Origin of the sequence: Geobacillus proteiniphilus (genome assembly GCF_001908025.1) — a bacterium.
In the GTDB taxonomy this organism is placed as follows: Bacteria; Bacillota; Bacilli; order Bacillales; family Anoxybacillaceae; genus Geobacillus; species Geobacillus proteiniphilus.
The window spans coordinates 1-57,510 of sequence record NZ_MQMG01000003.1; the positions used below are offsets into that span (position 1 = coordinate 1).

Genomic DNA, 57,510 nt, shown 5'->3' on the forward strand with positions numbered 1-57,510 from the left:
CCAGTGGATTCAAACACTTTTCCGTACAGGGTCTAAGCCACCATTAAGCATAACGTCCTGTTGAACTGTTTGCGCCTATTCTTCATTATGGGAAGAAAAGGGGGATTTTCATCCCTGGGTGGAGGGCAAACCATTGCCCATGGATCTTTTCTGTGAAAATCAAATGACCATGGCCGAAGATGTATACCTCGGGATCCGTGTGGATATACTACAAATGACCAAAAAAGACAATAGGAAAACAGAGCTACCTTATTTTTAGGTATCTCGTATATTTCTTATTCTTTTTGGTTATACTAACTGATTTGCGGCTCTCGGAATGGTTCTTTCCGAGAGAGCATACAGTAGATGATGGTGAGCATTCGGTGCGCGATCGCAACGAGTGCTTTTTTCTTTCCCCGGCGAGCCGCCAATGACCAAAATTTCGCCGCCAACGGTTGATTCCTGCATCGGGATAACGCCCATGCCGCCTCGCATAACGCGGATTTAATATGAGGATTACCCTTTACCGTTCGTGTACTTTTGCGTTTTCCAGCGCTTTCGTGATTTCCCGGGGCCACCCCAGCCCAAGAAGCGAGGCGCTGCGGTGTCGGGAACTGTCCCATATCCACTCCGATTTCGGCGATGATGACGGCGGCGGTTTCTTTTTCACTCCAGGAATCGTCATCAGAAGATCCACTTCCTGTTGATACGGTTGTAAGAGATGGTCGATGCGTTGGTCCATCTCCTGAATCAAGCTTTCCAAATACTCGATGTGCTTCCACGATTGGCGAATCATGAACAACTCATGTTCGGTTAATGTCCCAAAGAGCGATTCCTGAATTTGTTGCTTTTTCCCTTTCATTCTTCCGTGAAGGCAAGCGTCGATATCGGCTTCTTCGATGTACCCCTGTTCCATTAAACGGGTCAAGAGTTTTCGGCCCGATACTCCGAAGATGTCGGAAATCACCGTACCCAGCTTGATATTGGAACACTCCAATACTTTATGAATTCGGTTTTTTTCCGCAATCAATTGACCCACCCACTTTTTGCGTAAACGGGTCAAGTCCCGCAATTCTCGAATTGGCGCGGGTGGCACAAAACTCTTTTCAATCAGTCCATAACGCAATAATTTAGCGATCCATTCCGCATCGGATACATCCGTTTTTCTCCCTGGGACATTCTTGATTCGCTGAGCGTTGGCCAAGGTAATGTCAAAGTAGTCCTCTAAAATGTTAAAGACCGGTTTCCAGTAAACCCCCGTACTCTCCATCGCTAGATGAGTGATTTCTCGATCCTCGAGCCATTTCAGGAGGCGAAACAAGTCTTTGGTAAACGTCGAAAACGTTTCGATCTCCTTTTGAATGTGGTCTTCTTCTCCCCAAAGCGCACAAACGACAATCGTTTTGGCATGAACATCTAAACCTGCGCAACGATGATAAAGCACATCCATGATCCGGACTCCTTCCATTGATGAATTCGCAAACAGTGAGTCCACTTGTTCGTTAGGCATTTTTCTGTTCGTAGTCACCTTTTCCAAATGAAAAGGGCTTACAATGGGTGGAACACCAAATGGACTCAAACAGTTTTTTGTACAGGGTCGAACCACCATTAAAAAGCACGTCTTTCCAAACTGTTTGCGTTCATCCTCCATTATGGAAGGAGAGATGGATTTTCATGCCTGGGTGGGGAGTAAAATTTACTCATGGATGTTTTTTAGGTATTTTCTTTTTAATAACCTTTTTAACAACATACTTAGTACCTACTCTAACAATAACATAAGCAGCAACTATAAGGTAAGGATTACGCCCATCACTATCCGTTAGCATTACAGGATTATTACTTACGTAATTATAGCCATTTTGAGTTAAAACATCATCTTCATCCCCTGGGTCTGGATCCAAAGAAAGGAACACGCCATGCGTTGGATGATAGTACCGGGCGATCAGATAGTACAGACCCGTTTCTTTGTCATATTGGTATCCCGCATATCGGTATGGGTTTTCGTCCGCCAAGGCGCCGGATTGGGAAAGAATATTCCCCCACGCATCGTATTGATAGCGGGCAACAATGTTTCCTTGTTCATCCGTCAGGGCGATGACATCCCCATGCGCGTTATAGTGGTAAAAATACGTCGCATTGCCTTTTTTCATGGCAAGGAGTTGCCCGTTTTCTCCGTATATATATGATCTTACCACATTTCCATCCGCATCGGTTTCATACAGAACGTTTAGGCTATCCCCTTGGTAATGGTAGTTCGTAATGACGCCATTCACATTCTTTTGGATGCGCCGGCCGTCTTCATCATATTTGTACGTCACAAACGGCGTGCATTCAAGAGTTAATAGAAGTAGAGTAATCCACTCACTATAGCAATTGGTATAAGGGGTAGAAAAGTTGCGAAAAAAATTTTTAAAACAGGGAGAAGCAAATATAAAGTTTTAGAAGATAAAAACGGTAGTAACTGATGATTTTTCAGTTGTTTATAGTTAACGAAAATCATAAAACAGGACATCTTTTTCAAACTGATTTTGGCGTACAATGTAACGAAAAAAATATCTTGCAGGAGTTTCGTGGGTTATGTGTATAGATTGTTGCTCTTGTCGTTTATTCGCCACTACACCCCTTCTAAAAAAGAAACCTTGAAAGGCTTATAGCCAATCAAGGTTCTCTTTGTTTTATTTTTGTGTTCGGAATAGACATCTACATTTACTTAACACCGTTAGAATAATTTAAGAAGAAAGTATCAGCAATTTCTTGTGGAAGTTGTTGATTTACAAAATTGAGCCCCACCCACGATAAAACTGTTTCATCAATAGAGCGCCAATTTTTTAAAATCGGCAATAAATCCGCACTATTGTTTACATCTTGAATCCCTAAAACACAAACCCCATAACTTCTTTCTCCCCATATTGCCCATTTCATTGAAGGAGGTAGCCAAATAACAGTATAAGAATTGTACAGCACTGCATCCGCTGGACTTTCCTCAGGTCCTAATTCAAGAACATCTAAATATTCATCAGGTGATAAATTGACAGGGAGTTTCATCCAATTATAATAATTAAACTCTTTATAAAAATATTCTACTGGATTAGGGTCTAACACTGCGGTAAGGACATAATCATCTTTTGTTTCTATAGATAATTGCTGGATTGTGCTCCAAAAATCTTTGTCCATTGCCCAGTCAAACTCTTCAAACAAAAAATAATTGAATTGTTCCCGGAATACCTGTTCAGGCAATCTATTTTCTATATAAAACGTATCACTAGCTATTCCTATTAATTTATTAAACTCTTTTTTTTCCCTAACAAATAAAGTTTCTAAATTCATTGGACTCCCCCTATTTTAACCTAATTTTTAAAGTCATTCTTTTGCTCCCTTTTGGATAAAAGTCAGCGGTTGAACCACCTGTGGATTTAGCACCGTCGCGAAGAACATATTTTGCGCCATCTTTTGTCAGTATTATTGTTTTTCCGTCTTTAGATATTGATTTTTTCCATCCATCTCTAAGTAGATTTTTTTCGAACTGTGCTTTAGATACATCAGTCGCTCTGTTAGCATAACGACTACCAGATTTAGTCACATCTACATATTTAGAAGCTTTGCCTGTACCCTTTATAATAAATCTACCTGTATTTCTAACAAGTTTAAATTTTCCTCCACCAACAAAACCAATAGCTGCCGTAGCCGCGACGCCTTTCCATCCTTTTCCTGACTTGTATGCCTTATACCCATCATACGCCGCAAATCCCGCGTTGATAGCCAGCCATACCCAATGCCCATCCGGATCCACCAACATCACCGGGTTGTTGTTCGCATACGTATATCCGTTTTGCGTGAGAATGTCATCCGCATCCCCTGGATCTGGGTCTAGAGAAAGGAACACGCCATGCACCGGATGGTAGTACCGGGCAATCAGATAATACAGACCCGTTTCTTGGTCATATTGGTATCCCGCATATCGGTATGGATTTTCGTCCGCCAAGGCGCCGGATTGGGAAAGAATGTTCCCCCACGCATCGTATTGGTAACGGGCCACGATGTTTCCTTGCGCATCCGTTAGGGCGATGACATCGCCATGGGCGTTATAGTGGTAAAAATACGTCGCATTGCCTTTTTTCATGGCAAGGAGTTGCCCGTTTTCTCCGTATATATACGATCTTACCACATTTCCGCTCGCATCGGTTTCATACAGAACGTTTAGGCTATCCCCTTGGTAATGGTAGTTCGTAATGACGCCATTTACATTCTTTTGGATGCGCCGGCCGTCTTCATCATATTTGTACGTCACAAAAGGAGTGCTTTCTCCTTTTCTTGTAATGGAAACCAATTGGTCCGCTTCGTTCCATTCGTATTGATATTTTCCATCTTCGAGACGGTTGCCGTTGGCATCATATGTGATCGATTCGTTTCCAAAACGAATGAGCTGATTGGCAGCGTTATAATCGGCATTGGTCGTCGTCGACTGCCCATCTTTCGTTTTCACGATTTGCTTCCGATTGCCGAATCCGTCATAGGCATATTCGATTTTCGTGCCATCTGGAAGCTGCTCTTCCACTAATTGGTCTAGGGTATCGTAACGGTAGACGGTCGTTTCCCCCGTTGGGGATTCCACTTTCGTCCGGTTGCCGTTTTCATCGTAACGGTACGTTTCCGATAAAATTTCTTTTCCGTCCGCCGTACCGATCGAAACGCTTTCCACTAAGCCGCGGTCATCATACGTAAAGGTTGAACCGGCCCCATTTCCTGTCGTGAAGGTGCGAACGTTTCCTCTCTCGTCATAGTCAAAGCGGTACGTATACGTTCCATCTTGGACGACCGTATTTTGATCCAATGCATTGTATTGGTAATTGATCGTTTGACTAAAGGACCCATGAGAGAACATGAACTGCTGCAATTTATCCGATGTGGTTGGGTACAGCCATTTTTGCAGCCCGCCACGGTCCGACAGTTCCACCAGCCGATTCGCTTTATCAAATGTTCTCGTTTTGGTGGTGCCGTCTTTTAAATATTTGACGGAAAGTTCGTTCCCATTTTTATCATAACTAAATTCGTAATACGGGACGTTGTTGTAGGAAACAGTTTTGACTCTTTCGGCCCCGTCATACGTCCATTGAATCGTGTTTCCTTTCGGCAAAACCGTTTTGATTTTATTTCCGTTGGCATCATATTCATTCGTTGTCACATCATTCAACGGACCGACGGTTTTAATGAGTTTACCGGTCGCATCATAAGAATAGGCAAATGTTTGAGACTGGCCGTCGCTGGTTTGAATGACTTTTGAAGTCATATTGCCATTTAAGTCATAATCGTAGTTGACGGAAGTACCGTTCGCTAACAACAGCTGTTTTAAACGATCCGATAAATCATACGTGTACTCTTTCTTGTTTCCTTTCTTATCGTACTCGCTTAACAGGTTTCCTACGGCATCATAATTCTTTTTCGCCACATAGCCTTCTTCATCCACTTCTTCCGTGACATAATTTCCGCTTGCATCATACTTGTTTTTCGTCACCACGTTTCCTTCCATTAAACGGATCGCGTCAAACCATACCGTTCCCGTGTAATTGCCACGGAAGACAGCGGATATGTCGATTTTATCAATTGGCTTGGAAGGTTGAATCGAAACGGCGGCACGGTTCCAATCTTGATTGCCAGTAGGGAAATCGGCGGTATACGTTTGGGTCGTTCCATCCACAAAGTATACTTTAGCCGTAATGGAATAATCGCTTGCGCTCACTGTGCCATTGGCTTTTACATTTTCAGCTTTCGAAACCCCAGTAAGCGTAAGGTTAATTGGTGCATCACCAGATGTTTGGCCAACGATGATGGTCTGCTTATACTCACTTGCCGATTGCGTGGTGCTTGTTCTAGATATTTTTAGTGAGTACCCTCCATCAAATGATTGTGTAGAATCTACGCTTCCTCCTGTTCCACTCCAATTCGTGGTGGTTCCTTCAAAACTACTATTTACAACTGGGTTGTAGCTGGAAGAAACCTGCGCTTCTTCCAATTGAACATTATCAAACCAGGCTTCTCCGGAAGCATCTGGAGACTTATGATCGACCTCTAAATAGACGCGAATTTTGGCTGCATTCGAAGGAGTAGTAAACGTAACTTGCCGCTCTGTCCAAGGTCTTGTGCCTGTAAGTTGGCTATAACGATGATCCGCCCAAGAAATCGTTTGATTTTGACTATTCATGAATTGAACATTGAAAAAGGCATTGGCTTTCGTTAAATTCGTTTTGATCTTCCCGCTTAACGTATACGTGGTATTTGGTTTCACTGTGATTTCTTGGGTAGCCGCTACATAGCCAAGTTCTGTATTAGGAGAAGTAGAGTCAGCGACGATTTTTAACGTTTTTCTCCCTGTCAATCCATTATATACATTCGTGTCTTCCAGTAATTGCCCAGAATCATAATGACTGAGAAGATTCCAAGCTGTGATTCCTTGTTCAAAGCCGCTATTAGAGAGCAAATTCGTGGCACTGCCTAATGTATCGCTTTCTTCAATGATATTCCCATAGGCATCGTACTTCGATACAGAAGACGTTTTTCCCGATTGATCCGTTTCGGATACAGGATTTAATCCATCATAGGCAATCGTGGTTGTATCGCCTTCCGTATCTGTCATGGAGATGACATCATTATTTTTGTTATACTCGTATGTTTCCGTACCATAACTATCTTTCGCCGTTAACACATTCCCCTTGGCGTCATACGTATATGATTCAGTAGGATTCGCTGCATTTTGATCATTCGGATCCCGTGATTCTACTAGATTATTTCCCTCATAAACATAGCTTGTCGTAATGTTTAAGCCATCTACGTCTTCGATAATTTGAATTGGGTTCGCTGCTTCATTAAATTTATACTGAATTTTACGGCCATTCGGTTGCGTTACGACAAGTTGTCGTTTTGTTTGGTCATAGTTCATCTATAGATGCGGTTTTCAGGATCAATCGCTTGGCTTAGCCTGTCGCCATTATAAATGAACTGATTAACGACCGTTTTTGCTTCCGTATGCGTCGGTTCCAATACTTTCTCTAATCGACCAAGTTCATTATATTGGTATCTCGTTACTTCCCCGCCCGTCTGGGTTACTTTTGTTAACAAGTCGTTGTTATACTCATACGTGATTGTCCGATTCATTGGGTCGGTAATTTTCTGGATTCTGCCGCTTGCGTTGTACTCCATACTCAGTTTTCTGCCCGACGCATCGGTAATCGACACGAGCTTTCCGTTAGAATAACTGTAGGTAGTGGCATTCCCATGTCCATCTACGATTTTAGTTAACTTGCCGTTACTTTTTTGAAAGTGGATTTTCGTTTGATCTTTTGTCGTCAGTATATATTCATCGGTTGTTTCGCTTAACTCCAAGTAAACACCTGTCGGGGCTTTATACGTGCCGTCGGATAATTTCGTGAATATATGGAGCGTGCCATCTTCATCCGTAAATCTTGCTTCATTTCCTTGGGCCACGATGTTCATTTCCGCATCGCTATGCCATCCTTTTCCAAACAATCCAACCGATGTGGATAAACTATTGTAAGTTCTTGTGATTTCAAGCCCCGGTCCTCTTCCGGAAATCGAAACATCGTCTTCGTCTATAATCAGATTACCGGTAGCGGCATTCACGCTGCCATACGGAACATCAATGATGGACCAGTACTCTTCTTTTCCTAAATACTCATTCGCCTCCGGAATTTTCACCGTCAATGCATTGCTGGAAAATACTGTTTCCCCATCCGCATTGTATGCACTGAGTCGGAAGTAGTAATTGGTGCTTGTGGCGTATTTTGTCCCCATTTTCGCATACATTGGGGAAGGATCTTTCGGAAGTTCCAATCCTTTTCCATCATGATGCAACGTTAAGGTGCTGGAATCCCCCTGTTGGATTTCCTCCGGAGTTGGCCAAATTCCTTTGTTTTGTGTCGTCCAATGGTCCACGTCTCCTACATCAAATGCTTCATAGTAAAGTCCATTGAAAATCCACACTTTATACCCTGTCGCTCCAGGAATCTTATCCCAGTTTAACATGACATAGCCAGAGTTGCTCCCCGATTGATTGCTGTAAGCAAATCCGGAAGGCGCTGATGGCACTGGCAAATCTGGAATACTAGGCATATACGCATCAGAAAAGACGGTTTCCCCTTGAGAGTTATAGGCACTTACTCGAATCCAGTAGTTGGTAGCCGTTGCGTATTTTGTTCCTGCATTGGCATAGACCGGAGACGGGTCAACAGCTAATTCCGTGCCAAGACCATCGTTTACATGCAACTTATATCTACCTGCTTGAATTTCCGTGGAGGTTGGCCAATACTTTTTGTTTTTCGTTGTCCAAGAAGTGACGTTCCCGACATCTAGCGATTCATAGTAGGAGCCATTAAAAATCCAAATTTTATACCCCGTCGCTCCACTCACAGGATTCCATTTGAAATCGATATATCCTGTTCCATTTCCGTTTGTATAACTTACCCCCGTCGGAGCAGATGGTTTTGCCAAATTCGGAATGGTCGGCATATACGCGCCTGACATGGCGCTTTCGCCTTGAGGAAAAATCGCACTGACTCGGAACCAGTAGTTCTTGCTATTCGGATAACTTCCTCCTGAATTTCGATAGACCGGGGAAGGATCGACAGCAAGCTCCGTCCCTAACTGATCTTGGTGCAAGTCGTATCTTCCAGCGCTAATTTCAGAAGGGGTCGGCCAGATTTTTTTCCCCTTTGTACTCCAGGAAGTGACATTGCCTACATCAAACGCTTCATATGATTTCCCGTTATAAATCCAAACTTTATAACCCGTAGCACCAGGAACCGGATCCCATGATAAATTTATATATCCTGTGCCATCCCCATTACTGAAGGCCGTTCCTGTCGGCGTATTTGGAACTGGTATCGTATACGTAACAGACAAATATGGTTTATAACTGCTATTCGTGGTGGAGACAACCTTTTTCCAATACGTTTGTCCATTACCATTCGTATGAAGTTTAAATCCGTAATTTGGCTTTGTCCCGGATGCCCATTCTTTTACCGTATTCGTTACATCAAATTGCGCCCATTGGTCTCTTGCGACATCAACCTTGCCAATGTTGGTGGAGGAAGGTTTATTATTCCACGTTAACGTGCTCGCGGACCATGGACCGTTGACAACATCTAGCCATAGACCTGTTGGTGTTGTTGCATAATACGAATGGGTGACATATACATTGAATGTGGCACTCGTCACATTCATATTTTTGATGCTCGATAGATCTTGATTCAAAAAGCCATAGCAAGTGCCTGTTGTTCCATCATAATACCCCACCTTTAAAACGTATTGTCCCTGCGCCGAATCCCACTTACTTGATGAGGAACTATAGTTGGTTGTCGGATAGGCGCTCATTACAAATGCATCGGTAGACACCTGAATGGAAGTGCTCGGATCAATATAAACAGGGTATACACGTTTAGGATCCTTCAGCCACTCCGGGTCGGCTTTGACCGTTAAAATATATCCTTGATTATCCTGTTGTAATTCATACGTTACATTCTCTGAGCGCTGCACTTCGCCAGAGCGTTCATCGACATTCGAATCCACCATAAACGGCTTCGGCAGTTCAAACACCTTTTCATGTTCTTGATTTGTCAATAAAATGGAGCCATCGTCTTGAATGTCTGCATGTAAATTCGTTTTCAGACGGAATTTGAAAATATGATAGCCAGTAAAAGAATGAAGAACTAAATCTTCTTTCGTTGACTCGTTAAATGTAATATTTTGCAGGTCTATACTTGGAAAAATGTTTTTATGAAGAATTTTGTTGTCTTTTTTCTTATAGGTAGCAGCAACATCCTTCGCCTTTATCGGTTGTACGTCATTACCTGCTGCCTCTAAAATAGAATAGGAAATCGAATATCCATTGTAATGGAAAGTAGCATATTCTCCATCGATCATTTTTTTATTAAAGGTCGTACCTAAAATGGTATTCTCTGTTTCAACGTAATTCGTACTATTGGTACTATCCGTTAAACTAGAAGATACTTCCTCAAATAGTTTTTGCCCCTTTTTCTTCACATGAATAGGCTCAAAGTAGATCTTCTTTGTAAACGTGCCGTCACCGTTGTAGTAAACCTTTGTATTCTCAGTTCTTTCTTCTATGATTTCCCCTGGCTTGAGATCACGTTTCGGGGCTTGCGGCACCTTTGGCGGCTCCTCTTTTGGCTCTACACGGTCAACCCCTGATCGGATCGTTTCGGCAAGTCCCTTTGTCGGGACGCTTGACATCACTAAAGCCCATACGACCATCCAAACCAACCATCGTCGCAAACGAATGTTTCTCATATGCTCTCCTTCCCGATTTCCATTACTTTTACAATCAAATTGTATCTTTCCTGCTCCCTGCCATCCATCATTTTCGACAGACAAAGTTCGACATGGTTTTTCATTTTCTTCGGAAGCTTTTGCGAGTAAACCAATTTGTATGTGAAATGGAGAAAGAGTCCTAAACGAAGATTGCCAGTGGTTGCTTGCGATGGTGATCTTGATCACTTAGCGAAAGGCTGTAAATGATCGTTTTATTTGAACACCAAGCTACCCGCTTTCCGTGAAAATCCCGTCGGCAAGCGGTGATTTTCATCCCCGGGTCGAGGGCAAACTTGTCCATGGACCTTTCTTGGCGCTTTTTCTAGGTTTCGGTTATGATGAGGGTAAAACGAACGAAAGGGGGATCAGCATGTACGATAAACATTTATACGTCTTTGACGGCAACACCCCGCGCGAAGCGGTCATCCGCAACTATACGACAGACGACTTCACTGATCTCATCCGCGTGCAGCAAGAAAGTTTAGAAGACGAAGAATCGCTCAACCATGCCGTGTTAATGGAATGGCGCAATCCGTTCAAGCAAAAACAAGGACACAATTGACAGAAACGAAAAAAAGGAATCACCAGCATCGGCGGCGAACTAAGAAAAGGAGAACGACCGACGGAAAGGAATGGCGGCCGATGAAATCGATTTTGTATAGTGATCCGCTTGCTCCTTTGCTTATTCGCAATGAATTGTTTTCCCTGCTGCCAGCGCACATTTCCCGTTTGACCGTCGTTTGCATCGGCAGCAACCGCATCAACGGCGACAGCTTAGGGCCGTTCGTCGGCACGCTGCTGGAAAACGCTTATCCGGATCATTTGACCGTCATCGGTACACTTAGGAAGCCTGTCGATGCAACGAACATTCATCGTGTTTTCGAGCGGCTGCAACACGAGCGCGGAGCGTATGTGGTGGCAATCGACAGCATTGTCGGGCCGCAGCCGTTTGTCCATACGATCGCCATCCGCCCTGGCGCCCTTTCCCCTGGCACTGCGCTTGGCAAATCGCTGCCACCGGTCGGAGACATCAGCGTCATGGGAGTCATGATGGAGGACACGGCCGATGTAAGCGCGCTTCCGTATACGAATTTGCACATTGTTTACCAAATGGCGAAAGTCATCGCTTTAGGCCTTTCACTTACGATCCGGCAGCGGTATGGCTATGAATCATCGACACCGCTGTTGGCTTGAACAGAGCGCGGAAACATATGTCTTGCCTTTAAAGGCAAAAAAAGGCGCAGCGGCCGATTCATGCCGCTGCACCTTTCGCTATGATCAAGCCATATGGAACGTTCGTTTGACAAACGACACGACTTCCTCAGCCGTACCAAGCGACAGCACTGTCTCTTTCACGCAGACCGCATCCTCTTTTGACAGCCGCTTCAGCTGGGCGCGCGCCGGCAAAATCGAGGTGGCGCTCATGCTGAACTCATCAAGGCCAAGAGCAAGCAAAATCGGAATGGCGATCGGGTCGCCGGCCATTTCCCCGCACATCCCGACCCATTTTCCTTCGCGGTGAGCGGCGTCAATGACATAGCTGATGAGCCGCAAAATGGCCGGGTTGTACGGTTGATATAGATACGACACCCTCTCATTCATCCGGTCGGCCGCCATCGTATATTGGATCAGGTCGTTCGTTCCGATGCTGAAGAAATCGACTTCTTTCGCAAACTGGTCCGCCATGACGGCAGCCGCCGGAATCTCGACCATCATGCCGACTTCAATTCCATTCGCAACTGGAACCCCTTGGCGGAGGAGCGCTTCTTTTTCTTCGAGTAAAATCGCTTTCGCTTGGCGGAATTCATCGAGCGTCGCAATCATCGGGAACATGATTTTCAAATTGCCGTGCACGCTCGCCCGCAGCAAGGCGCGCAGCTGCGTGCGGAACATGTCTTGCATTTCCAGGCAAAGGCGAATGGCTCGAAACCCTAAAAACGGGTTCATCTCTTTTGGCAAGTGTAAATACGGGAGCTCTTTGTCGCCGCCAATGTCAAGCGTACGCACAACGACCGGCTTGCCGCCCATTTGTTCAAGCACCGTTTTGTAAGCCGCAAACTGTTCGTCTTCCGTAGGCAGCTCCGATCGTCCCATGTATAAAAATTCCGTGCGATACAATCCGATCCCTTCTGCCCCGTTGGCCAACGCTCCTTTCACATCGTCCGGCGTGCCGATATTGGCCGCCAGCTCAACGTGCACGCCATCAGCGGTGACCGTCGGTTGATCGACAAGCTTCGCCCATTCCGCTTTTTGCTCCTCATAGCGAGCCCGCTTCTCTTCATAACGCGCAAGCAGCTCCGGGGACGGATTGACGACGACTTGACCGTCGAGCCCATCGACGATGACAATGTCGCCGTTTTGCACTTCCGCCGTAATCGCCTTCGTGCCGACGACAGCCGGGATTTCGAGCGAGCGGGCCATAATGGCCGAATGCGACGTTCGCCCGCCGATGTCGGTGGCAAATCCTTTCACATATTGGCGGTTCAGCTGCGCCGTATCGGATGGCGTCAAATCCTCAGCGATAATGACGACCTCTTCGGAAATGAGGCTCGGATTGGAGATCGTCACACCAAGCAAATGGGCGAGGACGCGCTTCGTCACATCGCGGATATCGGCGGCCCGCTCTTTCATATACTCATTGTCCATGCCTTCAAACATGGAAATGAAAAACGATGCCGTTTCATGGAGCGCATATTCCGCATTCACTTGTTCTGTTTTGATTTTTTCCTTAATCGGGTTCAGCAATTCTGGGTCGTCAAGCACAAGCAAGTGGGCGGCAAAAATGGCGGCTTTGTCTTCACCAAGCTTTTCCAAGGCATGCTGTTTGATGGCTTCCAGCTCTTCTTTCGCTTTCGCGACCGCCGCCTCAAGCCGCGCAATTTCCGCCTCGACGTCGGCGACCGTCCGTTTTTCGGCCGCCAAATGAGGCGTCTCCAAGCGGTATGCCTTGGCGATGGCGATGCCGCTTGAAGCGGCGATGCCATGAATCGTCTTTTCCATTATTCCGCAAGGCCTTCCTTTGCCAACGTATCGGTTAACGCCGCCATTGCTTCTGCCGCATCGGCCCCTTCTGCCGTGATTTTGATCGTCGCCCCTTTCGGAATTCCTAACGACATGACGCCCATGATCGATTTCAAGTTCACCGTTTTGCCGTTGTACTCAAGCTGGATTTCGCTGTTGAATTTGCTCGCTGTTTGCACCAAAATCGTCGCCGGACGAGCGTGGATGCCGGAATCAGAAACGACTTTAAACGTTTTTTCTGCCATGTCCATCATTCCCCTTTTCTTCAATTTTTTCTTTGCCATCATATCAAATGCAGGGGCGGGGAGGCAACGGAAAATGCTTGGTCCCGCCCCGCCGCGAATAAGCAGTTTAGCTGATCGTCACAACAGCGTCTTCTCCTCGAGCAACCGGGCCTTGCTTGTTGACGTGAACCGTTTCGCCGGCTTTGAGATTCGTGAAAATCACCGGCGTAACGATCGATGGCGCGTTCTGTTTTACATAATCAAGGTCGACGCGCAAAATCGGCTGCCCTTTTTTCACTTCGTCGCCTTCCTTCACAAGCGCTTCAAACCCTTGGCCGTTCAGCTTCACCGTGTCGATGCCGACGTGGATTAACATTTCATGCCCGCCGGCCGACTGAATGCCAATGGCGTGCTTCGTCGGAAATACGTTGATGATTTTGCCATCAACCGGAGAGACGACCGTGCCGTCCGTCGGCATGACCGCGAAGCCGTCGCCCATCATTTTTTGCGAAAACACTTGGTCCGGCACTTCAGCGAGCGGAACGACCTCTCCTGACATCGGCGAAGCAATCGTTTCGGACTTCGCGGCTTCCGGGGCCGCTGCTTTCGGTTTCTCTTCCGCCCGGGCCGGCGCTTTTCCTTGCATGATGTCTTGAATTTGCCCTTTTAACATATCCGATTTCGGACCGAAAATCGCTTGCACGTTGTTGCCGACTTCAAGCACCCCTGCGGCGCCGAGCGCTTTCAACCGGTCTTTATCGACCCGGCCGATATCATGGACCGAAACGCGCAAACGTGTAATGCATGCGTCCAAATGTTCGATGTTTTCCTTTCCGCCAAGGGCGGCGAGCACTTCGTACGGCAGATCGCCAGCGGCGGCTGCCTCGGCTTTCGGTGCTTCCTCGACCGTTTTTTCCCGGCCCGGCGTCGCCAAATCCCATTTGCGGATCGCAAAGCGGAATCCGAAATAATAAATCACGGCAAACACCAAGCCGACCGGAATGACAAGCCACCATGCCGTCCGGTTTGGCAGAACGCCAAACAGCAAGAAGTCAATGACCCCGCCGGAGAAGGTCATCCCGATTTTGACGTTCAACAGGTGCATGATCATAAACGACAAGCCGGCAAAGACGCAGTGAATGGCAAACAGCGCCGGGGCGACGAACAAGAACGAAAATTCGATCGGTTCGGTAATCCCGGTCAAAAACGATGTCAACGCGGCCGACCCCATGATGCCGGCAACGACTTTTTTGTTTTCCGGTCGCGCTTCGTGGTAGATCGCGAGCGCCGCTGCCGGGAGACCGAACATCATAAACGGGAATTTCCCGGTCATGAACGTGCCGGCCGTCAATTTGACCCCGTCTTTCAGTTGCTCGAAAAAGATTTTTTGATCGCCATGGACCACTTGCCCGGCTTTATTGACGTACTCGCCAAATTCAAACCAAAACGGTGCATAGAAAATATGATGCAAACCAAACGGAATGAGCGCCCGTTCGATGACGCCGAAAATGAACGCGGCCAACGTTTTGTTCGCATCGATCATATTGTGCGAAAACGCATTGAGCCCGTGCTGAATCGGCGGCCAGATGAATGTCATGAGAATGCCAAGCACGACTGCGGACGCCGCCGTCACGATCGGCACGAACCGCTTGCCGGCGAAAAAGCCGAGATATTGCGGAAGTTCGATATTGAAGTATTTGTTGTACATGTACGCTGCCAAAATCCCGACGATAATCCCCCCAAATACGCCGGTTTGCAGCGTCGGGATGCCGAGAATGTTGGCGTACGACGGGTCGGCGCCGATCATATCGGAAGTCACGCCCAAGATGACGCTCATCGTCACATTCATAATCAAGTAGCCGATGATCGCCGCCAAGCCCGCGACCCCGTCCCCGCCGGCAAGGCCGATCGCCACACCAACCGCAAACAAGAGCGACAAGTTGGAGAAGACGATGCCGCCTGCTTGCTCCATCACATTGGAGATGAGCACGACCCAGTCGGCTTTGAGCGCCGGAATTTTGTCAGTGAGCGCCGGGTTTTTCAAGGCGTTGCCAAGCGCCAACAAAATCCCGGCCGCCGGCAAGATCGCCACCGGCAGCATGAGCGCTTTCCCGACCTTTTGCAGCGTGCCAAACGCTCGTTTCATCTTCATAACCTCCTTTAGTTTCCTTTTCTTAAGTTTTACAGCAAACGACCGATTCATGTACCGAAAATGAAGCGGGCGTTTCCGAGGGAGCCGGCGCAATAAAAAAGGCATGACTAAAGAGAGACAAAAAGAACGCTTACAACAGCGCAAAGATGAATTCGCAGCTGTTGCCGCCTTATTTGCCCTCTTTACTCATGCCTGATCGAGTCAGTAACACGTAAAGCGAGACAACCTATGCAGTTGTATTGTTCTTTTTCTCCGCCAGCCGTTGCAAATGCAACGTCAAATAGACCGCCTCGGCATCGTCCGCCGGCAGATGAAGCGTTTGCTGCATGACTTTGACCAACTTCCATGCTAGATTATAGCATAATGGATACGCTTCCTTCAAGATTTTCGACAAATTTTTTGGTTCTTCGACTTTTTCGCCTTTTTTCATCCGCTCAATCGCATAGCGCAAGTGACGGACAAACCGCAAATAATGAACGCTCTCGCGGTCGATGTCAACGCCAAGCTGTTGCTCGACGATCTTGACAAGATCAGCAATGAGCTGGGAATATCGATTCGCTTCCGACACGCTTTGCTTGGAAATCGCGCTATGAATATGAAGGGCAATAAAGCCTGCCTCTCCTTCAGGCAGCACAATCCCGAGCTTTTGTTCAATCATGCGGGCCACTTCATTGGCAATTTCATATTCCAACGGATACAAGCTTTTCGTCTCAGCCAAAAACGGGTTTTTGACATCCAATCCTTGTTCAAGCCGCTTTAATGTAAAAGCGATATGGTCCGTCAGCGCCACATGGATGTGCTCGTCGAGCGGCGCGCCCACGCGTTGCTGAATATGTTGAACCACCTCGCTCATGAGGGCGATGAATTCTTCGCTCAATTCCGGAAGCAGCTTTTTGTATTGCTCTTGTTCGCGTTCGTTTTTCAGAACGAAACATTTTTCCACAGCGCTCTTGGCAATCTCGTCCCCCCGTTTTTTGCCGAAGCCGATTCCTTTGCCGAGCAAAACGACTTCGCCATATGCCGGATGGGAAGCGATTAACACGTTGTTGTTGAGCGTTTTTTCGACGCGAAACGGCTGTTCCATCAGCCTCCCTCCTTTCCGCACCCATCGTCTGCCGCTAGTCTATGCAGACTACATTATAAACCGGATGGGCCATCGCTCTCAATGACGTTTTTTGGATGGGACGCCGCTCTTCTCGACATACTAATGGGAGGGAGGAAAGAATATGCCATACGTATCGATCAACCAACGAGTCCGCCTTTACTATGAGGAAAAAGGAGAAGGAACACCGCTTTTGTTCATCCATCCCCCAGGAATGGGGCATGCCGTTTTTTGCCGCCAAGAACCGCTCGCCCGCCATTTTCGCCTTATTTTGTATGATATGCGTGGAAACGGGCGAAGCAGTTCGTCAGATGCACCGATCACCGTACCGCTGCTTGCCGACGACATTTCCGTATTGCTCCGCGCCCTCGGCGTTCGGCGCGCCATCATTTGCGGCTACTCAAACGGCGGATCCATTGCGCTTGATTTCGCGCTCCGCTATCCCGAGCATGTCGAACAGCTCGTTTTGATCGGCGGGTTTCCGGAAGTGTGCACCCCGCTTTTGTTCAGCGAGTTTTTGCTCGGCATCTCCGCCGCAAAACTTGGGGCCATCCCGCTGCTTGCGGCGGCTCTTGCTTGGGGGCACAAAACGAACTGGCGCGAATGGCAGCTGTTGCGGCGGTACGCCCGGCTGACCCATAAACGGGATTTAAACGCCATGTACCAGGCTGGGCTTGTTTATGGATGCACAAAACAACTGTCTTCCCTCCGCTTGCCCGTGCTCCTTATTTATGGAGCACGCGATCGTTACATCCATCCGTATATCGCTATGTTCCAACGTTATGTGCCGCATGCAGATATTGTGTTTATTGACCAGGCCCGCCATCAAATTCCGACGAAACATAGCAGCGAACTAAACAGCATTTTGCGGGCATACGGCAAGCGGAGCGAAACTGGCCGAAAGGAGGGGATCGCATGTCGAACAAAGGAAGACAAAACAAGGTGAGCCAAGAAGTAGCCAACCCGACCGTCTCCAAGACGGAGGCAGAAATGGCCAAAGACAGCGTGGATACGGCCAAGCAAGCGAAAAAGAACCGCTCGTAGCGACAGCGAGGCTGCCCTTTTTTGGGGACAGCCCCGCTGTTTTGCCGCTATAGCGCCGGCCATCGGCCCGGCTGCCCACTTCGACGGCGACTAGGCCGTCCGGCGCACCGGATGAAGACGGCTGAAAATCATCTTCAATAACGGCGGCGTCACAACAGTCGTTACCAATACGACGATGATCATGACCGCAAACATGTTCCCATCAAGCAGGCCGGCTTCCAAGCCGATGCCGGCGATGATGAGCGCCACCTCACCGCGCGACACCATGCCAGCGCCGACCGCCAGCGAGCTTCCCCACGAAAATCCGGCCCATTTTGCCCCCAGCGCGGCGCCGACAAGCTTTGTCAAAATCGCGAGCGCACTCCAACCGACAATCAGCGGCCAATGCTCGACGATGCCGGAAAAGTCGGCCGCAACCCCGATGGAGGTAAAAAAGACAGGGACAAACAAAGAATAGGCGATCGTTTCCACTTTCTCAAATACTTCTTCCCGATAGTCCGTAAAACTCGCGCCAAGCCCGGCCATATAGGCGCCGATGATCGCCGCCACCCCCATCGCCTCAGCAAAATAGGCAAATGCAAAACAGATGACCAGCCCGGCCGAGACAACCGCCTCTGTCACACGCAACGGGGCAAACCACTTTAATACGAGCGGGATGGCTTTCCAAGCGAGCAAAATGGCGACGGCAAAAAAAACAGCTTTTTTCAGCACGACCGCACCAAGCTCGACGTCGCCGCCAGTTAGGCTTAATAAAAACGCCAAGGCAATGACGACCAGCACGTCGTCGATGACCGCCGCGCCAAGAATCGCTGATCCTTCCTTCGATTGCAGCTGTCCCATCTCTTTGAGCGCCTGCACGGAAATGCTGACGCTCGTTGCGGACAGCAAAAGTCCGAGGAAAAGAGCCGTGCCGGTTTCCATGCCGAACGCTGCGCCGGCCGCATACCCGGCGAGCAGCGGAACGAGAATGCCAAGCACTCCGACCGCCACAGCAGCTTTTCCAGTGCGCCGAAACTGGTCCATATCCGTCTCAAGGCCGGCGATAAACATAAGCAAAATGACGCCGATTTGACTTAACTCCTGCAAAAGATCCGTATCCTCGATCACACCGAACACGCTCGGGCCAAGCACAATGCCGATGAGCAGCTTGCCGAGCACGGCGGGCTGGCCAAGGCGCACGGCCGCATCACCGGCAAGTTTGGCGGCGAACAAAATGACCGCCAGTTGGGCAATCAACATCCCTTCACACTCCTTCGCTTTAAGTCTCTTTTTCGAATTACGTTTATCATGCGTGGAAGGTTTCACTTTTATCATTTCCCGAATTCAGGCCAAAACGAAACATCTCCCTTAGTTGTCTTACCGCTATCGACGCCGCGCCGGGCCAAGCCGGCAAACAAAGAAGCGTTTCATGTTCCAAACCGCTATGTGCCGACATTGCCTATGGTGATCGGCAAAGCATCGGCCTCTGCCCGCCGTGCAACTCGACTGTCTATCAGCCATCGATTGAGACGTTAGCCAAAAAAAAACAGACATCCTCGCTCTGCGTGGACGCCTGTTGTTATGACAGCGCATTTTGCCGGCCGTTTGCGGCTTTGACGCCGCCGGACGGAAACGTCAAATGAACAGTCGTTCCCTTCCCAACCTCGCTTTCGATCCGCATCGTTCCTTTATGTTCTTGAACGATTTTCATGCTTGTCGTCAGCCCGAGCCCCATTCCTTTTTCTTTCAAAGTGAAAAACGGTTCACCGATTTTCTGCAGCCGCTCTTTCGAAATGCCGACGCCGGTGTCGGCAACATCGACATAGATCTTCCCGTCCCCTTCCGCAACGTGGACGTATAAAATTCCTCCATCAGGCATCGCTTCGACGGCATTTTTCATAACGTTCAACAACACTTGAACAATTTGGTTTTGATCGCCGTACACACAAGCTTTCGGAGCGGTGTTATGGACGGAAATGGAAACGTTGTTCAACGTCGCCTCATGGCCAATCAAGCTGATGACATACGAAATGGCCTCGTCTAGCAAAAACGGCCGATAATCGTGGCTTTGCGGCTTGGCGAGCACCAGCAGCTCGCTGACAATTTGGTTGATGCGGCCGAGTTCACTTAACATAATGCGCATATAATGATCATTCACTTCGCGCGTTTCTTGCATCATCTGAATAAATCCTTTCATGGAGGTGAGCGGATTGCGGATTTCATGGGCAATGCCGGCGGCCAGCTCGCCAAGGACGGACAGCTTTTCTTTTTTCAAGAGCAGCTCCTCGGCAAGCTTTTGCTGGGTAATGTCGCGGCCGATCGTCAACAACCCTTTGCGCGCTCCGTTTTCGTCAAAGAGCGGCACTTTAATGACGTCAAACGTCTTCACTTCCCCATCCGGCGTCGCAAACGACTCCTCGCGGCGCGTCACCTTTCCGCTCTCCCACGCCTCGCGGTCTGATGCAATGCACTGCGCAAACGCTTCTTTAAAAAACGGCACAAGCTCGCCAAGCTCGCGGTCCGTCTTCCCGATATAATCGATCTGTTCGAGGCGGTACAGCCGCCGGCCAAAATCGTTGACGCGCAGCCATCGCCCCTCGCTGTCTTTAAAGCAAACGAAATCTGGCATCGAATTGATGAGCGTAAGCAGCTGCTGTTCATTTTCCTCGGTCTTTTCCAGCTGCTCGCGCTTTTTTAACAGCTGGTACAAAAAAATGGCCGAGAGCAAAATAAACACGGCCCCTTTGGCGGCGCCAAGCGCCATATATACATCGCGGCTGATCGACAGCATATTGAGCAGGGTGTCGGTGGCGACAATCCATAAAATGCTGCCTATGATATATACTGCGATTACTTTTGTTTTGTTGACCACGTTGTCATCGAACCCCTAACATGCAAAGTCGCGGCAGCCACGGTCGCCCTCTAGGCTACATTTCCCGCGCCCAGCCGAGCAACCGCACGGCCAAGAGGGCGGCGCGCTCATGGTCAAGCCGCTTTTTTAGCGATGCCTCAAGCCGCTCGGCCACCGCCTCCGCCTCTTCCTCATAGGCGAACGAAAATGACCACTCAAGCGCCGGAATGGCAATCACGATATATTCTTCTTTTCGATTTTCGTAAATGTAGACATTAGCCGGAGCTTGTCCGTCCATCACCGGCGTTTTGCGGATTTTCATTTTTCCGTCCCACCTTTTCCTTTGAAACCGTCTCCATTTTGTTTATTTTAACAAACGCCCGCTCCCTACTCAATATAAATCATTTTCCTGGTCATTCCCCCGTCGATCACCAAATTTACCCCAGTGATAAAATCGTTTTCCTCATCGCATAAATACAGACAAGCGCGGGCGATATCATCCGGTTTGCCGACGCGGCCGGCCGGGTGCTGCCGGTGGTCAATGTCTCGCAGTTGCCCATAATCGCCCGTTTCAATCCAACCGGGGCTGATGCAATTGACGCGAATGCGATCATCCGCAAACGACACCGCCAGCGCATGGGTCAAAGCGACAAGGCCGCCTTTCGATGCAGCGTACGCCTCGGAATTCGGCTCGGACATGAGCGCCCTTGTCGAGGCAATGTTGACGATTGCTCCGCCTTTTGCATTGCGGCGCATATATTTAGCTGCTTCTCGAGAAGCAAAAAAAGCGCTGCGCAAATTCGTTGACAGCACGTCATCCCACTCCTCAACCGTCAGCTCATACGGCGACTTCCAGCGTGAGACGCCAGCATTGTTGATCAAATAGTCAATGCGGCCGAAGCGGCCGGCAGCTTCTTGTACAAACCGTTCAATATCGTCCACCTTCCGCACATCCGCCGCCACAAAGATCGCCTCGAACCCGTCCGATTGCAATTGCGCGGCGAACGCTTCACCGTTTTGAATATCGCGGTCGATGATCACGACGTTCGCTCCCTGTTTTGCGAATGCTCTAGCGATCGCCTTGCCGATCCCATTCGCTCCACCGGTGACAATGGCTGTTTTCTGTTCCATGCTCATGTGCAATCTCTTCTCCCTTCCTTTGCTCCGTTTGCTTTCGGATGGGATCCAACCGAAAGAGGTAGGCTTTATGCATGGCCTTCCCTCCTACGATAAGGAACGTTTGTTCTATTCATGACCATTTTATACCTTTCGTTCTCTTGATGCAAGAGAAAGGTGGATGAGGAAAGATACCGATTCATCCCCCACTTGCGCTCACGCATGGAAGTGAGGATTTTCTCGGCTCCAGATGTAAAAAAGACCGCCATTCGGCGGTCTTTTTTGGCATCTTACCGATAGGGGCCATACGAGATTGGAAAGCCAGGCGCATACGGGGTTCCTCCGCCATAATATGGAGGCAGCGGCGCAGCGGGATAGCCATAGCCATACGGCATCACCGGGGCATACAGCTGCGGCGCCATCGGTGGATAGTACAGCGGCGCATACGGATGTGCGCCAGGAACGAAACCTGGTGTCGCACCAGCAGCCATTCCAGACAGCGTGCCAGGAACGGCCACGGGAGCCGTGCTGCCAGCCGGGGGAACGTTTTCTGCATACGGGGCCGTCATGCCATACGGAATAGCGGCGTCATCAGGCGTCATCGGCGGCGTGTTTTCTTTCCCACCCATCGGCCAAACGGAAGCATGGGCCATATTCGGCCCGGCTCCTAAACCGAGCGGCGGCGCCGGCAGCATCATATCGGAGCTGTCCGGACTGTCTGGACTGTCAAGATGGACCGGACTGACAAGCGGCGCTGGCGGCGCAACCGGTGGACACCAATAGCCATAAGGCGCTGCCGGCGGATAATACGCCATCGGCATCACTTGAGTCGGCGTCGCTTCATTTGGTGTCGTTGCCGATAGCGGAGCCATCGGCGGCACGTTATTCTCCATCCACCCGGCTTCATTGTCATGGCCGGAAGAGGTTGAAAACGGACCATTCATATACGGATCCCAATGATTCATTGTTCTCTCCCTTTCTTGCTTATATTCTCGGGGCGCGTACCCACCCATATTGTATGTCAGAACAAGCAAAGGGTGTTTGCCCGGCCAAAATATAGGTATTTAACCCAACAGTCGTCTGTGATACGATAAATAACGGTGACGATGCCGAATCAACGCTTGGGGGGACATGCGATGGATGAAGCACTGGCGGCCAAGCAAATCGATGAATTGCGCAACGGAATCATCTCCGAACTGTTGGTGAAAAAAGAGGACTTCCCTGTTTTTCGTGCCGTGCTCGTCAAACAGCCCGACTTCAAACGATTTCGCGGCATCGCCCAGCGCGGCGGCCACGTTATTTACCACTATATGGATGCTCCACGCAGCTAAAAGCTCCTGTTCCCATGGCTTCACACCCGGCTTTCCGTCCTGGAAGCCGGGTGTTTTTGCTCGCGGAGAATTTTCCATCCCTCTCTATGAAACTAGTCATTTCAATGCCTCGCGCGTTTTTTCCATCATTTCGATAATGACTCATCGCGTGATCCTTGTTACTCTAGTAGCGAGTTTGCAAGACAAAAGGAGGGATGTGGATGAAACAAGCAAAAGCATGGGTGACGGCTATGTTGTGCGGCATATTTTTCTTTGCCGGCCATGCCGATGCGGCGATGATCCACACCGTCAAGCGCGGCGATACGCTTTGGAAAATCGCGAAACAATACGGTGTGCCGCTGAAACAACTGCAGCAGACAAACCGCAAAGGCGATTGGCTATATCCTGGTGAAAAACTCGTCATCCCTGATGCCGGCATCACGGCGGCGGAGAAAGATTTGCTCGCTCGCCTCGTCCATGCCGAGGCGAAAGGGGAACCGTACGCCGGGAAAGTGGCCGTGGCAACGGTCGTGCTCAACCGCGTCGACCATCCGGATTTTCCGGATACGATCCGCGCTGTCATTTATGAGCGCTCTGGCGGCCATTATGCATTCACGCCGGTCGCAAACGGATCGATCAACGAACCGGCCGACCGTGAATCATACCGCGCCGTTGAAGAAGCACTTGCTTTTCGCGGTTTAGGAAACGGCTCGCTCTATTTCTATAATCCGAAAACGGCGAAAAGCAAATGGCTGCGCTCGCGTCCAGTGACCGTCGTCATCGGCAACCACGTCTTCGCCAAGTAAAAGAAGGATAGGCTGCCTTAAAAGACCGTTTTCTCCTAAGCGAGGCGCCATATATGGTCTTTTGAGCATATTGGATGCATATATGCACCCATAAGGAAGGTGCCCAAACTCTTTTTCAGGGCACCTTTTTTAAATATTTAGGAAATAAATCTCTTTACTTGCGCATAAAAATAAGGCACACTAGTAAAAAAGCGCCTAATCCCCGCCGACCGGGGAGCGGCGACGGAATCAGGCAAGCCTCGATTCCCGCGGCCGTTCGCTTGAGCGGTCCGTCCATCATTTTGATTAAAGGAGAATGATGATGATCAAAAAAGCGAAAGTCGGAGATATTATCGAATTTAAAAATGGGCTGCGCGGCATTGTGGAGAAGGTGAATGAAAACTCCGTCATCGTGGATTTAACGTATATGGAAAACTACCGTGAACTCGATTTGCAAGAACGGACAGTCGTCAATCATAAAAACTATAAGATCATCGAATAAAAAAGAGGCTGCCAAGAGCCTCTTTTTTGTTTACGAAATGCGGGCGAGTTCATCACATTCATAGATATGGACGCCGCTCGTTGCTGACGCCGCCCGGTAAAACATCGCCAAAGCAAGCTGATGGGCGTCAACCGGCTTATACTTTTTCCATTTGCCGACGAACAAAAACGGAAGACGGCATAACAACCACCCGCCTAACGCTTCGCCAAGGCGGAACTCCCGGCGCTTGCCGACAAGCAGCGACGGGCGAAAAATATGGAGCGACGGAATGGAAAGCCGCTGCAACGCCTCTTCCGTCTCTCCTTTGACTCGCTGGTAAAAAAACGGCGAGCACGGGTTGGCGCCGACCGAAGAGACGGTCAAAAAGCTTTTCGCACGGCACTTTTCCGCCAGCGCCGCCGCGCGCAGCGTATATTCATAATCGACTTGAATGAACTGCTGCTTTGTTTTCGCCTTTTTGCGCGTCGTCCCAAGGCAGCAAAACACATCGTCCACATAAAAATATCGTTCGTACGATTCAAGCCGCGCAAAATCGACGACGACTTGCTGCAGCTTTTCATGTTCCACCGGCAGCGGAGTGCGGACGAAAATCGTCACACAGCGGTACAAATCCGACTGCAGCAACAGCTTCAGCAACTCTCCGCCGACCAAACCGCTCGCTCCAAGCAAAAGAGCTGTTCTTCGCTCCAACGCCAAAACCTCCAAGGCAAACATTCATTGTTCATTATATAGGAGTTGGAGCGAAAAAACTACCTCTTTTTTTATCTCTAGCGGTTGTCGACTTTTTCTGGATACAAGTCATGATTGAGCAGCCGGTATTCCGCCATTTTTTCGTATTTCGTCCCCGGGCGCCCCCAGTTGCAGTACGGATCGATGGAAATGCCGCCGCGCGGGGTGAATTTGCCCCACACTTCGATATAGCGCGGTTCCATGACTTTAATCAAATCGTTCATAATGATGTTGACGCAGTCTTCGTGAAAGTCGCCATGATTGCGGAAGCTGAACAAATACAGCTTCAACGATTTGCTTTCGACGCATTTTTTGTCCGGGATGTAGCTGATGTAAATCGTTGCGAAGTCCGGTTGTCCGGTTTTTGGACACAACGTCGTAAACTCCGGACAATTGAACTTCACGAAATAATCCCGGTCAGGATGTTTGTTGTCAAACACTTCAAGCAGATTGGGATTGTACGTAAACGAATACGTTGTCCCTTGATTGCCAAGCAGCGTCAAGTCTTTCAATTCTTCCTCTTTTCTTCCTGCCATTCGTTCATTCCTCCCTCATTATTCATTGCCGGGCGAATCGCCGCACCCCGCTTTACACGCCGCGCTTGTTTCCCCAAAGAAACGTGTGCAGCTGCGGCAGGATGTGGACGTCTGCCAGCTCCTCCGAATCGGCGGCTTGTTCCACCAGCCATTCCAACCGACTGAAAAGCTTCGCACGGAGTGCATCCACATCCGAATCGGCCACATCGGCGTTTCCTGCCTGCAAATAAAACGGAACACTTGGGTAGCGGCAGTGCACCTCTTTCGCATACGCCAAATCGGCGTCATCAAAGACGACGACTTTCAAGCTGATGCGCCGCACTCGGCTTTGGTCAGCCTGCAACCGTTCAATGATTTGATCGAGCGCCGCCCAGTCGGTGTCCATCCCCGAGCTTGGCGGCTTCGGGGAAAGAGTGACGTCGTCAATGTCAAGCAGCCAATCCTGCCAACGGCTCCCTTGCGTTTCAACCGCGACCCGCATCCCTTTTTCATGAAGAAGCGCGATGAGCTCCCCAAGAGCCGCAATCAGAAGCGGGTTGCCGCCTGAAATCGTCACGTGGCGGAAGCGGCGGCCGCCAATGGCTTCAAGCCGCCGCCAAATTTCGTCTGCCGTCAGCTGCTCGATCTCGTCTTTTGCTGATCCGTCCCACGTAAACGCCGAATCGCACCAGCGGCAGCGGTAGTCGCAGCCGGCTGTGCGGACGAACATCGTCTTTTGGCCGATCACCATTCCCTCTCCTTGGATGGTCGGACCAAAAATCTCCAACACCGGAATCGTGCGCGCCATTACCGCTCCCCCGCTTTCGGACGGTAGACGACATAACTTGTCGGCGTTTCGCGGACAAACACTTGCAAACATTTCGGCTTGTGCGGCAGCGTATCCAAATAGCGCTGAATCGTTTCATAAATCGTGCGCGCCACCACTTCCGACGTCGGAAACCGATTCGGGTCATGACCGTCAAACCAATCGCTATGGTCGTTGAGCAGCGTATGGTCCAGCTTGCGATGAACGAGCTGTTTTAACGTTTGAAAATTGACTAAAAAACCGCTCTCATCGAGCTCATCGCCGGCGACCGTCACATTGACGATGTACGTGTGGCCGTGCACGTTTGCGCAACTCCCGGCCGCTTCGTGCGGGATGAAATGGGCGGCGGCGATGTGCATATCTTTGTTCAACTCATAGCGATAGTTATGCATAACTTGCGGATACAACTGATGCATCATCGCACCTTGTCCCCCGCCTTCTCCCGCAAATACTCGTCAAGTCCGCGCTTTCGCAACACGCACGCCGGGCATTCGCCGCAGCCGTCGGCGATGATGCCGTTATAGCACGTCAGCGTCTTCGTGCGAATGAACTCGAGCGCCCCGAGCTCATCAGCGAGCTTCCACGTCTCCGCTTTCGTCAGCCACATGAGCGGCGTATGAATGACAAATTCGTAATCCATCGCTAAATTCAGCGTGACGTTCAATGATTTGATAAACACATCGCGGCAGTCCGGATAGCCGCTGAAATCTGTTTCGCACACTCCAGTCACAATATGGCGCGCGCCCCGCTGTTTGGCGAACACGGCAGCGAATGATAAAAACAATAAATTGCGTCCGTCCACAAACGTCGTCGGCAGCTCGCCTTTCTTTTGTTCAATGGCAACGTCGCGCCGCGTCAAGGCGTTCGGCGCCAACTGCCCGAGAAGCGACAAATCAAGCACTGTATGGCGGACGCCAAGCTCGTCAGCGATCGCTTGAGCGACGTCAATTTCCCGGCGATGGCGCTGGCCGTAGTCAAACGTCACCGCTTCCACTTCACCAAACTGTTTTTTCGCCCAAAACAAACACGTCGTGCTGTCTTGGCCGCCGCTAAAGACGACGACCGCCTTTTCTTCATTCATCTTCATCATGATCAACCTCCTTCTGAATCAGCAGAAGAAGAGGTTTCCAAAACAAAAAAGGCCATACCCCTAGGATACAGCCGTCCCTAGTTTTTTATAGAGGGTTTTGCTAGAAACCTCTCCCGTACAAGCGTACGGAATTGTGATTCTTCTGTTTTCTTTATTTACTATACCATACTTATGGCTTTTGTTGTAGCGCCTTTTTCACTTTTTCCGCCATCCATACGTACACATACAGGAGCGGAACATACACCGCGACAAGATAAAACCCTGCCTTCGCTGTCCATTGCGTCAACTGCTCAATGTCTGTCTTCTCTTGGAAAAACAGCGTCCCGACAAACAAGCAAGCGAGCAACACTGGAAGCGAACGGCGTTGCTGAACGGCAAACAGCTGTTTCACAACCCGCGTCGCCGCCCAAACCGAGAGCGTGATGATCGGAACCACGACAAGCACATAAATCGAGATGACGATGTATTCCATCCGCTCGATAAACGGCACTTCTGGAATTTTGGCCAGCGTCAGCGTCGGCCATGTAATATGCTGGATTTGCTCTTTGTTATAAAACACGACGGAAATGAGGATCAAAACAAAATAAATGAACATCGTAAACGCGTTGGCCGCATGCGCCCACTTTTGCGAGGACGGAGCATTTTTTAAAAACGGGTAATACATAAGCAGCATTTCAAACCCTAAATATTGCAGCACCATCTCTTTCGATGCTTTTGCCAATTGCCCAAACGAATGGTCGAACACCGGCAATAAGTTCCGGTATTGAGCATACTCAAGCGGAAAGAAAACCATCGGAAAAATCGTCAACAGCGGAATCACCACCCCCCAAACGCATAAGCCGACAACGACGCGAAACCCGCCGGAGACGGCATAATACGTCAGCAGCAAAAACACGAGGCTGAACTGCCACACCCCAATCAACGGGAACACCCATACTTTAATGATTTCAATGTATGATTGAAGCACCATAAACGCCGCCAACGCGTAGTAAAAAAGAAGTCCAAGGCTCAGCACCCCGCCGATCCACCGCCCGAAGTACTGTTCATGAAGCGACACGAGGTCTCCGCCTGATGGAGAATGCGACAGCAGCCGATACATCAGCCAAATCAACACGTGCGCCGCCAGCCCGGCCATTAAGACTGCCATCCAGGCATCCTGCCCCGCCTCTTTCATCAGAGGACGCTGAAAATTGAGTGCCCCGACCCCAACTTGCGTAGCGTGAATGACAAAAAACACAAGAAACGGGGAGATGAGAAACCGTTCCTGAATGGCCTGCTTCATCCTAATCCCTCCTCATGTTCCCCGTCTTATTCGCCAATGCCTGTATGGACGATATCCACCGTGACGTGCGGGCGGATGTCTAGATCCGGGTATTCGCGGTAAAACGCGTCGGAATCCCAATGTCTTGTCACGCTGCGAACAAAATCGCCAATGCCGAGCGGGTCAATCCGTTTTTTCTGAAAATAGTGGAATAACCGGCGCATATTATGCTCCAATTCGTTTTGCATCTTTTTCTTCACATCAGCAAACAAATCACCTCCCGGCTGATCGAGCCATGACGGGTAATCCCTCACCGACGCATGGATATGGACGAACACGTCAAGCACATGGCGTCTTCCATCACGCTTCCATTCATATTTCGGCTTCGCCCATAAGTTTTGCAGCATCACCCGATCCTCCCCCTGTTTTCCGCGATTCCCAACCTTCAGCTGGTAGACGCCGTTTTTCGTTTCCCCGAGCAAAATTTTCATTAAAAACGAATCACGCAAACTTACATGCCCGACATATTGGTCATCGCGAAACAACGCGACCCCTTCAAGCTTGACGAAATCTCCTTTTTTCTCAAAATACGGCAAAAAAGGGTCGCTCCCCGGGGAAAAATAGCGATACAAAAACAAGTGCAAATTCGTTTTCGGCAAGTTCATCGACTGCTCGTTCTGCTCCACAAGATTCGGCAAATACAACGTATCGCTCAGCGTCGTTTTCGCCGTGATTTTCAGCAGCTCCTTAGCGCTTTCTTCCGCCACGCCAAGCAGCAAATGGCTGCCGACTTTGTTGTTGCGCGCGAGGCTGTGCGTAATTTGCGTCACCCCCCGCCGAGCAAACTCCTTGCCGAACAAAATAAGGCGCAGCTGCCCTTCCTCAATCGGCAGCGCTGATTTCGATGACAGGCGCGGAATCAAGTCGTAGATCGTCGGCGACGTCGTCGTCAGCATATTCGGCTTTGTCATCGGCCCTTGCTTGAACGTCGGGTACACCGCAGTGCCCGTGTAGCGGCCGTTCTCGAAATCATACCCCATCTGTTGAATAATTTGAATTTCGTCAATCGGCCGCGAACTGACGCAGCCGCCAAGCAACAGCAACGCACCGACCCATGCGAGCCCACGCCTCATCATGATCCCCCTTACTCATCAATATCGCGTTTTTGCTTCGCCGCATTCGGATCGTAACGAAACCGCGACCGCGGACGAAGAAACATCGGCCGCTCCGCCGTTTCACTGTATGGCGAACGAATGAATGTATCGCGGAAGCTGCGAACACGAAATGGATAAAACGGCAGCAAATACGGATAACCAAACGACTGCAGCCGCCCTAAATGAATGAGCAGTCCACAGACAGCAAAGATGATGCCGATCCCGCCCCAGAAAGCGGCAAACAAAATAAACGGGAACCGGATAAACCGGATCGTGTTGGACATTTTGAAAATCGGCGTTGTAAACGAAGCGAGCGCCGCCAACGCGACGACAATCAACAAAATCGTACTCGTCAGCCCGGCATCAACGGTTGCTTGCCCGATGACAATCCCACCGACAATTCCGAGCGTTTGCGCGACTTTCGTCGGCAGCCGCGCCCCGGCCTCGCGCAACAGCTCAATCGTAATTTCCAAAAACAGCACCTCGAGCATCGGCGGAAATGGCACGTTCGAGCGTGAATAAATGATCGGTCCAAGCAAGTCTTCGGGAATCATTTCATAATGATACGTCAGCACCGCCACATAAATCGGCGACGCCAACACCGAAAACGCAACGCCGAAAAACCGGATGAGCCGGAAAAACGTACCGAGCACCCATGGCAAATAATAGTCTTCCGGCGACGTAAAAAAATCGAAGAGAGCGGCGGGGCCAATCACGGCATACGGGGAGCCGTCGCAAAAAATGGCCACCTGCCCCGACACAAGCGCATAAATGGCCCGGTCGATCCGCTCGGTCGAGATAAAAAGAGGAAACGGTGTCCGCGAATTGTCCGCGAGCAGCTGATCCAAAATAGCGTTGTCAAACACGAGGTCAAAATGAATGGACTCAAGCCGCTGCGTCACCGTTTGAATGACTTCCGGATTAGCGACACCGTCGATGTAGGCGATGACCACTTTCGTTTTCGACATCGAACCGATCGACATTTCCCGAAACACAAGATTTGGCGTCACCACTTGCCGGCGGATGAGATGCAAGTTGACGCCGACATTTTCCACAAATCCGACTTTGGGCCCAACGACGCTGAATTCGTTTTCCGAATCATTGTTTTCCCGAAGCCCCAAATTTTCAGCCGCGGCGCCCATGAGCGCCGCTTTGTTCGGTTGCTCGCGGAAGGTGACCGCGACAAACCCTTTCAGCACCTTCTCTTCAATCAGTGCCGTGTCTTCACTCACCTCAATGCGCTGAATCGGCACGATTTGCTGCAAGTCTTCCAATCGGACGTTCGGATGCTGGGGAATGTCGTTTTGCAAATGGCAAAAAATCCGCTCTTGCAGCACTTGCGGATCAACGAGCGAATCGAAATAGTAAATCGACAGCTCCTTGCCTCCGACAACAAACGACACTTCGACAAAATCGCTCGATTGCCGAAGCTTTTCCCAAAGTTGCGAAAGATTCCTCTGTGCGGGGCGCTTTTTCTTTTTCTTCCAAAACGAGAACCAACCCACGATGATCCCCTCGCCTTTCCGTTTACGGCATAGTCTTCCAATCATCCAACATTTTTATGCATCCCCCTTCTTCCCTATTGATTCGACAAAATATTCTATATATTATTGAGGATAGACAAAAACGAAAAAAGGAGAATCGTCTATGAGCGAATTGACGAAACGGCGCCGGGCGAAACGGGCGTTGAAAAAAGCGACGGAGACTGCGGAAGCGCTGCGGCGGTCAATCGACCGAACGCGCCCGCTTGAGGAGCAGCTCGACCGCATCCGCGCCTTGTTGGATGAACGGCTTGGCCATGATGAATATTTTGTTCTTGTCGATGAAAACGGATACGGACTCGTCCATACGAACCGCCTCCGTGAAGGGCGGGTGTTTGCCGACCCGGTCGGGCTCGCCGCTGCCCGCACGAACGAGCCGCTGTTGCAAGTGTACGAACGTGATACAGGCGAAGTGTTGATTGACGCCAGCTGCCCGCTTTGGACGGAGCCGGGCGGAAGGCGGATCAATTTGCGGATGGGGCGGCTCATGCATCGTCCGTATTTGCAATGGGTGTTAGCAAGCATCGCCATCGCGCCCGCAGCCGTCGGACTGGCCGCTTCCGCTGCCGGGGCGCCGCCCGTTTTTGCCGCGCTGTTCGCCGCTGCGGTTGGGCTTGGGCTTGGCGCCGCCTGGCATCGGGCCATTGCCGCCCAGCTTCGCCATTGGTACAGCGTCGCCCGCACCGTCTCCTCCGGCCAACTGCAGGCGGAAGTGAAAACGACGAAAAAACGGGATGAATTTCATCAAATCGCTTACGAAATCAACAAAATGATTCTCGGCATCCGCACGATCATCGCCGAGCTCGGCAAAGCGGCCAAAACAGTGCATGATGTCAGCCATGAACAGCAGATGGAAATGCGCCGCCTTTCTGAATCGTTTGACGAAATTGCCGCCGCTGTCGAAACGTTCCGCGAAGGAGCGAAACAACAAACGGCCGCCGTAGAGCAAGCGGATGACGTCATCCAGCAGATGGTGGAACGCGTGCAGTTCATGCGGGCCGCCGTTGAACGCGTCGTACGGCAGGCGGGCGACGCCTGGTCGTCAGCGGCCGAAGGCATCCGCCTCATTGAGGAAACGAAAACAAACATGGACGCGATGCAACGCGGCATCGGCGAAACGACCGCCCTCATCGACAAAGCAGCCAATGAAGCAGCGCGCGTTCATGAGATGATCGCCGCCATTCGCACGATCGCCAAGCAAACGAACTTGCTCGCCTTGAACGCTTCGATTGAAGCGGCGCGGGCCGGTGAAGCGGGCCGCGGCTTTTCGATCGTCGCCCAAGAAGTCCGGAAGCTCGCTGAAGATACAAACGCCTTCGCCGCTGAAATTTTCGCTTCGCTCGACGCCATGACGAACGCGCTCAAAGAAGCCGTGCATGCGATGCAAGGAAGCGGCCGCCACGTCGAAAAAACGAAAGACTCTCTTTGGAAAACAGGGGAGACGTTCACATCGTTTCAAGGCATGTTCGCCCAACTGAACGACTTGCTTCAGCAAAACGAAGCGTATGTTAACGCCATCACCGCCGACGGCGAGCAGCTCGGCGGACTGATGGGAGACGTACGCACCGTCGCCGCCGATTTTTCAAACATGGTGCAAGAAACAGCGACTGGGCTTGAGCAACAAACGCTCGCCCTTCACCAACTAGCGCGGGAAGCAGACACGTTGGCTGCGGCAGCGCGCGATTTAGAAAAAATGATCGCCCGCTTCCACTCATAACGAAACGAAACCCTTTCGTCCCCCTTCACCAAAAAAACTTTGGGGAACGAAAGGGCTCATTTACCGGCGCGGCAGCTGCCGGCGCCAAAGAAGCCACAACAGCACAAGACTCATATAACCAAACAGCGGATAGATGAATGACAGCAGCTCCCCGTAATGAAACGGGCTGACCGCCGCAAACAGCAAAACGAGCAGCACGCCCAGCCATTTCCCGCGAAACGGCACCCAAACGCGCACTTGACGTGCGAGCCCAAACATGCCGCCGATGACCGATGTAAAAATTTCTCCGTAAATGACGACGACATAAAGCCAATACAACACAGTAAAAAACGTATGAACGACTTCTGCCATTGGAATATCATAATCGTCCTTGTGTGGAAACGACAGCAGCACCATATGGTTCAACAGCAGCAAAACCGTCAGCACCATTCCACCTAACATCGCCCCGCGCCTCACCGCTCGCTCATCGGTCGCTTCACGGGCGATGGGGACAAGCACCGCTTGGGCCATCGCCAAGTTAAACGCCGTATAGGAAAACGGCGACAACATCGCCTTGAGGGAATAGTCCGCCGCGGCCATGTCCAGGCGGCACAAGTCGCCAGCCATCATCGTTTTGATAAAAGCGATGGAGCTAAACAACACCATCATCGGCGCGACAAACACGTTGACGCCAAACAGCCCTTTGCGGTCAAACAACATGACAAGAAGCGCCAAAACGAGCGTCAGCGCGATGCCCGCCTGCCGCGGCCAGCCGAGCTGCTCTTCAAACACCGCGCCCGCCCCAGCGATCATCACCGCCGTCACCCCCGCGATCATTGCCGTCATCACGAGCGTCACAAACGGACTCAACATTCTTCCGAACAAATAGCGATTCAATTCATCATATGACGCGGCTCCAATGCGGCGCGCCATCACCATCAGGCGCGCGCCGCCCCATGTGAACAAAACGCCGCTGACCGCCACCCCGATCGTCCCAGCCATTCCGTAGCGGGTAAAAAATTCAATAATTTCCCTGCCAGTCGCAAATCCCGCTCCAATCACCGTGCCGACGTAGACAGCGGCGATTTGCCAAGCCTCCGACCATTCCGTTTTCTTCTTCACTGCCTGCCCTCTCCTTCTCCTTGTCCACTGCTTTACTTCCATATATATGTCCGCAGCGGACAAGAAAGACGAATAGAAAAAAAAGGATGCCTTCCTCGGCATCCTTCATTACTGAACAGTCACTTGTTCGACTTGATGTTCGTGCAATTGATCTGCTTCCACATGCACTTTCACCGAATACGTTCCTTTGTTGGCAAACGTGGCAACGGCCTCGTATTCGCCGTTTCCTTTTTCATCCGCATCAACAAATTCATGCTTGTTGTTGGCCTGCCAAATCTCAAAGCGAACAGTGGCGTTCGTAAACGGCTTCCCGTCTTTGGTGAGATGGACGGTCAATGCCGCCGGTTTCCCGGCTTCGAACGAACGGGATGACAGCGAAATGGCGACGGCGCCATGATGGTGTTCTTCAGCACTGCCTTGGGAATTTTCGCCCGCACCGTCGGCCGTTGCCGCCTGTTCCGGGTTGCCAGCGACAATATCTTTTTTCGGCATGTTATGCATATCGCGCGCTGTCACATGGGCAACGACCGAATACGTTCCCGCTTGGGTAAACGTTTTTTCCACCGAGTAGCGGCCATCGCCGTCATGCTTTGCTTCAATCATTTCCCGCTCGCTGCTTCCATGCTTCCATACTTCAAACTTTACTTCGCTCGCATCGTCCACTTTTTCACCGCCATACGTCACGACACAGGAGAGCTTGGTCGGCTTGTTCAAATCGATGTGATCCGGAACATCCATTTTCACTTCAAGCACGGCCGGCGTCTCGGCTTGCTTGTTGTTGTTTGTGCAAGCGGCCATGATCATCATCCCAAAAAGCATAGTAGTTAATGCTAAACCAAAATGTCTTCTCATCTTCACCTTTCTCCTTTTTCCTTAAAATTCATTATAAACGTAGTTCAGCCGCCCCGTTGTCAGCACCGAAGGCAGGCCTTTTCCGCCTCTTTTTCTGTTTTTCACTTTATCATAGCTTTGCCGCACCTACATTAGTATTCACCATTTTTTCAAAAACATTTCATCGTTATCACAATTTTTTTGTAAAAAACACTTGAAAGTCAAAAAAGGTCAAAGTATAATAAAGTCAGAAGATCAAAGAAAGTCAAAGTCAAATCCAAATAACGGAAAAAGGGGGTATACCTCATGCGTTGCCAAGCATGCCAACAACGTGAAGCAACGGTGTTTGTCAACTTGCAATGGAACGGTGAAAAACAACAACTTCATCTGTGCCATGAATGCTATGAAAAACAAAAACAACAATTGTCGATTCCGATGATGAACTTCGGCTTTTCGCCGTTTTCCTTTGATGACTTCTTTACTAGCCCGTTCACAGCCGCCAACGCGGGGATGAGCTCGCCAGAAACGATGGCGAAACGCCCGCAAAGCCATAGCGGCGGATTTTTGGATCAGTTTGGCCGCAACTTGACGCAAATGGCCAAAGCGGGCTTGATCGATCCGGTCATCGGCCGCGACAAAGAAATCGCACGCGTCATGGAAATTTTAAACCGCCGCAACAAAAACAACCCGGTGTTGATTGGGGAGCCGGGCGTCGGGAAAACGGCCATCGTTGAAGGGCTTGCGCTGAAAATTGCCGAAGGGCAAGTGCCAGAAAAACTGTTAAACAAGGAAGTGTACTTGCTTGATGTCGCTTCGCTTGTTGCCAACACCGGCATCCGCGGCCAGTTTGAAGAGCGGATGAAACGGCTCATCGCCGAACTGCAAGAGCGGAAAAACATCATTTTGTTCATTGACGAAATCCATCTGCTCGTCGGCGCTGGCGCCGCTGAAGGCTCCATGGACGCTGGCAACATTTTAAAACCGGCGCTTGCCCGGGGCGAACTGCAAGTCGTCGGGGCGACGACACTCAAAGAATACCGGCAAATTGAAAAAGACGCGGCTCTTGAGCGCCGCTTCCAACCGGTCATCGTCCACGAGCCGACCGTTGAGGAAGCGATCGCCATCTTAAAAGGCATTCAGCCAAAATACGAACAATTCCATCATGTCCGCTATACGGACGAAGCGATCGAAGCATGCGTGAAATTGTCGCACCGCTACATTCAAGACCGCTTCCTCCCGGACAAGGCGATCGACTTGCTTGACGAGGCCGGCTCGAAAGCGAACTTGCGCCTCGGCCCGACCGATGAAAAGCAACTGCAAGAGCGATTGATCCAAATCGCGAAAGAAAAAGAACAAGCGGCGAAAGAGGAAAACTATGAACTGGCGGCGAAACTGCGCGCTGAAGAGCTGAAGCTTGAGAAACAACTCGAGCAAGGCGTCACCCAAGAACGCCCTGTCGTGGATGCCGCCGACATCGAGCAAATCATTGCCGAGAAAACCGGTATCCCGGTCGGCAAACTGCAAGCCGATGAAAAAGAAAAAATGAAACATCTCGAAGAAAACTTGGCGAAAAAAGTAATCGGCCAAGCGGAAGCGGTGAAAAAAGTCGCCAAGGCGATCCGCCGCAGCCGCGCCGGCTTGAAAGCGAAACACCGCCCGATCGGTTCGTTCTTGTTTGTCGGCCCGACCGGCGTCGGGAAAACGGAGCTCGCCAAAACGCTCGCTGAGGAGCTGTTTGGCACAAAAGACGCCATGATTCGCCTCGATATGAGCGAATACATGGAGAAACATTCGGTCTCGAAGCTGATCGGTTCGCCGCCGGGCTATGTCGGCTTTGAAGAAGCCGGCCAGCTGACAGAAAAAGTGCGCCGCAATCCGTACAGCATCATCTTGCTCGACGAGATTGAAAAAGCGCACCCGGATGTACAGCACATCTTCCTGCAAATTTTGGAAGACGGCCGCTTAACCGACAGCCAAGGCCGCACCGTCAGCTTCAAAGACACCGTCATCATCGCGACAAGCAACGCCGGTGTGACCGACAAAAAAATCACCGTCGGCTTTGAAAAAGAGGGCAACGGACAAACAAGCGTCCTTGACTCGTTGAGCGCCTACTTCAAGCCGGAGTTCTTGAACCGCTTCGACGCCATCATCGAGTTCAAGCCGCTCGAAAAAGCGCACTTGCTCGAAATTGTCGATTTGATGCTCGCCGACGTCAAAGCGGCGATGCGCGAACAAGGTATTGAACTCGAAGTGACGGAAGCGGCGAAAGAAAAACTGGCCGAACTCGGCTACCATCCAGCCTTTGGCGCCCGTCCGCTCCGCCGCGTCATCCAAGAGCATGTCGAAGACAACATCGCCGATTGCCTGCTTGACGCAAGCAGTCCCGTGCGCGCAATCCGCATCGACGTTGAAGGAGACGCCATTGTGGCGAAAATCGAATCATAACTTACAACAGAGGATCCGCCGAACATCAATTTTGCTTTCGGCGGATCTTTCTTTCCAATGGACCGTTTATCAAACCGATTTTTCACCTCGATTCAGTCAAGCACACTTTTAGTGAAGGGGTGAATATTTTATAAAATAATTTTTTTGGAAATATTATTGACACTTACTTTTTTTTTGCTAAAAATAAGTTATAAATTCTAAATATTAGGAGGGATTGTGATGTTCAAAAGAAAGATGATTCAAACCATTAGTCCGATTCTTTTGGCTGGATTGCTTTCTCTTACCCCATTTAATAAGACAGAAGCAGAAATCAATCCAACCTATATCCCTTATGATGGATATGAATACGTTCACAGCACAGATACAAGAGGGCTGACCATTTATTGGGCTCATACCCATGTAAACAACAAATCTACTACTGACACTGTTTCCCACACAGTCAAGAGAGAAGCGTATGCAACCGCTACTGTTTCTTCGTCGTCCACATTTAACGAGATGGTCCTGGAAGTAGGAATTAGTACGGAAGTAAGTTTAGGAGCGCGGGTGGAAAAAACAACAACTGTTACTTGGACGATCCCTCCTTATTCCACCTATACCCTTCGATATGGAAGCCGTTGGGTGAAAGCGACCGGTAAAGAAAATTACTACAGCAGAGGAACTCTCATCAGCTCGAAAACCGTCAGCGGACAATGGACATATGAGGGATATTCCGACAGCATTAAACAAAACTAAACACTCATGAATGGTGATTTTATGAGCAAAAAATTTTTCCATCCCCTTTTCATCTGCTTTCTCTTGCTGGCGGCGTGCGAACGCGGACACGACCCCGCCCCTGTTGCGCCGCATCCGGTGGAGAAAGCGAAGCAGGAACATGAAAAAGCGGAGACGGAACAAAAGCCGTTATCGTTGGAACAGAAATTTCTCCCTCCGCATTTTCTAGTCAATCAATTTATTGCAAAGGCGACAAGTCGATCGATCGAGCTGACGATTCATTACACCATCTCGGAACAGCTGTACCGTTTGCTTGAACAGTATCGAGATTACTATTTCGTCATTCAATATCCAGAGGAACTCTCGCGTCTGACCCATGTTGACCGTTCCAACGCTGTCAAAGGCCCTTTGCCGGCAAACGGACAGTTATCATATACCATCACCATTTCTTCCACTTGGACAAATGATATACCAAAAGATTTGATCAATCGAATCAATCATGGAGACTTGCGGTACAATCTTCTCATTTTGGACAAAGAACGGTTCCCCGTGCATATTTTCAATGATGTTCAATGGTACCAATCGTTCGACCCAAACAAAGGATCCAGCGTCATTTCGGAAGACGGTGGTGCAAGAAAATGACGGCCGTTCGGTCAAACGTTTTCATCGACCGCACGTCCGTTTCTTGAGGTCAGACTCTTTCGCACGAATAAAGGATTTTCGCTGTAAAAAGGGGCGGTCGCCATCGCCTCTTTTTCTTTTTCCGTCTTTTCTCCAGGAACGAAAAAATTTTGCTATAATGAAGAAAAACGCAAGGGGGCATCGCGATTGCCAAACGAAATGGAGACGATCATCATTCAGACGCTCCGCCCGGCTCTTCACCCGTTCGTCATCTACCTGTTCGGTTCAGCCGCCCGTGGGACGCTGCGCCCAGACAGCGATGTCGACATCGCCTTTGTCAGCGACGGCGAACCGCATGATCCGTATGAGCTGTTTCGGCTCGCCGGGGAGTTGGCTGACAAGTTAGGGCGCGATGTCGATCTTGTCGATTTGCGCCAAGCCAGCACCGTGTTTCAAGCGCAAGTCGTCTCAAGCGCAAAGGTGATCGATTGTGGCGACGAACGGAAACGAATGGAGTTTGAAATGAAAACGTTGAAAATGTATGCAAAGCTGAATGAAGAGAGGGAGCCGGTGTTAAAACGAATTGCGGAAAGTGGGTCGGTGTATGAAAAATGATGTGATTTTGAATAAGATCAGCATCATTGAACGATGCCTAAAACGAATTGACGAGGAATATGACCACGACCCAAAAATTTACAGATTCACGAACGAGAAAGCCCACGCTCTTTAGGCGTGGGATGAAAGTGAGCCGTTTTCTTCATATGGAAATGGTATCCTGTCATTGTTGCAAGGAGGTGAATCCATGCCAACCATCACACTAAAGCTGGAATTGCACAACCCAACGAAAGTCAAACAGGACATGTATGAACGGATGACAGAAGTGAATACCGCGTTTGCCAATTGGCTGTTGAATCATCCCGAACTGAATCAAGCAACGAGCAAAATTTTTAAGGAGTTTTCGCCGCAGCGGTTTCCTTCTGCCGTCGTGAATCAGACGATTCGAGAAGTGAAGTCCCAAAAGAAAAACCAGAAAACAAAGAAGTTTCGAACATTCTGGTGTTGCTTTAACAATCAAAACGTGAAGGTGGAAAAGAAAGGAGCGTTCTACACGGTTTCCTTCCCCACACTGGAGAAGCGAATTGGCGTGCCGGTCGTCACGCGCTCCTATCAAGAAGCATGGCTGAACCGGCTGATCAATGGAACCGCCAAACAAGGGGCCGCCAAGCTGTACAAAAAGAGAAAAAAATGGTATTTAGCGATCGCGATCACCTTTGAAGTCAAGCCGCGTCACGAAACAAAGGTGATGGGGGTTGACCTTGGGCTTCGCTATATCGCCGTGGCCAGCGTGGGAACGAAATCGTTGTTTTTCAAAGGGAACCAATGCGCCTTTGTGCGCCGACGATATGCGGCTTTGCGGCGCAAATGGCAAAAAGCCAAGAAACTTCGCGCGGTGCGAAAAATCGGAAACAAAGAATCCCGTTGGATGAAGGATGTCAACCACAAAATTAGCCGTCAAATTGTCCATTTTGCGCTCGCCAACGGTGTTGGCGTGATTCGGATGGAAGAGTTGACAGGGATTCGCAAGCGGGCAGCATCGGCCAAAGAAACGGGGCGAAGTCTTCATGCTTGGGCGTTTCATCAACTGCAAACGATGATTGCCTATAAAGCCGAAATGGCAGGCATTCGGGTGGAGTGGGTGAAGCCGACCTACACGAGCCAAACGTGTAAATGCGGACATCGAGAGAAAGCGAACCGGAACGGCATCCGCTTTCAGTGTAAAACATGCGGATACACCATCCACGCCGACTTGAATGGCGCGATCAACATCGCCAAAGCGATTTCGGGCTTCGCCTCCTAACCTAGCGCACTGGTCACAGGTGCGCCGCCCATGGGGGTACATCGTAACCCGATGGGACGGGGTGATGACACACCCCTAAACTTGGGCGTGGCCCGAACCAGAAATGGAGGAGGGCGCCAACGACCCAAGAATCCCACGGCTTTAGCCGTGTGGAGTGTCAAAAAATTATACAAAGCAAGACTCGATCATTCTCAATTTACAGCGGGCGTGCGAGGCCTGCATCGATTTGGCCATGCATATCGTGGCCGAGCAGAAATTCGGACTGCCGCAGCATAGCCGCGATGCGTTCTCCCTTCTTGAAGAACACGGCGTGATCTCTTCCGCTGTAAGCAAAAAGATGAAGGCGATGGTCGGATTCCGCAACATCGCCGTTCACGACTACCAACAACTGAACCTTGGCATCTTGCAAGCCATCGTCGAACACCATCTTGATGATTTCAAACAATTTACGAAAGCCATCCTCGATTATGCCAAGAAAAACAGCTAGGCCGGCTTCCGCGCGGAAGCCGGCCGTTTAGCGCCGCAGACCGTTCATCAACACGTGAATCGTCCGCTCCATCTCCGCCTCATCGTCCCAATTGTGGTCAGGCAAAAGGAGAAAACGAGCGGCCAAAAAGCCGGCGAGCGATGTGATCGTCAAGCGGATGACCGAATCAACCGGCAGCTCGGCCAACTCACCTTTTTCTTGAAAATGGCGGACAATGCGGGCGAATTTTGGATACACGTGCTCGGTAAACACGCGTTGAAAGCACTGTTTAATCTCGGAATGAAAGGCAACCTCCTGCCAAAGCACGCGAATCGCCGGCAAATACGTTTTCACAAAGGTGTAGCGGTTGGCGAGCACCGCGCGCAAAAACTGTTCGTACGTCTCATATTCGTTGTCAAACACTTCACGGACAAACTCTTTCGCCAAAAACGGGGCGACGGAATGAAACAACGTCGGCGTGACGATGGCCAGCAATAAATCTTTTTTCGTCTTATAGTGGCGGAAGATCGTGCCTTCCGCCACCCCAGCCTTTTTGGCGATTTCACTCGTCGACGTCGCCGCATAGCCTTTCTCGGCGAACATTTCAACGGCAGCTTCCAAAATTTTTAGCTGCTTTTCGCTGAACTGCCCTTCCTTGCCGCCGATTTGCAACAATTCCTGAATCCATGAATGCTCGCTCATGACTCTACTCCTTACAGCTTGCGGTATTTTTTCAATGCTACTACATTTAATAGCATAAACAGCAACGTAAAGCCAAGCAGCACGTACACATCCACGGCGATGGCGCCAAAGCCCTCTCCCCGCACCATAATATCGCGCAGCGCATCCGCCCCGTAGGTGAGCGGCATGATGACGCTTAAGGAACGAAGCCATTGTTCCATCGTGTCGAGATTGAACAAACCCGAGAAAAACACTTGCGGCACGATGACAAGCGGGATAAACTGCACCATTTGCAGCTCGTTGTTGGCGAACGCCGACAGCAGCATCCCAAGCGCCAGCGCTGTCATCGCCAGCAAAAACGTAATGAGCAGCACATACCAAAACGAACCTTCCATCATCATGTCCAACACATCAATGGCAAACCATGAAATTAAGCTCGCTTGAATCGTGGTAAACAATCCGAACCCGATCATGTAGCCAACGCCCATTTCCCAGCGCCTGAGCGGCGTCGCCATCAGCCGCTCGAGCGTCCCGTTCGTCCGCTCGCGCAAAAATGACACTCCAGCAATCAAAAAGACAAAAAAGAAGACGAAAAAGCCGATCAGCACGGGGCCGAAATAATCAAATGACGCCATGTCGCTTGATCCGTGCCAATACGTTGTTTTCAGCTGAAACGGGGGCTTGGGCGCCATGGACTGAAACGCCTTTTGCACCGCGGCCATCACCGCCTGATTGGCCGTCGGGTCGCTTCCTTCCAGCGTAAGGTGCGGAGCGCTTCCGCTCATGTCAAGCCACGCGTCAATGTCTTGATCGTCCAGCTGCTTTCGCGCTTGTTTTGCTGACAGCTCTTTCACGTTCGCTCCTGCTTCTTTCAACTTGTCAACAACCACCTCAGGCACGTGTTCGCTGACGGCAATGGCTGGTTTGTATTCTTCGCCATTAAACACCAAATCCATTAACAACAAGACGAACATCGGCGCGACAATCATGAGCGCCAGCGTGCGCTTGTCGCGGAAAAACTGGCGGATGATGCGGACGACAATGGCCAACACTCTCATCGACGGACACCTCCAAACGTCAAAAACGCTTGCTCAATCGTTTCCGCGCCTGCTTCCTGTTTCAATTCATCCGGGCGGCCGACGGCGATCAGACGGCCTTCGCGAATCATGCCAAGCCGCCCGCACTTTTCCGCTTCATCCATCACATGGGTCGTGACGACAATGGTTGTGCCGCGCTGGCGAATCCGCTCAAGCTCCGCCCAAATCGATTGGCGCAGCACCGGATCGATGCCGACCGTCGGCTCATCCAAAATAAGCACGTCCGGTTCATGAAGCAAGGCGATCGCCAGCGACAACCGACGCTTCATCCCTCCTGAATATTGGTGCACCGGCTTTTTTCGATCATTCGTTAAGTTGACAAGCGCCAACATGTCATCGATCCGCTCTTTTTGTTTTTTCCCTCGCAACCCGTAGATGGAAGCAAAAAATTGCATGTTCTCCAGCGCGGTCAATTCTCCGTACAGGGCATCCGACTGGGCCATAAAGCCGATCCGCTTCATGGCGCCAAGATTGGGCATATTCACGCCGAGCACGCGAATCGTCCCTTCACTCGCTTGATCAATGCCGGCGATCATGCGCACCAACGTCGTTTTTCCTGCACCCGACGGGCCGAGCAGACCGAAAATTTCTCCCGCGCGGACATCCAACGACACATCGTGGATGACCACTTTTTTTCCAAACGCTTGGAGACACGCTCGACTTGAATACATGGATTGGCGGTCATTGCTTTTCTCCCCTTTGCATAGTAGTGAGTAATCACTCACAAAATACATTTTTTAAGCTGCCGACGGTTCGGCAGTCCACCTACTGTTCCATCAATTGGACGTCTCGCCAGCCGTAGCACCACTCCCATAATGCTTTTCCACCGATTTCCACCCTTTCCTCGGCCAGTTTTTCACCGCCAAGCCGTTCGTAAAAACCGCGTGACGGATTGTCGGCAAGCACCCAGACGACCAGCGAATGAATGCCTTTTTGCGCCAAATGGCGGATCAACGCTTGAACGAGTTGCCGGCCGAGCCCTTTTCCTTGCACCTCTTTAAGCAAATAAATCGCATACAGCTCCCCGTCATACTTCGCTATCAGACCGTCGGCTGCCCGATTTGGTCCGCCGGAGACGAATCCAACGACGCGTCCGTTTTCCTCGGCGACAAACACGGAATGGTCCGATTGGCTGAGCACCTTCTCCCATAACGTTTGTTTTTCTCCCACTGCCAACGTCTCCAAGTACGCGTCCGGCACGATGCCGCTGTACGTCGTCTTCCAACTTTCGACGTGGACCGAAGCGATGGCCAGTGCGTCGACCCATGTGGCTTTACGGATCATCGTTTTCCCCCTTTTCCCCAGTTTGATAGAAGTTTTCAAATTGAACGCTCTCCCACCTACGCTTGAGCTTTGAGGTGAGAGATTGTTGGAAACACCCGCCCCACAGCAGGCTGTCAACCAAGCCATCCCCGCCCAACACGTGGAAGTGGGGGTCTTCTCGGCGCGAGATGATAAAGAAAAGCAGGGCGGTGCTGTTCCCGCCCGCCTTCTTTGCTTCTTTTTACAAGGCTTTGTCATCGACGCTGTCCAACCACCGCTCGATATGGCCGACGACCGAAGCGACCGCCCCGTCAGCAAACGGCGACTTTAGGTTGGCGCTTTTGACGAGCTCAGTAAACGGCCGGCTGCCGCCCAATCGGCAAAGCGCCACATAGTCGCGCCACGCCGAAGACCGGTCGTCTTGCGCTCGCTTCCAAAACTGGAACGCACACACTTGAGCCAATGTATAATCAATGTAATAAAACGGGTCGGTGTAAATGTGCCCTTGCCGTTGCCAAAATCCGCCGCGCTCAAGGTAGTCATGGCCGTCGTAGTCTCTTGTCGGCAAGTACGTTTTTTCTATGTCACGCCAGACTCTCTTCCGCTCAGCCGGCGTCATGCCCGGATTCTCGTAGACAGCGTGCTGGAACTCATCGACCGCAACGCCGTACGGCAAAAACAACAGCGCGTCGCTCAAATGGGCGAACCGGTATTTGTCGGCGTCTTCGGCGAAAAAGAGCTCCATCCACGGCCATGTGAAAAACTCCATGCTCATCGAGTGGATTTCACACGCCTCAAGCGTCGGCCAGTTGTATTCCGGAATGTCGTAATGGCGACTCTCATACACTTGGAACGCATGCCCGGCTTCATGGGTGAGTACGTCAATGTCGCCCGAGGTGCCGGTAAAATTGGAGAAAATAAACGGCGCCTTATAGTCATCGATATAGGTACAATAGCCGCCGCCAGCCTTGCCTTTTTTCGCCACAAGATCCATGAGCTCGTGTTCGACCATATAGCGGAAAAACTCGCCTGTTTCCGTCGACAGCTCTTCATACATTTGCCGGCCGTTTTTGACGATCCAATCGGCGTCCCCTTTTGGCGCTGGATTGCCGGTCGGGAACATAAACGGCTCGTCATAATAGTAAAGCTTCTCCACCTGAATCCGTTGCCGCTGGCGCTCGCGCAGCTTTGAAGCGAGCGGGACGATGTGCGTTTTCACTTGCCGGCGGAAGTGGGCGACCATGTCGGCATTGTAATCGGTTCGGCCTAAACGGGCATAGCCGAGCTCAACAAAATTTTTGAACCCCAGCTTCCGGGCGATCGCCGTGCGGACGTGGACAAGCTCATCATACAGCTCATCGAGCTCCTTTTCATGGTCAGTGAAAAACGAAAACCGCGCTTCGTTGGCCCGTTTGCGCATCGTGCGGTCCGGCGACTCAACAAACGGCTGCAGCTGGGCGAGCGTCCGCTCCTCGCCTTCAAACATGATTTTCGCCGATGCGATGAGCTTCGTATATTCGCTTGCCAGCTTGTTTTCTTTTTGCAAATCCTCGACAATCGCCGACGCGTACGTTTTCAGCTGCGTTTCCGCCAAGGCAAACAGCTGTTTCCCCCACACCTCTTCAAGATCACTGCGAAACGGCGAAGCGACGAGCGCACGGTAATAGTCGTTGACAAGCCCCTTGACGACTGGCTCCGTTTCGTCGAAAAAGTCTTGCTCTTTTTTATAAAATTCATCGTTCGTATCGATCGTATGGCGAATATGGCAAAGGTTCGCCATCGTACTGTAGCGGCGGCGCAGCTCATTGATCCGCTTCATCGCCTCGTGCTGCAAGGCGGCGCTCCCCGCACGGCGGAACGAATCGAGCGCTTCTTGAAACGATGCCTGCAATTGAGTGATGTCCGGCCGCTCATAACGAAACTCAGAAAACTTCATGCTCATCCCCTTCTTTCCTGATCACCTTTTCACGGAATATGATGATGGGAAAAGATCCATCCCCAGTGAAATGAACCTTTTCCATGTTTCACCGACCAATTGTATATTCGTCGGAGTTCAAAAATATCCTCTTTTTCCAAACCCTAAAATACATTTCCATTTTACCCCACACAAACCATACTGAGCAATAATCATGTATGGTAGTAAAAAAGAGTGTCTATGAACATCCAACGTCTTGATCCACTCTTTCCAACAAAAAGATATTGACGATATTTGTCGAATTAAGTAATATAATGTCGGCAACCATATACCCCCTCTCCACTTTAATGGGATAGAGGCTGCGGTGAACAAAAGTAGCGCTGCCGAGGCCCGGAGCGGTCCATGACGCAGCGGGAAAGGGTTCACCGCCGAAGTTTGCGTCGCGCTCCGGCGGCGCAAGCTGGGCCTGCGGCCGAACAGGCGCAGGACTGCCATCGCCTGCGGCGGTGGAGCGCTATCGCCATTCAGTGTGGATGCGAATCTATCATGCACCCGCTGAAGAGGCGCGGGTGCTTTCTTTTATGGAAGGAGCGTTTTCATCTTGGACAATCAGCGAAAACTTGGAATTTGGGTATTAACGGCGCTCGTCGTTGGCAATATGGTTGGTTCCGGCATTTTTATGCTGCCGCGCTCGTTGGCGGAGGCGGCGAGCCCCATCGGCGTGATGCTCGCCTGGCTGCTGACCGGAGCCGGCGTCCTAATGACGGCGCTTGTTTTCGGCAACTTGGCGATCCGTAAGCCCGACTTAGGCGGCGGACCGCAAATTTACGCGAAGGAGCTGTTTCCGAAAGGCTCCAATCTCTCGATTTTATCGGGATTTATGTCATCATGGGGCTACTGGGTCGGCAACTTTGCCGGCAACGTCGCGATCATTACGACATTTACAAGCTACTTGTCGACGTTTTTCCCGGTGCTGACAAGCAGTAAAACGGTGCTTGAGATCGGCTCGTTTGCGCTGAAACTGGGGAATTTGCTGACATTTCTCGTCTGCACGGCGCTCCTTTGGGGGATGCATTTCCTCATTTTGCGCGGTGTAGAAGACGCCGGGAAGCTGAATTTTGTGGCGACAGCAGCGAAAGTGCTCGGCTTTTTCCTGTTTATCATCATCACGCTGTTTGCGTTTGACAAAGCAGTCATCGGCCCGCTTGACGCTCCTCGCTATGACGGGGACGGACAGCCGATCGGTTTGCTTGGGCAAATCAACAACGCCGCTTTATCGACGCTCTGGGCGTTTGTCGGCGTCGAATCGGCGATGGTGTTCGCTTCCCGTGCGCGCAAACAGGCCGATGTGAAGTGGGCGACAATCGCCGGCCTGCTCATCGCCTTAGCCATTTACATCGGCATCAGCTTTTTGGTGATGGGCATCTTGCCGCAAAATAAACTCATTCAGTCGGAAAAACCGCTCGTTGACGCCATCATTGCCATCGTCGGACCGGCGGGCGGCTACGTGCTGGCTGGTCTTGGGCTCATCAGCCTGCTCGGCTCAACGCTCGGCTGGATATTGTTGAGCGCCGAAGTGCCGTACCAAGCGGCAAAACAAGGGCTGTTTCTGCCGGTGTTTTTGAAGGAAAACAAGAAAAACGTACCGAGCTTCTCGCTTACGTTGTCGAACGTCTTGGCGCAATTGTTTATTTTCTCGACCGTTTCCCACTCGATGGCCGCGGCGTTTGACTTCGTCATTTACATCGCCACGCTCGCCTATCTCGTTCCGTATTTGATCGCTTCCGTCTTTCAGTTGAAACTCACGCTCACCGGCGAAACGTACATGGCGGCGCGCGAGCGGCTGGCTGACGGCATCATTGCGGCGCTGGCGACGGTGTATTCCATCTGGGTCGTCATCGCCGGCACGTCGGACTTAAAAACATTTCTGCTCGGCGTCGCCTTGCTCGCCAGCGGCTTGATCTTCTACCCACAAGTGAGAAAAGCAGCACGGCAGGCGAACGAAAAACAAAAATTATCAGCACAGGCGTGTTGATTATCCAATAAAATCCAAAGGGTATAGAAAAAAGAGCACCTTTCCTGTAGAATGTGAGTAACGACACAAACAAACCCAGGAGGTGCTCTCTATGAACAAGCATACCACACTCCCGAATTTGATGCAAAAACTTGTTTCGGATGAAGAGATTCAACTGATTGCCGAAGCGGTTGGGTATCGTGATTCGTCTCGAACCTTTACGTTGCGCGAGTTGATTCACTTCTTCCTGCTGGCCGCCATGCATCAATGGAAAAGCTTTCGCCATGGAGCTGACGTGGGGCCTCTGTATGGATTGCCGCGATTCCATTATTCCACAGTATCCAAGAAAGCGAAAGAAGTTCCCTATGACATCATGAAACGCTTGTTGGCGTTGATCATTTCCAAGTGCAACCGCCAAACCCGCCGCTCGCTTCGGTTTCCCAAACCGCTTCGGGTGGTGGATTCGACGACCGTCACGGTCGGGAAAAACCGCCTCCCATGGGCTCCGTATCACGGCGAACGCGCCGGAGTGAAGCTGCACGTCGCGTATTCGCCGGAATCCTCGTTGCCGGCAGACGTGGTGGAAACGACCGGACTGCGTCATGATGGCCCGGTGGGAGAACAGTTGACGAACGCTCAACAAGTGCTGGTGGAAGACCGGGCGTATTTCAAAATCGAACGCCTCGATCGATTTGTGGAGCAGCATCAGCTCTTTGTCATTCGGATGAAGGACAACATCGAACTTCATCAGAAAAAAAGCTTGAAACGCCTTTCCAGCACATCCTCATCGGTTCAAGCCGACTTCACGTGCCAGTTGGGGACGAAACAATGCCGCTCCACCAAGCGTCACCGGGTGGTGATCTTTCGAGATGCGAATGGCCGCGACATTCGGGTCGTGACGAACCTCTTCCATGCGTCTGCGGAAACCATTGCCGACATGTACCAACAACGTTGGACTGTTGAGGTCTTTTTCCGTTGGGTGAAGCAATATCTGAATGTCCCGACCTTGTTTGGCACGACGGAAAATGCGGTATACAATCAGCTGTTTGCGGCGTTCATCGCGTATGTGTTGCTGCGATGGCTGTATGATCAAACCAAAAAACAGACGAACGTCTCTCTTTCCTTCATTTCGTTCGTTCGCCGTTTTTTCTCTGGGCAGCTTCCTCTCGATTGGAAATCCGGGATGGCCGCTGCTTTGTTTGAGTATGCCCAAATTTATGGAAGGCGTATGTATAATTTTGGATAATCAACACTCGTGTTATCAGCATAACCAAAAACGGGCGTCCGGTCCATCCGGCGTTCGTTTTTTTATTGAGGGGCAGGATTTTTCTTTCGAAAAACGAAGTAATAGGTTGACCGTGCATTTTTTGTGAAAGAAGGGATGAGGCATGAACAACGAACATCAATCCAAACGCCGCGGCATAACGGTGGAAGATTTGCTTCGCCTCCGCTCGGTGCGCGACCCGCACTACGCGCCGGACGGGACGCGCGTCGTGTTTGTGGAAAAATCGATTGATGAGGAAAAACAATACCGCTCCCATTTATGGTTATGGACGGCAGACGGCTCCGTCCGTCAATGGACGTTCGGGCCGCGGCGCGACATGAAGCCGCGCTTTTCCCCGAACGGCGAAACGATCGCGTTTTTGTCTGACCGCTCCGGGCGCACGCAGCTTTGGCTTTTGCCCGCCAATGGCGGCGAGGCACGCCAACTGACGTTTTTCAAAAACGGTGTGCGCGATTACGTTTGGTCGCCGGACGGGACGTTTCTCATCGTCCTAACGACGCTTGGCGACGAAGAAACGATCGAAGACCGGGAAGAATCGAAAAAGGAGGAAACGAAGCCAGCTGACCTGAAGCCGCGCGTTGTGGAGCGTCTCTATTATAAATCAGACGCGTCGGGTTTTCTTGACGGCAAGCGGGACGTGCTGGTGCGCATCGATGCGGCGTCAGGAAAAACCGAAGCGTTGACGGGCCGCGAGGAAGAAATCGGTTCGTTTGCGATTTCACCCAATGGACGGACGCTCGCCTTTGTTGCCAACCGAAACGATGATCCGGACAAAACCTTTACGCGCGACATTGTTTTGCTTGATCTCGAGTCGAAAGCGGAAACGAACTTGACGAACGGATGCGGTACATTCGCTTCGCTCGCCTGGTCGCCGGACGGAACGAAGCTCGCCGCCATCGGCCATGATCTTGCTTATCTCGGGGCTACGCTTCACCGGCTTTACGTCTTTGAGCCGGAGCGTGGAACGAAGCGGGTGCTGACCGCCGATTGGGACGTCCATCTCGGCGATGCCATGGTCGGCGACACACACGCTGATGCGAAAGGCCCGGGCCCGATTTGGGCGAGCGACGGGAGCGGCCTGTATGTCACCGCCTCGGAGCGCGGACGCGTCAACTTGTATTTCGTCCCGCACGACGGCCCGATCGTTCCGATGATCGAAGGCGACTTCCATTTATACGGTTTAGCCATCCACCCAAGCGAACAGCAAGCCATCGCCGCCATGAGCGAGCCGACGGTCATTGGCGATTTGTATATGATCTCGCTCGAAGACGGAACGAAAACACGGCTTACGCGTGCCAATGAAGCGCTCGAAAACGAAGTGGTGTTCGCCGATGCCGAACCGTTTACGTATCGATCGACGGATGGTTGGGAGATTCAAGGCTGGATCATGAAACCGCCCGGGCTTGGCAAAGGGGAAAAGGCGCCGCTTGTCGTCGAAATTCACGGCGGACCGCATGCGATGTACGGATTTACATTTTTCCATGAATTTCAACTGCTCGTTTCGCGTGGTTATGCGGTTTTGTTCACGAACCCGCGCGGTAGCCACGGATATGGACAGGCATTCGTCAATGCCGTGCGCGGCGACTATGGCGGCATGGATTATGAAGACATTATGGCCGGCGTCGACGCCGCGATCAGCAAGTTCGACTTCATTGACGAGACACGGCTTGGCGTCACCGGCGGCAGCTACGGCGGGTTTATGACCAATTGGATCGTCGGGCATACCGACCGTTTCAAAGCGGCTGTCACCCAGCGTTCCATTTCCAACTGGCTCAGTTTCTCCGGAGTGAGTGACATCGGCTACTTTTTTACGAAATGGGAAGTCGGCTGCGACATCTGGGAAGACGCCGAGCGGCTTTGGCATCACTCGCCGCTCAAATACGTCAAACATATGCGCACGCCGCTGTTGATTTTGCACAGCGAGCGCGATTACCGCTGCCCGATCGAGCAGGCGGAACAGCTGTTTATCGCATTGAAACAACTCGGGCGGGAAACAAAACTTGTCCGCTTCCCGGACGCCAACCACGATTTGTCGCGCACCGGCAACCCGGTGCTCCGGCTTGAGCGGCTTCGCCATATCGTCGAATGGTTTGACCGTTATTTGAAAGGATCGCTGCATTAACCCGAAAGGAGGAGCCGCCATGCACGCACTCGTCATCGGTGGGACAGGCATGTTGGCTGACGTGTCGCTTTGGCTTGTGCGGGAAGGATATCATGTGTCCGTCATCGCCCGCCACCGCGCACGGATGAAGCAGCTCATCGACCGCACTGGACAGATGGCGTCCATCACCCCGCTTCTTGTCGATTATCGCGATCAAGAAACGCTATGTTCTTTTATTTGCCAAACGATCAGAGAAAATGGAACATTTGATCTGATCATCGCGTGGGTGCATACGGATGAAACGCAGGCGCTGTCCTCCATCATTTGGAAAAATAGCAGACACCCCAGTCCTTGGCGGCTGTTTCACGTGCTCGGCAGCCGCGCCGATCCAACCGAGATGAAACAGAAACTCTGTTTGCCTGCCGCTTGCCTGTACCGGCAAGTTCAGCTCGGCTTTGTCGTGGAAGAACATGGTTCGCGCTGGCTCACCCATCAAGAAATCAGCGGCGGCATCATCGATGCCATCCGGCATGATGCGCCGTTTCATCTTGTCGGCACACTAGAGCCATCCAAGAAGCGTCCGCGTTAACGGGAAGCGCCCTCTCGGGACGAACGAGAGGGCGCATTGTCTCCCATTGCTGCGGATGATTTCACGACGGAAGCAGTTCGACATAATCGCCGGTTTTCAAGCCAGCCGCGTTCGCTTCATCCGTGTCAATGTGCATATCTAAAGCAAAATCTTCACTGACGCGGATGATGACTTCATCGAAAATGAGCGCCCGTTCCCCTTGTGTTTTCACTTTCACGACTTGTTTGTCGCGGACGCCAAACGTTTCCGCATCTTTCGGCGTCATATGAATGTGCCGCTTGGCGATGATCACCCCTTTGTCGACGGTCACTGTCCCCTTCGGCCCGTGAATCGTGATGCCCGGCGTCCCGTCAATGTCGCCGGATAAGCGGACCGGCGGCGCGACACCGAGCTTAAAGCTGTCCGTTTTTGAAATCTCGAGCTGGGTGAGCGAACGGACCGGGCCGAGGACGCGGACGTTTTCGATTTTCCCTTTCGGTCCTTCGACCGTCACCGTTTCTTTGGCGGCGAACTGACCGGGCTGCGACAGCGGCTTGAGCATCGTCAGCTCGGCGTCTTCGCCAAACAGCGCCGCCATATGCTCTTTCGATAAATGAATGTGGCGGTTGGACACCCCAACGGGAATCATCAATGGCGATCTCTCCTTTTTCTTGCAGTGTTATTTTCTTTATATAACGTATCCATTTTCAGCAAAATTAAAGAGACTGACGCGAGGTCAGTCTCTGCTTTTTGCGCCGTAGCCTAATTTTTTCAGCAACACGATCGCCTGTTCCTTTTCTTCCGGCGTCAGCGCCGCCACCGTTTCATGGATGGTCTCGGCATGTTCGGGGAACACGCGCTGGATGAACTGCCGGCCGCTGTCGGTGATCGACGCATACGTCACGCGGCGATCCCGCTCACAGGCGCGGCGGATGATCAGCCCCTTGCTTTCAAGCTTGTCGATGACATACGTGATGCTGCCGCTGGCGAGCAAAATTTTTTCCCCGATTTGCTGGAGCGGCTGATCGCCTTTATGGTAAAGCAGTTCGAGCACCGCAAATTCGGTCGGATTGACGCCGAACGATTGAATCGACTTGTTTACTTGGTCGCTGATCGACCGGTATGCCCGCGATAACACGATGAATAATTTTAATGACTGCTGCAACGCCTGCTCCTTTTGTTCCATAGCATCCAACCCTTTAAAGTTGACATTTTCTTACTTTCATTATACTGGAACAGCGAATTCCCGGGCAACCGTTTTTTGTTCGCGATGATGCATTTTCCTCGCCAACGGCTTTCGCTTCGGCTATGATAATTTATTATATGTCGGCGCTTGGGCGACTGTCACATTCCACTGAACGATGCATATGTGAAGAAGGAGAAAGGGTGTCAGGGAGGGAAGTGGATGAACCAAGTGTTGGCCGGAAGCGTGCTCTCCGCCTTATCAACCGGGCTTGGCGCCGTGCCGATTTTGTTTATGGCCAAATCGCTCACCCACCGGTGGCGTGATGTGCTGCTGGCCTTTTCCGCCGGCATTATGATGGCGGCTTCGATGGAAAGCCTCATCCCCGAAGCATTGCGTACCGGCGGCTTTGGTGCGCTGGCCATCGGACTGGCGGCAGGTGTGCTCGTATTGACGCTGCTTGAAATGACTGTCCCTCACATCGACTTGGAACATACGAAAAGCGGCTTACAATTTGATGAAAAAGCGATGCTCATCATTGCTGCCATTGCCTTGCACAATCTTCCGGAAGGACTGTCGGTCGGGGTGAGCTACGCCTCGGACAGCTCTTCGCAAATCGGCAATTTAATCGCCCTGGCGATTGGCTTGCAAAATGCACCGGAAGGGTTTTTGGTCGCTTTGTTTTTAGTCAACCAGCAAATCGGCCGCTTTCAAGCGTTTCTCATTGCCACGTTGACCGGAGCGGTGGAAATCGTCACATCGTTGCTTGGTTTTTACTTAACCTCCCTCTTTCGCGGGCTCGTTCCGTACGGGTTGGCGTTTGCCGCCGGGGCGATGCTGTTTATCATTTACAAAGAGCTCATTCCCGAAAGCCATGGCGATGGAAATGAACGGACATCGACGTATGCGTTTATTGTCGGCATTTTGTTTATGATTTTTCTAACACAATCGATTTAACGAAAACACCCCGCCGCCTGTATATAAGCAGCGGGGCGTTCGTTGTTATTGGACAGCTTCCTCTTTTTCTTCATACGGATGAGCGACCCAGCCGGACGGGTCGATAAACAAGCGGACAGCAACGACCCGACGGTCATCCATGAGCGTAAAGTAGTGCGGATTCCCTTCCGGCACGGAAATGACGTCGCCGGCTTCAAGCTCTACATCAAAATAGCCGGTTTCTTTGTCGCCTTTGATGATGAAAATGCCATGGCCGGCCGTAATGGCGCGCACTTCATCTTCCGTATGGATGTGCACTTGTTCAAATTTTTTCAGCAGTTCATCCAAGTTCGGCGTCGCGTCGGACAGGGCGACGATATCCCACGTTTTGTAGCCGCGGCGCGCCGCCAAATCTTCAATTTCATCTTTGAACGTCGCTAAAATTTCATTTTTTTCTTCATCCGTAAGTACGTATTTGTCGCGCAAGTGCTCCGGCAGTTTCGTGATGTCCCAATGTTCATACAACACCCCTTGACTGTTCAAAAACGCGCGCACATTCTCTTCCCCTTCAATCACTTGGCCCGTTTTTCTCACTTTGATGACTGCCATTGTTCACATCCCCCTTTGGAAAAATGCATATGGATTAGCCAACCGGCAGGCCGGTCCGCTGCAAAAGCAGCCGTTTCACCTGCCAGCGGAACAAAAACTCCCATGCTTCCAAATGTTTTTTCGCTTCAAACGCCGTACGCCCCCAGACCGTGATGCCGTGGTTTTGGATCAACACGGCGCCGGCGTCGCCATGAACATAGTTCGCAAACTCCCGAGCGAGCGTCGGAATGTCGGCGTAATTGTCAATGATCGGGATGCGCACTGCGGCATTTTCCTCCCAAATGCCGAACGCCTTGATGATTTCTTGGCCGGAAAAAACGGCTTCCCCGTTTTGCGCATACAGTTCAGAAATCAAGTTGTTGTCCACGGTATGAACGTGCAGGACGCAGCCGGCATTCGTCCGTCCGTAAATTTCCGCGTGCAAGAGCGTCTCGGCCGATGGCTTCAAGTGCGTGTCCTCCGCCGGTTTTCCGGCGGCGTCAACGAGCAGAAAATCCTCGTCCGTTTGCTTCCGCTTATCCTTGCCGCTCGCCGTCACCAAAAACGTCAACGGGTCGTCCGTCACCTTGATCGACAAATTGCCGCTTGTCGCGAAAAACCAGTCGCGGGCGGCGAGCTCGGCTTTCACTTCCGCGAGCTCGTTCCACTTTTTCACGACGATGCTCATACGATCACCTCCATTCGCTGCAACGCATCAATCACGTCAAAAAACGTCGCAAACGGCGCATGCGGCAAGCCGAGCTCTTGGCATTTTTGGAGCAGAAAATCGCGCGCCAGCACGTAATCCGCTTGCTTCGCCACCGCTAAATCCGTAATCGAATCGCCGATGACGACATGGTACCCGTCCGGGCGGGCAAGCTTGCGAAGGAGCGATGGCTTGCAGCAGCCGCAGCCGTTTTGGCACTCACCGTCGCACGCATGCGGCCATGTAATGCGAATCGTCTCGCCGCTGAAATCGGAGCCGTTGCAAAAAATGCGCTCCGGTTCAATGAGCCCTTCAAGCAGCGGATAGACGAAAAAGTCAATGCCGCCGCTGACGATATAAAGCGGGATTCCCCGCTCTTTCGTAAACGCGACAAACTCTCGGAATCCCGCGCGCAACCGGGCGGTGCACCGCAGGAAATCCACAATTTCATCCTTCAACGTGGACGGAAGGAGGGAAAACATCTTCCCGACTCCTTCCTGAACGGAAATGCGCTCAGCGAGAACGTCGTCTTTTAACGCCTCCCACTCCGGCGGAGCGAACTGTTTCATAATGGCGATGATGTTGTCGTTTTCCGTAATTGTGCCGTCAAAATCACAAAAGAGAACGAGCTGTTTCGTCATGCTTCCACCTCAACGACGCCCCAGCGGTCGATCGCTTTTTGCAGCGCTTCGTTTTCTGCTGCCGCCGCACGAAGCGGACGGCCGGCCAGCACCGCGTCGATCGCCGCGCGAAACGCCCGTCCGCCACCGATCGCCCCGTCCGGATGGCCGTGGATGCCGCCGCCGGCGTTGACGATGCTGTCAAGGCCGAAATCGCGGATGATGAGCGGCACCAATCCCGGGTGAATGCCGGCCGACGGCACCGGAAACGCCCGAGCGAACGGCTCTTGGTCGTCGGTGAGCGCCCTTGCGATGCCAAGCGCCTGCTCACGCTCCAAGGCGACGCTGCCATACGGCGACGGGAACAGGACAAAGTCGGCGCCGGCGAGCCGCAAAAGCTTTCCAAGCCAAAGTGAAGGAGCCACCCCATAAAACTCCGACGGCGTAACGGCGCCGCTGAACGCCGGGTGAGCCATAATCGGCACCGCAATCTCCTCGTCTTCACGCAACGCTTGCAGCACGTCAAGCCCATAAGCGAAGACGTTAAACAACAGCACATCGGCGCCAAGCTCGGCGGCTCGTTTCGCTTTGTCCTTTAACGCAAACGTTTTGCCGGTCAAGTTGACGGCATACAACGTCCGCTTGCCCGTTTGTTCGTACACTTCCTGAAGCGCCGCTTTGCCCTCGGTGATCCGCTTTTCAAACGGCAACAGCTCGCTGTCAAACAAAATTTCATCGTCTTTGACCAGGTCAACGCCGCCGAGCGCCTGTTTTTTCAATTCCGACGTCAAGTACGCCAAATCACGGCCGATGATGCCTTTAAAAATGCTCATCAACAGTGGGCGGTTATGCACCCCGACTTTCTCGTGAATGCCGGCGATGCCAAAGCGCGGCCCGGGAAACTGTTGCTTCCATTCATCCGGAAACTCTAAATCAAGCAGCCGCACTTCCCCATCAAGCGACAATTTGCCAAACGTCGTCACCAACAGAGCCGGCAAATCGGCGCTGAAGTTGACTGTCGGGTAGGCGATTTTCACGATCGCCCGCTTCAGCCGCTTGCCGAAATACGCGTTTACCCGCTCGCTTTCGTCAAGCTCTTCGATCGCAACGACTTCCCCTTTATGTTTGCGGAGCTGTTCTTGCTCTAATGCCGGCAAATCCGTCCATGTGCCAACCGTCAAGCCGAGCGCGATCCCTTCCGCCTTTTTCCGAATGTCTGTTTCATCATGAAGCAAATACGTTGCAATCACTGCACTCATCGTTCATCCCTCTCAATCTCGA

At 51.1% G+C, this 57,510-nt stretch carries 52 protein-coding genes, 3 pseudogenes and 1 riboswitch; of the genes and pseudogenes, 19 read left to right on the forward strand and 36 right to left on the reverse strand.

The window, feature by feature from the left end:
- Positions 1-293: 293 nt before the first annotated feature.
- The 6 genes and pseudogenes from BRO54_RS01830 to BRO54_RS20965 form a co-directional block, all read right to left on the reverse strand.
- A pseudogene (locus BRO54_RS01830) lies at positions 294-1,429 on the reverse strand (IS110 family RNA-guided transposase).
- 250 nt (positions 1,430-1,679) lie between these two features.
- A pseudogene (locus BRO54_RS01835) lies at positions 1,680-2,312 on the reverse strand (RHS repeat-associated core domain-containing protein); the annotation flags it as partial.
- Positions 2,313-2,685: 373 nt separating this feature from the next.
- Positions 2,686-3,306, reverse strand: a complete 621-nt coding sequence (locus BRO54_RS01840) for a hypothetical protein (protein ID WP_074042954.1) — start codon at positions 3,304-3,306, stop codon at positions 2,686-2,688.
- A gap of 10 nt (positions 3,307-3,316) precedes the next feature.
- The gene (locus BRO54_RS19250) at positions 3,317-6,913 is read right to left on the reverse strand and encodes an RHS repeat domain-containing protein (RefSeq protein ID WP_139268031.1); all 3,597 of its coding nucleotides are present in this window, start codon (positions 6,911-6,913) and stop codon (positions 3,317-3,319) included.
- Positions 6,910-8,103: a DUF6531 domain-containing protein gene (locus BRO54_RS20960; protein ID WP_420809662.1), complete on the reverse strand. Its 1,194-nt coding sequence runs from the start codon at positions 8,101-8,103 to the stop codon at positions 6,910-6,912. Before BRO54_RS20960 ends, BRO54_RS19250 begins: the two co-directional genes overlap by 4 nt.
- A gap of 174 nt (positions 8,104-8,277) precedes the next feature.
- Positions 8,278-9,396: pseudogene (locus BRO54_RS20965) on the reverse strand (DNRLRE domain-containing protein); the annotation flags it as partial.
- Positions 9,397-10,690: 1,294 nt separating this feature from the next.
- On the opposite strand from BRO54_RS20965, the gene BRO54_RS01865 reads away from it, so the two are divergent.
- Entirely contained in the window at positions 10,691-10,882 is a 192-nt protein-coding gene (locus BRO54_RS01865) for a hypothetical protein (RefSeq protein ID WP_011230499.1), read from the forward strand.
- Positions 10,883-10,962: 80 nt separating this feature from the next.
- The gene (gene yyaC, locus BRO54_RS01870) at positions 10,963-11,514 is read left to right on the forward strand and encodes a spore protease YyaC (RefSeq protein ID WP_074042956.1); all 552 of its coding nucleotides are present in this window, start codon (positions 10,963-10,965) and stop codon (positions 11,512-11,514) included.
- Positions 11,515-11,598: 84 nt separating this feature from the next.
- Here yyaC and ptsP read toward each other — a convergent pair whose 3' ends face one another.
- The 4 genes from ptsP to glcT form a co-directional block, all read right to left on the reverse strand.
- Positions 11,599-13,320, reverse strand: coding sequence for a phosphoenolpyruvate--protein phosphotransferase (gene ptsP / locus BRO54_RS01875; RefSeq protein WP_074042957.1), 1,722 nt, complete (start codon positions 13,318-13,320; stop codon positions 11,599-11,601).
- Positions 13,320-13,586 (reverse strand): phosphocarrier protein HPr, encoded by a 267-nt coding sequence (locus BRO54_RS01880; protein ID WP_011230496.1) that lies wholly within the window; start codon positions 13,584-13,586, stop codon positions 13,320-13,322. The genes ptsP and BRO54_RS01880 overlap by 1 nt, the downstream gene beginning before the upstream one ends.
- A gap of 106 nt (positions 13,587-13,692) precedes the next feature.
- Positions 13,693-15,711: a glucose-specific PTS transporter subunit IIBC gene (gene ptsG, locus BRO54_RS01885; RefSeq protein WP_074042958.1), complete on the reverse strand. Its 2,019-nt coding sequence runs from the start codon at positions 15,709-15,711 to the stop codon at positions 13,693-13,695.
- A 232-nt stretch (positions 15,712-15,943) separates the two neighbouring features.
- The gene (glcT, locus tag BRO54_RS01890; protein WP_011230491.1) at positions 15,944-16,801 is read right to left on the reverse strand and encodes a glucose PTS transporter transcription antiterminator GlcT; all 858 of its coding nucleotides are present in this window, start codon (positions 16,799-16,801) and stop codon (positions 15,944-15,946) included.
- Between the two features lie 142 nt (positions 16,802-16,943).
- Here glcT and BRO54_RS01895 point away from each other — a divergent pair, with 142 nt between their 5' ends.
- Both BRO54_RS01895 and BRO54_RS20770 read left to right on the forward strand, forming a co-directional pair.
- On the forward strand, positions 16,944-17,765 hold the full coding sequence (locus tag BRO54_RS01895; protein WP_011230490.1) for an alpha/beta fold hydrolase: 822 nt from the start codon (positions 16,944-16,946) through the stop codon (positions 17,763-17,765).
- The gene (locus tag BRO54_RS20770) at positions 17,735-17,863 is read left to right on the forward strand and encodes a hypothetical protein (RefSeq protein ID WP_011230489.1); all 129 of its coding nucleotides are present in this window, start codon (positions 17,735-17,737) and stop codon (positions 17,861-17,863) included. Before BRO54_RS01895 ends, BRO54_RS20770 begins: the two co-directional genes overlap by 31 nt.
- 90 nt (positions 17,864-17,953) lie before the next feature.
- Here the strand turns inward: BRO54_RS20770 and BRO54_RS01900 are convergent, their stop codons facing one another.
- The 5 genes from BRO54_RS01900 to BRO54_RS01920 all read right to left on the reverse strand — a co-directional run bounded on the left by BRO54_RS01900 (position 17,954) and on the right by BRO54_RS01920 (position 22,774).
- On the reverse strand, positions 17,954-19,102 hold the full coding sequence (locus BRO54_RS01900; protein ID WP_014195304.1) for a cation:proton antiporter: 1,149 nt from the start codon (positions 19,100-19,102) through the stop codon (positions 17,954-17,956).
- A 319-nt stretch (positions 19,103-19,421) separates the two neighbouring features.
- Positions 19,422-20,714, reverse strand: a complete 1,293-nt coding sequence (locus tag BRO54_RS01905; protein ID WP_011230487.1) for an ATP-binding protein — start codon at positions 20,712-20,714, stop codon at positions 19,422-19,424.
- Between the two features lie 55 nt (positions 20,715-20,769).
- On the reverse strand, positions 20,770-21,015 hold the full coding sequence (locus BRO54_RS01910; RefSeq protein WP_011230486.1) for a YueH family protein: 246 nt from the start codon (positions 21,013-21,015) through the stop codon (positions 20,770-20,772).
- Positions 21,016-21,080: 65 nt separating this feature from the next.
- Complete coding sequence (locus BRO54_RS01915) at positions 21,081-21,830, reverse strand: SDR family NAD(P)-dependent oxidoreductase (protein WP_023634225.1); 750 nt, start codon at positions 21,828-21,830, stop codon at positions 21,081-21,083.
- 269 nt (positions 21,831-22,099) lie between these two features.
- Entirely contained in the window at positions 22,100-22,774 is a 675-nt protein-coding gene (locus tag BRO54_RS01920; protein WP_014195302.1) for a hypothetical protein, read from the reverse strand.
- A 171-nt stretch (positions 22,775-22,945) separates the two neighbouring features.
- Between BRO54_RS01920 and BRO54_RS01925 the strand changes: the two genes are divergently transcribed.
- The 3 genes from BRO54_RS01925 (at position 22,946) to BRO54_RS01935 (ending at position 24,406) form a co-directional block, all read left to right on the forward strand.
- Positions 22,946-23,140: a hypothetical protein gene (locus BRO54_RS01925; RefSeq protein ID WP_011230483.1), complete on the forward strand. Its 195-nt coding sequence runs from the start codon at positions 22,946-22,948 to the stop codon at positions 23,138-23,140.
- 200 nt (positions 23,141-23,340) lie between these two features.
- A complete protein-coding gene (locus BRO54_RS01930; protein ID WP_014195301.1) occupies positions 23,341-23,925 on the forward strand; it encodes a cell wall hydrolase in 585 nt (194 codons plus the stop codon).
- A gap of 301 nt (positions 23,926-24,226) precedes the next feature.
- Positions 24,227-24,406: a YkvS family protein gene (locus tag BRO54_RS01935; protein WP_013145942.1), complete on the forward strand. Its 180-nt coding sequence runs from the start codon at positions 24,227-24,229 to the stop codon at positions 24,404-24,406.
- Between the two features lie 30 nt (positions 24,407-24,436).
- Here the strand turns inward: BRO54_RS01935 and BRO54_RS01940 are convergent, their stop codons facing one another.
- The 8 genes from BRO54_RS01940 to BRO54_RS01975 all read right to left on the reverse strand — a co-directional run bounded on the left by BRO54_RS01940 (position 24,437) and on the right by BRO54_RS01975 (position 31,486).
- Entirely contained in the window at positions 24,437-25,120 is a 684-nt protein-coding gene (locus tag BRO54_RS01940; RefSeq protein ID WP_014195299.1) for an NAD-dependent epimerase/dehydratase family protein, read from the reverse strand.
- 53 nt (positions 25,121-25,173) lie between these two features.
- Positions 25,174-25,671, reverse strand: a complete 498-nt coding sequence (gene queF, locus BRO54_RS01945) for a preQ(1) synthase (RefSeq protein ID WP_011230479.1) — start codon at positions 25,669-25,671, stop codon at positions 25,174-25,176.
- A gap of 52 nt (positions 25,672-25,723) precedes the next feature.
- Positions 25,724-26,458, reverse strand: coding sequence for a 7-carboxy-7-deazaguanine synthase QueE (queE, locus tag BRO54_RS01950; RefSeq protein WP_074042959.1), 735 nt, complete (start codon positions 26,456-26,458; stop codon positions 25,724-25,726).
- Positions 26,458-26,895, reverse strand: coding sequence for a 6-carboxytetrahydropterin synthase QueD (gene queD / locus BRO54_RS01955; protein ID WP_074042960.1), 438 nt, complete (start codon positions 26,893-26,895; stop codon positions 26,458-26,460). The genes queE and queD overlap by 1 nt, the downstream gene beginning before the upstream one ends.
- Positions 26,892-27,557 carry a 7-cyano-7-deazaguanine synthase QueC gene (gene queC / locus BRO54_RS01960; protein WP_193408801.1) on the reverse strand — a complete coding sequence of 222 codons (666 nt, stop codon included), beginning with the start codon at positions 27,555-27,557 and terminating at the stop codon, positions 26,892-26,894. Before queC ends, queD begins: the two co-directional genes overlap by 4 nt.
- 178 nt (positions 27,558-27,735) lie before the next feature.
- The gene (locus BRO54_RS01965; RefSeq protein WP_068895720.1) at positions 27,736-28,848 is read right to left on the reverse strand and encodes a GerAB/ArcD/ProY family transporter; all 1,113 of its coding nucleotides are present in this window, start codon (positions 28,846-28,848) and stop codon (positions 27,736-27,738) included.
- A 26-nt stretch (positions 28,849-28,874) separates the two neighbouring features.
- Complete coding sequence (locus BRO54_RS01970) at positions 28,875-29,960, reverse strand: Ger(x)C family spore germination protein (protein ID WP_011230474.1); 1,086 nt, start codon at positions 29,958-29,960, stop codon at positions 28,875-28,877.
- Positions 29,961-29,971: 11 nt separating this feature from the next.
- Complete coding sequence (locus BRO54_RS01975; RefSeq protein ID WP_011230473.1) at positions 29,972-31,486, reverse strand: spore germination protein; 1,515 nt, start codon at positions 31,484-31,486, stop codon at positions 29,972-29,974.
- Positions 31,487-31,628: 142 nt separating this feature from the next.
- Between BRO54_RS01975 and BRO54_RS01980 the strand changes: the two genes are divergently transcribed.
- Positions 31,629-33,239, forward strand: a complete 1,611-nt coding sequence (locus tag BRO54_RS01980) for a methyl-accepting chemotaxis protein (RefSeq protein WP_074042961.1) — start codon at positions 31,629-31,631, stop codon at positions 33,237-33,239.
- Positions 33,240-33,299: 60 nt separating this feature from the next.
- On the opposite strand, the gene BRO54_RS01985 is transcribed toward BRO54_RS01980, so the two are convergent.
- Both BRO54_RS01985 and BRO54_RS01990 read right to left on the reverse strand, forming a co-directional pair.
- Positions 33,300-34,340, reverse strand: coding sequence for a YkvI family membrane protein (locus tag BRO54_RS01985; protein WP_079935819.1), 1,041 nt, complete (start codon positions 34,338-34,340; stop codon positions 33,300-33,302).
- Between the two features lie 108 nt (positions 34,341-34,448).
- Positions 34,449-35,192, reverse strand: coding sequence for a FixH family protein (locus BRO54_RS01990; protein WP_074042962.1), 744 nt, complete (start codon positions 35,190-35,192; stop codon positions 34,449-34,451).
- A gap of 285 nt (positions 35,193-35,477) precedes the next feature.
- On the opposite strand from BRO54_RS01990, the gene BRO54_RS01995 reads away from it, so the two are divergent.
- The 6 genes from BRO54_RS01995 to hepT all read left to right on the forward strand — a co-directional run bounded on the left by BRO54_RS01995 (position 35,478) and on the right by hepT (position 41,293).
- Positions 35,478-37,616, forward strand: coding sequence for an ATP-dependent Clp protease ATP-binding subunit (locus BRO54_RS01995; RefSeq protein WP_074042963.1), 2,139 nt, complete (start codon positions 35,478-35,480; stop codon positions 37,614-37,616).
- 219 nt (positions 37,617-37,835) lie between these two features.
- Entirely contained in the window at positions 37,836-38,348 is a 513-nt protein-coding gene (locus BRO54_RS02000) for a hypothetical protein (protein WP_074042964.1), read from the forward strand.
- Positions 38,349-38,369: 21 nt separating this feature from the next.
- A complete protein-coding gene (locus tag BRO54_RS02005; protein ID WP_033005529.1) occupies positions 38,370-38,969 on the forward strand; it encodes a hypothetical protein in 600 nt (199 codons plus the stop codon).
- Between the two features lie 186 nt (positions 38,970-39,155).
- Positions 39,156-39,563 carry a type VII toxin-antitoxin system MntA family adenylyltransferase antitoxin gene (mntA, locus tag BRO54_RS02010; RefSeq protein WP_011230466.1) on the forward strand — a complete coding sequence of 136 codons (408 nt, stop codon included), beginning with the start codon at positions 39,156-39,158 and terminating at the stop codon, positions 39,561-39,563.
- 187 nt (positions 39,564-39,750) lie between these two features.
- The gene (locus BRO54_RS02015; protein ID WP_074042965.1) at positions 39,751-40,806 is read left to right on the forward strand and encodes an RNA-guided endonuclease TnpB family protein; all 1,056 of its coding nucleotides are present in this window, start codon (positions 39,751-39,753) and stop codon (positions 40,804-40,806) included.
- A gap of 154 nt (positions 40,807-40,960) precedes the next feature.
- A complete protein-coding gene (gene hepT / locus BRO54_RS02020) occupies positions 40,961-41,293 on the forward strand; it encodes a type VII toxin-antitoxin system HepT family RNase toxin (protein ID WP_074042966.1) in 333 nt (110 codons plus the stop codon).
- Positions 41,294-41,320: 27 nt separating this feature from the next.
- Here hepT and BRO54_RS02025 read toward each other — a convergent pair whose 3' ends face one another.
- The 5 genes from BRO54_RS02025 to BRO54_RS02045 form a co-directional block, all read right to left on the reverse strand.
- Positions 41,321-41,974, reverse strand: coding sequence for a TetR/AcrR family transcriptional regulator (locus BRO54_RS02025; protein ID WP_033015860.1), 654 nt, complete (start codon positions 41,972-41,974; stop codon positions 41,321-41,323).
- Between the two features lie 11 nt (positions 41,975-41,985).
- Positions 41,986-43,011: an ABC transporter permease gene (locus tag BRO54_RS02030; RefSeq protein WP_074042967.1), complete on the reverse strand. Its 1,026-nt coding sequence runs from the start codon at positions 43,009-43,011 to the stop codon at positions 41,986-41,988.
- A complete protein-coding gene (locus tag BRO54_RS02035; protein ID WP_139268032.1) occupies positions 43,008-43,721 on the reverse strand; it encodes an ABC transporter ATP-binding protein in 714 nt (237 codons plus the stop codon). The genes BRO54_RS02030 and BRO54_RS02035 overlap by 4 nt, the downstream gene beginning before the upstream one ends.
- Before the next feature lie 94 nt (positions 43,722-43,815).
- The gene (locus BRO54_RS02040; protein WP_011230465.1) at positions 43,816-44,334 is read right to left on the reverse strand and encodes a GNAT family N-acetyltransferase; all 519 of its coding nucleotides are present in this window, start codon (positions 44,332-44,334) and stop codon (positions 43,816-43,818) included.
- 220 nt (positions 44,335-44,554) lie between these two features.
- Positions 44,555-46,249: a M3 family oligoendopeptidase gene (locus BRO54_RS02045; RefSeq protein WP_074042968.1), complete on the reverse strand. Its 1,695-nt coding sequence runs from the start codon at positions 46,247-46,249 to the stop codon at positions 44,555-44,557.
- A 324-nt stretch (positions 46,250-46,573) separates the two neighbouring features.
- A riboswitch (Lysine riboswitch) is annotated at positions 46,574-46,753 on the forward strand.
- Between the two features lie 76 nt (positions 46,754-46,829).
- On the opposite strand from BRO54_RS02045, the gene BRO54_RS02050 reads away from it, so the two are divergent.
- From BRO54_RS02050 to BRO54_RS02065, 4 genes are all read left to right on the forward strand, one after another.
- Positions 46,830-48,263 carry an amino acid permease gene (locus BRO54_RS02050; RefSeq protein ID WP_074042969.1) on the forward strand — a complete coding sequence of 478 codons (1,434 nt, stop codon included), beginning with the start codon at positions 46,830-46,832 and terminating at the stop codon, positions 48,261-48,263.
- A gap of 91 nt (positions 48,264-48,354) precedes the next feature.
- Positions 48,355-49,488, forward strand: coding sequence for an IS4-like element IS5377 family transposase (locus BRO54_RS02055; protein ID WP_063165554.1), 1,134 nt, complete (start codon positions 48,355-48,357; stop codon positions 49,486-49,488).
- Between the two features lie 142 nt (positions 49,489-49,630).
- Positions 49,631-51,649 (forward strand): S9 family peptidase, encoded by a 2,019-nt coding sequence (locus BRO54_RS02060; protein WP_074042970.1) that lies wholly within the window; start codon positions 49,631-49,633, stop codon positions 51,647-51,649.
- A 19-nt stretch (positions 51,650-51,668) separates the two neighbouring features.
- Positions 51,669-52,217, forward strand: a complete 549-nt coding sequence (locus tag BRO54_RS02065; protein WP_074042971.1) for a short-chain dehydrogenase — start codon at positions 51,669-51,671, stop codon at positions 52,215-52,217.
- Positions 52,218-52,278: 61 nt separating this feature from the next.
- On the opposite strand, the gene BRO54_RS02070 is transcribed toward BRO54_RS02065, so the two are convergent.
- Positions 52,279-52,845 (reverse strand): phosphate propanoyltransferase, encoded by a 567-nt coding sequence (locus tag BRO54_RS02070; protein ID WP_074042972.1) that lies wholly within the window; start codon positions 52,843-52,845, stop codon positions 52,279-52,281.
- A gap of 87 nt (positions 52,846-52,932) precedes the next feature.
- Positions 52,933-53,382: a MarR family winged helix-turn-helix transcriptional regulator gene (locus tag BRO54_RS02075; protein ID WP_074042973.1), complete on the reverse strand. Its 450-nt coding sequence runs from the start codon at positions 53,380-53,382 to the stop codon at positions 52,933-52,935.
- Between the two features lie 219 nt (positions 53,383-53,601).
- Here BRO54_RS02075 and BRO54_RS02080 point away from each other — a divergent pair, with 219 nt between their 5' ends.
- Entirely contained in the window at positions 53,602-54,336 is a 735-nt protein-coding gene (locus BRO54_RS02080) for a ZIP family metal transporter (protein ID WP_074042974.1), read from the forward strand.
- A 45-nt stretch (positions 54,337-54,381) separates the two neighbouring features.
- Here the strand turns inward: BRO54_RS02080 and BRO54_RS02085 are convergent, their stop codons facing one another.
- The 4 genes from BRO54_RS02085 to mtnW are packed head-to-tail and all read right to left on the reverse strand — an operon-like array spanning position 54,382 to position 57,488.
- Positions 54,382-54,924: a 1,2-dihydroxy-3-keto-5-methylthiopentene dioxygenase gene (locus tag BRO54_RS02085; RefSeq protein WP_074042975.1), complete on the reverse strand. Its 543-nt coding sequence runs from the start codon at positions 54,922-54,924 to the stop codon at positions 54,382-54,384.
- 34 nt (positions 54,925-54,958) lie between these two features.
- On the reverse strand, positions 54,959-55,591 hold the full coding sequence (locus BRO54_RS02090; RefSeq protein WP_074042976.1) for a methylthioribulose 1-phosphate dehydratase: 633 nt from the start codon (positions 55,589-55,591) through the stop codon (positions 54,959-54,961).
- The gene (mtnX, locus tag BRO54_RS02095) at positions 55,588-56,250 is read right to left on the reverse strand and encodes a 2-hydroxy-3-keto-5-methylthiopentenyl-1-phosphate phosphatase (protein ID WP_074042977.1); all 663 of its coding nucleotides are present in this window, start codon (positions 56,248-56,250) and stop codon (positions 55,588-55,590) included. The genes BRO54_RS02090 and mtnX overlap by 4 nt, the downstream gene beginning before the upstream one ends.
- A complete protein-coding gene (gene mtnW / locus BRO54_RS02100; RefSeq protein ID WP_074042978.1) occupies positions 56,247-57,488 on the reverse strand; it encodes a 2,3-diketo-5-methylthiopentyl-1-phosphate enolase in 1,242 nt (413 codons plus the stop codon). The genes mtnX and mtnW overlap by 4 nt, the downstream gene beginning before the upstream one ends.
- Positions 57,489-57,510 lie beyond the last annotated feature (22 nt).

Excerpts from the sequence above, each read along its gene's own strand:
- BRO54_RS01840 (WP_074042954.1), bottom strand. The coding sequence starts at position 3,306 with ATGAATTTAGAAACTTTATTTGTTAGGGAAAAAAAAGAGTTTAATAAA.
- BRO54_RS19250 (WP_139268031.1), bottom strand. The coding sequence starts at position 6,913 with ATGAACTATGACCAAACAAAACGACAACTTGTCGTAACGCAACCGAAT.
- BRO54_RS20960 (WP_420809662.1), bottom strand. The coding sequence starts at position 8,103 with ATGCCTAGTATTCCAGATTTGCCAGTGCCATCAGCGCCTTCCGGATTT.
- BRO54_RS01865 (WP_011230499.1), top strand. The coding sequence starts at position 10,691 with ATGTACGATAAACATTTATACGTCTTTGACGGCAACACCCCGCGCGAA.
- yyaC (WP_074042956.1), top strand. The coding sequence starts at position 10,963 with ATGAAATCGATTTTGTATAGTGATCCGCTTGCTCCTTTGCTTATTCGC.
- ptsP (WP_074042957.1), bottom strand. The coding sequence starts at position 13,320 with ATGGAAAAGACGATTCATGGCATCGCCGCTTCAAGCGGCATCGCCATC.
- BRO54_RS01880 (WP_011230496.1), bottom strand. The coding sequence starts at position 13,586 with ATGGCAGAAAAAACGTTTAAAGTCGTTTCTGATTCCGGCATCCACGCT.
- ptsG (WP_074042958.1), bottom strand. The coding sequence starts at position 15,711 with ATGAAACGAGCGTTTGGCACGCTGCAAAAGGTCGGGAAAGCGCTCATG.
- glcT (WP_011230491.1), bottom strand. The coding sequence starts at position 16,801 with ATGGAACAGCCGTTTCGCGTCGAAAAAACGCTCAACAACAACGTGTTA.
- BRO54_RS01895 (WP_011230490.1), top strand. The coding sequence starts at position 16,944 with ATGCCATACGTATCGATCAACCAACGAGTCCGCCTTTACTATGAGGAA.
- BRO54_RS20770 (WP_011230489.1), top strand. The coding sequence starts at position 17,735 with ATGTCGAACAAAGGAAGACAAAACAAGGTGAGCCAAGAAGTAGCCAAC.
- BRO54_RS01900 (WP_014195304.1), bottom strand. The coding sequence starts at position 19,102 with ATGTTGATTGCCCAACTGGCGGTCATTTTGTTCGCCGCCAAACTTGCC.
- BRO54_RS01910 (WP_011230486.1), bottom strand. The coding sequence starts at position 21,015 with ATGAAAATCCGCAAAACGCCGGTGATGGACGGACAAGCTCCGGCTAAT.
- BRO54_RS01915 (WP_023634225.1), bottom strand. The coding sequence starts at position 21,830 with ATGAGCATGGAACAGAAAACAGCCATTGTCACCGGTGGAGCGAATGGG.
- BRO54_RS01920 (WP_014195302.1), bottom strand. The coding sequence starts at position 22,774 with ATGAATCATTGGGATCCGTATATGAATGGTCCGTTTTCAACCTCTTCC.
- BRO54_RS01925 (WP_011230483.1), top strand. The coding sequence starts at position 22,946 with ATGGATGAAGCACTGGCGGCCAAGCAAATCGATGAATTGCGCAACGGA.
- BRO54_RS01930 (WP_014195301.1), top strand. The coding sequence starts at position 23,341 with ATGAAACAAGCAAAAGCATGGGTGACGGCTATGTTGTGCGGCATATTT.
- BRO54_RS01935 (WP_013145942.1), top strand. The coding sequence starts at position 24,227 with ATGATCAAAAAAGCGAAAGTCGGAGATATTATCGAATTTAAAAATGGG.
- BRO54_RS01940 (WP_014195299.1), bottom strand. The coding sequence starts at position 25,120 with ATGTTTGCCTTGGAGGTTTTGGCGTTGGAGCGAAGAACAGCTCTTTTG.
- queF (WP_011230479.1), bottom strand. The coding sequence starts at position 25,671 with ATGGCAGGAAGAAAAGAGGAAGAATTGAAAGACTTGACGCTGCTTGGC.
- queE (WP_074042959.1), bottom strand. The coding sequence starts at position 26,458 with ATGGCGCGCACGATTCCGGTGTTGGAGATTTTTGGTCCGACCATCCAA.
- queD (WP_074042960.1), bottom strand. The coding sequence starts at position 26,895 with ATGATGCATCAGTTGTATCCGCAAGTTATGCATAACTATCGCTATGAG.
- queC (WP_193408801.1), bottom strand. The coding sequence starts at position 27,557 with ATGAATGAAGAAAAGGCGGTCGTCGTCTTTAGCGGCGGCCAAGACAGC.
- BRO54_RS01965 (WP_068895720.1), bottom strand. The coding sequence starts at position 28,848 with ATGAAGCAGGCCATTCAGGAACGGTTTCTCATCTCCCCGTTTCTTGTG.
- BRO54_RS01970 (WP_011230474.1), bottom strand. The coding sequence starts at position 29,960 with ATGAGGCGTGGGCTCGCATGGGTCGGTGCGTTGCTGTTGCTTGGCGGC.
- BRO54_RS01980 (WP_074042961.1), top strand. The coding sequence starts at position 31,629 with ATGAGCGAATTGACGAAACGGCGCCGGGCGAAACGGGCGTTGAAAAAA.
- BRO54_RS01990 (WP_074042962.1), bottom strand. The coding sequence starts at position 35,192 with ATGAGAAGACATTTTGGTTTAGCATTAACTACTATGCTTTTTGGGATG.
- BRO54_RS01995 (WP_074042963.1), top strand. The coding sequence starts at position 35,478 with ATGCGTTGCCAAGCATGCCAACAACGTGAAGCAACGGTGTTTGTCAAC.
- BRO54_RS02000 (WP_074042964.1), top strand. The coding sequence starts at position 37,836 with ATGTTCAAAAGAAAGATGATTCAAACCATTAGTCCGATTCTTTTGGCT.
- BRO54_RS02005 (WP_033005529.1), top strand. The coding sequence starts at position 38,370 with ATGAGCAAAAAATTTTTCCATCCCCTTTTCATCTGCTTTCTCTTGCTG.
- BRO54_RS02015 (WP_074042965.1), top strand. The coding sequence starts at position 39,751 with ATGCCAACCATCACACTAAAGCTGGAATTGCACAACCCAACGAAAGTC.
- BRO54_RS02025 (WP_033015860.1), bottom strand. The coding sequence starts at position 41,974 with ATGAGCGAGCATTCATGGATTCAGGAATTGTTGCAAATCGGCGGCAAG.
- BRO54_RS02030 (WP_074042967.1), bottom strand. The coding sequence starts at position 43,011 with ATGAGAGTGTTGGCCATTGTCGTCCGCATCATCCGCCAGTTTTTCCGC.
- BRO54_RS02035 (WP_139268032.1), bottom strand. The coding sequence starts at position 43,721 with ATGTATTCAAGTCGAGCGTGTCTCCAAGCGTTTGGAAAAAAAGTGGTC.
- BRO54_RS02040 (WP_011230465.1), bottom strand. The coding sequence starts at position 44,334 with ATGATCCGTAAAGCCACATGGGTCGACGCACTGGCCATCGCTTCGGTC.
- BRO54_RS02045 (WP_074042968.1), bottom strand. The coding sequence starts at position 46,249 with ATGAAGTTTTCTGAGTTTCGTTATGAGCGGCCGGACATCACTCAATTG.
- BRO54_RS02055 (WP_063165554.1), top strand. The coding sequence starts at position 48,355 with ATGAACAAGCATACCACACTCCCGAATTTGATGCAAAAACTTGTTTCG.
- BRO54_RS02060 (WP_074042970.1), top strand. The coding sequence starts at position 49,631 with ATGAACAACGAACATCAATCCAAACGCCGCGGCATAACGGTGGAAGAT.
- BRO54_RS02065 (WP_074042971.1), top strand. The coding sequence starts at position 51,669 with ATGCACGCACTCGTCATCGGTGGGACAGGCATGTTGGCTGACGTGTCG.
- BRO54_RS02070 (WP_074042972.1), bottom strand. The coding sequence starts at position 52,845 with ATGATTCCCGTTGGGGTGTCCAACCGCCACATTCATTTATCGAAAGAG.
- BRO54_RS02075 (WP_074042973.1), bottom strand. The coding sequence starts at position 53,382 with ATGGAACAAAAGGAGCAGGCGTTGCAGCAGTCATTAAAATTATTCATC.
- BRO54_RS02080 (WP_074042974.1), top strand. The coding sequence starts at position 53,602 with ATGAACCAAGTGTTGGCCGGAAGCGTGCTCTCCGCCTTATCAACCGGG.
- BRO54_RS02085 (WP_074042975.1), bottom strand. The coding sequence starts at position 54,924 with ATGGCAGTCATCAAAGTGAGAAAAACGGGCCAAGTGATTGAAGGGGAA.
- BRO54_RS02090 (WP_074042976.1), bottom strand. The coding sequence starts at position 55,591 with ATGAGCATCGTCGTGAAAAAGTGGAACGAGCTCGCGGAAGTGAAAGCC.
- mtnX (WP_074042977.1), bottom strand. The coding sequence starts at position 56,250 with ATGACGAAACAGCTCGTTCTCTTTTGTGATTTTGACGGCACAATTACG.
- mtnW (WP_074042978.1), bottom strand. The coding sequence starts at position 57,488 with ATGAGTGCAGTGATTGCAACGTATTTGCTTCATGATGAAACAGACATT.